The sequence below is a fragment of the Rhizobium sp. 01N48 genome (assembly GCF_056399145.1).
In genome coordinates this window covers 56,946-110,672 of the sequence record NZ_JBFTQT010000001.1, presented here as the reverse complement: position 1 = coordinate 110,672, position 53,727 = coordinate 56,946, and the positions used below count along the sequence as shown (strand labels likewise).

Genomic DNA, 53,727 nt, shown 5'->3' with positions numbered 1-53,727 from the left:
CGTCGGCCTTGCCCGGGCGTTTGCGACCGGCGCGCCGATCCTTCTGATGGACGAGCCGTTCTCCGCGCTCGATCCCCTGATCCGTACCCGCCTGCAGGATGAACTGCTCGAGTTCCAGCGCCGCCTGAAGAAGACCATCCTCTTCGTCAGCCACGACCTCGACGAGGCCTTCCGCATCGGCAACCGCATCGCCATCATGGAAGGCGGACGCATCATCCAGTGCGGCACGCCGCAGGATATCGTCAAGAACCCGGCCGACCAGTATGTCGCCGATTTCGTCCAGCACATGAACCCGATCAGCATGCTGACCGCCCGCGACGTCATGCATGCGGGCCTCGGCGATGCCGCAAGCAGTGCCAGCGTCAGCGGCACAGCCAAGGCCGAGACCCCGCTGATCGATATTCTCGACGCGCTCGCCCGCCAGCCGGGCAGCATCGGCGTGGTCGAAAACGGCGCCATCATCGGCACGATTTCCGCCCAGGACGTGGTGGCCGGTTTGACGCAGCACAGGAAGAAAGAACAGGCTTGATCCGGCCGTCCGCTTGCGCCAGAAAAGTGGACATGAAAGATCAAGCTTCTGTCATCAGGGAAACGGACGAAGAGGCGCGCAGGCTGGCGCGCACTCTTCTCCGCTCCGCCCGCTACGCCGCCATTGCGGTCCTCGACCCAAACACCGGCTTCCCCTTCGCCAGCCGCGTGCTTCTCGGTACCGATTTCGATGGCGTTCCCGTCATCCTCGTCTCCGGCCTTTCGGCGCACACCCGCGCGCTCGATGCCGATCCGCGCGCCTCGCTTCTGACCGGCGAGCCCGGCAAGGGCGACCCGCTGGCCTATGCGCGGCTGACGACTCAGTGCCGCGCGGCAGCCGTCGAGCGCGACAGCACGGCCCACACACGCATTCGTGACCGTTTTCTGGCCCGCCATTCCAAAGCCAAACTCTACGTCGATTTCCCGGATTTCAGGTTTTTCCGGCTGATTCCCGAGAGCGCAAGCCTCAATGGCGGCTTCGGCCGCGCCTACATTTTAGGCGGAGAAGAGCTGATCATCCGCTCCGCGGCCAACGAAGAGATTGCGTCAAACGCTGCCGAGGTAGTGCAAGATTTGCTAGCCCAGGAGCCGGATTTGGCAAGGAAAACAGCGATCGCGCATAAAGCCCGTACGGGCACCAAATGGGCTATTTGTGGAGTCGATTGCGCTGGTTTTGATGTGATTTCGGGCGATTTGCTGGTGCGACACGAGTTTGACACACCCGTCAGCAGCCGCGTTGAACTTTATTCACATATATCTAACATGAAATACTCAATACCTGAAATTTAGCTATATACAATCTTGAACCCCTCTTGCTAGTTTTCAGCGTCGGCAATTTCAGGCAGACGTTTTTTTGAATTCCGTTTCCATGGGAAGATGATTATGGACACAATTGATTTGACCGCTCACGCGAATGTTGCCGCCGCACTGTTGTCCGCAATGGCAAATCCCAAGCGACTTCTGATCCTCTGTAATCTCGTCAAGGGTGAGATCCCTGTTGGCGCGCTGGCCACCGAAGTCGGCCTCAGCCAGTCGGCACTGTCGCAGCACCTCTCCAAGCTGCGCGCCCAGAAGCTGGTCAAGACCCGCCGCGACGCACAGACGATCTACTATTCCAGCACCTCCGATCAGGTCATTCGCATTCTCGAAACCCTGACACAGATCTACGCCGAACCCGTCCGCGCCAAGTCCGCGGCCTGATTTCCCACATCACATCGTTTCCGGTCGTTTCTTTATGGAGCGGCTGATTATTTTTAGCACCATTTGATATTGATGGATCGGCGACCTCTGGTCTGCCGATCCTTTTTTGTTCGCTCAAGTCCGAGACACGCGACTGTGCCGCCGCCGCTACCGCTCCAAAATCGCGAAAACTTGATCCAACTTTGCCAAAACCGGCGTGATTTTTGCCGATCATGGCAAAAACGGGCCGCGTTTCTTTATCTTCTTGCGCATTCACCTCGAAATTCCTAATAAACTTGCCATGCGTCCTTCGAGCCAAACATGGCCGATTGGCGCGTTTGCCGCGCGCAGTCCGTCGTCTTTGGCGCATCCGGAAATGGATGTTTGTACGGCCTGGATTGATCGCAGCGGCAGGACAGTCGCGGGTCGAAGACCCATCCAAGGAGAGACAAAATGACCCTGAAGACCCTGACGGCGGCGCTGGTTGCCTCCATCTCTTTCGCGCCGCTGGCGCATGCCGACATCACCATCGGCCTGATCGCACCGCTGACCGGCCCGGTTGCCGCTTACGGCGACCAGGTGAAGAACGGCGCCCAGACCGCCGTTGACGAAATCAACAAGGCCGGCGGCATCCTCGGCGAGAAGGTCGTGCTGAAGACCGCTGACGACGCGGGCGAACCCAAGCAGGGCGTTTCGGCCGCCAACCAGCTCGTCGGCGACGGCATCCGCTTCGTCGTCGGCCCGGTCACCTCGGGCGTCGCCATCCCGGCTTCCGACGTCTTCGCTGAAAACGGCGTGCTGATGGTCACCCCGACCGCGACCGCCCCTGACCTGACGAAGCGTGGCCTCGCCAACGTTCTGCGCACCTGCGGCCGCGACGACCAGCAGGCCGAAGTCGCTGCGAACTACGTCCTGAAGAATTTCAAGGACAAGCGCATCGCCATCATCAACGACAAGGGCGCTTACGGTAAGGGTCTCGCCGACAACTTCAAGGCGACGATCAATGCCGGCGGCATCAAGGAAGTCCTCGACGACGCGCTCTCGCCCGGCGACAAGGATTTCAGCGCGCTGACCACCCGCCTCAAGGCCGAGAAGGTCGACGTCGTCTATTTCGGCGGCTACCACCCGGAAGGCGGCCTGCTTGCCCGCCAGCTGCATGACCTGCAGGTCAATGCCGTGATCATCGGCGGCGACGGCCTGTCGAACACCGAGTTCTGGAACATCGGCACGGATGCTGCCGCCGGCACCATCTTCACCAACGCCGTCGATGCCACCAAGAGCCCCGACTCCAAGGCTGCCGCCGACGCGCTGAAGGCCAAGGGCATCCCGGCCGAAGCCTTCACGCTGAACGCCTACGCCGCCGTCGAAGTCATCAAGGCCGGTATCGAAAAGGCGAAAAGCGCCGAAGATTCCGAAGCTGTCGCAACGGCGCTGAAGGCCGGCGAGCCGATCGCAACCGCCATCGGCAAGCTCACCTACGGCGAAACCGGCGACCTGACCTCGCAAAGCTTCTCCCTTTACAAGTGGGAAGACGGCAAGATCGTCTCCGCCGAGTAATTCGGCTCGCCTTTGCGATCAAATACAGACCGGGCGCCCTCGCGGGCGCCCGGTTTTCGTTTGCGGATCCTTCGAAATGGCTTTCGCCACAAGTCGCCTCGATCAGGCCTGGAAGAATTTCAGGAGATCGGCGTTGATGATCTCGGCATGCGTGGTCGCCATGCCGTGCGGCAGGCCGTCATAGGTCTTCAGCGTGCCGTTCTTCAAGAGCTTCGCGGCAAGCAGCGCCGAATCGGCGATCGGCACGATCTGGTCGTCGGTACCATGCATGACGAGAACCGGAACCTTGATCTTCTTGAGATCGTCGGTGAAGTCGGTTTCGGAAAACACCTCGACACAATCATACTGATCCTTGGCGCTGCCCATCATCCCCTGCCGCCACCAATTGTCGATCACGCCCTGCGAGACCTTGGCGCCCGGCCGGTTGAAGCCGTAAAACGGACCTTCGGGGATGTCGCGATAGAACTGCGCGCGGTTGGCGGCAATTGACGTGCGGAAGCCATCGAACACTTCGAGCGGCAGGCCGCCGGGGTTCTTGTCGGACTTCAGCATGACAGGCGGGATCGCGCCGATCAGTACCGCCTTGGCAATCCGGCCGCGGCTCTCGTAGTTGCCGACATAACGCGTGACTTCGCCGCCACCGGTCGAGTGGCCCACATGGATGGCATTCTTGAGATCCAGATGTTCGGCGAGTTCGGCGACATCGGCGGCATAGGTGTCCATGTCGTTGCCGTAGCCCGGCTGGCTGGAGCGACCGTGGCCGCGACGGTCATGGGCGATCACCCGGTAGCCCTTGCCGAGGAAGTAGAGCATCTGCGCATCCCAGTCGTCGGCACTGAGCGGCCAGCCGTGATGGAACACGATCGGCTGACCGGTGCCCCAATCCTTATAGAAGATCTGCGTGCCGTCCTTGGTGGTGATGTAGCTGCTGGTCATGGCGTTTTTGTCCTTAGCTGTCGAATGAGCGGTCTTCTGGTTGGCGGCTGCGGAATGCTTGTGGCTCGCGGCTTCAGCCGAATTGGTGAAGGAGGCGGCAGCGGCCGTCGCGACGAGGCCGAGCCCTGCGACCATAACATGCCGTCTTGAGGCATTTTGGATGTCGTCAGTCATGTTCATCTCCATTTGTTTTCGCGATAATCGATATCGCGATAAACATATTCATAGCACCCCAGATTTTCTTGTCTACGAAAAAGATTATCGCGATATCATTTTTATGGTAATGATATCTGGACAGACAGATGGAGCCTCGGCATGACCGACCAGATACACGCCTCCCATATGGGCTCTGCCAAGCCCCCCGCCTCCGGCGCTACCACGCCGCCGCTGGACGACCAGCTGTGCTTTTCGCTCTATGCGGCAAGCCTCGCGATCAACCGCACCTACAAGCCGATGCTGGACGAGATGGGCATCACCTATCCCCAGTATCTGGTGTTGAATGTGCTGGGCGAGCAGGATGGCGCCACGATCGGCGCTATCGCCGACCGGCTGTCGCTGGAATCGAGCACCATCACCCCGCCGGTAAAGCGGCTGGAGCAGGCAGGCCTCCTCGAACGTCGACGCTCGACGCTCGACGAGCGCCAGGTGAACGTCTTCCTGACATCAGCGGGCCGCGACATGCTCGCCCGCAGCAAATGCCTGGGCGATACGCTGCTCAGCCGTTCCGGCATGACCTTGACCGAGATCGAAGCCTTGAACCAGCAGATCCACACGCTGATCGGCGCCCTCGGCAAGAGCGAGTAGGCGCAACCCTGCCCCACCCCGGAACGGGGCGCCCCCTGCGACCGCATGGACGAGGACAAGACCGATCCGCGCCTTCCCATCGAGCGCCTGCCTCTCTAGAGTGGCCACCCAACGACACCGAACCAGAGAGCCCCATGACCGAAAGACTAGAACGCCTCATCGACCAGGGAACCGGCCGCGAACCGGCCGATATCGTGCTCAAGGGCGGGCGGTTTTTCGATCTGGTGACGGGCGAACTGGTTCAGTCTGATATCGCCATCTCCGGCGACACCATCGTCGGCACCTGCGGCGGTTACAACGGCAAGACCGAGATCGACATATCCGGCCGCATCGTCGTCCCCGGCTTCATCGACACGCATCTCCACATCGAAAGCTCGCTCGTCACCCCGCACGAGTTCGATCGCTGCGTGCTCCCCTACGGCGTCACGACCGTGATCTGCGACCCGCACGAAATCGCCAACGTGCTCGGCGAAGAAGGCATCCGCTACTTCCTGGACTCTGCCGAACAAACCATCATGGACATCCGCGTCCAGCTCTCCTCCTGCGTCCCCGCCACGCATCTGGAAACATCAGGCGCCGACCTGCCGATCGAAAAGCTCCTGCCCTTCCGCGACCACGAGAAGGTCATCGGGCTCGCCGAATTCATGAATTTCCCCGGCGTGATCCACAAGGATCCCGTCTGCATGGCGAAGCTCGCGGCGTTCCAGGGCGACCACATCGACGGCCACGCGCCGCTTCTCTCCGGCAACGACCTCAACGGCTATCTCGCAGCCGGCATCCGCACCGAGCATGAATGCACGAGCGCCGAAGAGGCGCTGGAGAAGATCCGCAAGGGCATGCACATCCTCGTCCGCGAAGGCTCCGTCTCCAAGGATCTGCACGCGCTGATGTCGATCATCACCGAGCGCCTGTCGCCGCATCTGGCGCTCTGCACCGACGACCGCAACCCGCTCGATATCGCCGAGCAGGGCCATCTCGACTACATGATCCGCACCGCGATCAAAAACGGCGTCGAGCCGCTCGCCATCTACCGCGCCGCCTCGATCTCCGCCGCCCGCGCCTTTGGGCTTAGAGACCGGGGCCTCGTCGCCCCCGGCTGGCGCGCCGATCTCGTCCTCCTCGACAGCCTGGAAAACTGCAAGGCCGAAATGGTCTTCTCCGCCGGCCGCAAGGTCACCTCGGCGCTCTTCGAAACCCGCAAGCCCGTCGCCCCCGTCGGCCTCGACAGCGTCAAGGCGCGAACGGTCAACGCAGCCCACTTCGGCGTACCTGTTGCCGATGGCGAAACACCTGTCATCGGCGTCATGCCGGGCAAGATCATCACCGAGCACCGCCGCTATCGCCTGCCGGTCAAAGGCAACCAGACGGCGGTCGATCTGGACAACGACATCATCAAGGTTGCCGTCATCGAGCGCCACGGCAAGAACGGCAACCACGCCAACGGCTTCGTCCAGGGCTTCGGCCTGAAGAAGGGCGCGATCGCCTCCACCGTCGGCCATGACAGCCACAACATCTGCGTCGTCGGCGTCTCGGAAGACGACATGGCCATGGCCGCCAACCGGCTCGGCGAAATCAAGGGCGGTTTCGTCGTCGTCGAGGACGGCAAGGTCACCGGCGAGATCCCGCTGCCGCTCGCCGGCCTGATGAGCCTCGAACCCTACGAAACCGTCCGCGACACGCTGCACGACCTCAGAAAAGCCGCCTACGCCCTCGGCACGACCCTAGAAGAACCCTTCCTCCAGGTCGCCTTCCTGCCGCTGCCTGTTATCCCCCATCTGAAGATATCGGACATGGGCATGGTGGATGTCGATCAGTTCAAGCTGATCGGGTGAGCTCGGCTTGGCAAACGACAACAGAGCGCATAGCTTCGACAACGACAGGAGCTCGCGATGACCAAGCTTGAGCAGATCGAAAAATTCGTAAGCGAACTGGACCCGCCGGACCTCGAAGCGTTCTCGGCATGGTTCGAGGCGTTTCAGGCGGAAAAGTGGGATCGCCGCATCGAAAGCGACGTTACCGCCGGCAAGCTCGACGGCCTTGCTGACAAGGCGCTTAATGATTTTCGCTCCGGCAAGACCCGACGGCTTTGAACCACCACGCCACTCCCGATTTCTGGAAAGCCTATGAGCGCTTGCCGGAGCGGGTAAAACGAGTGGCCGACGACAGCTTCGAACTGCTCAAATCCAACCCCAAACATCCCTCGCTGCATTTCAAGAACGTCGGCCGCTTCTGGTCCGTTCGGGTCGGCGCGTCATGGCGAGCACTGGCCGTTCGTGATGGCGATGATTTTGTCTGGTGGTGGATTGGCTCACATGCCGATTATGACCGGCTATTGGCTTAGGCTGGATATCTACTCACTTCTCGCGCGCAACCCGGCTTCTCGCGAAATTTTCGTCATACCTTCAGCCCGTGCGACAACGCCAAGCGCCGAAGCGATGAACTGCGGGTCGCCCGTCTTCAGGAGTTCGTCGAGATAGGCTTCGACAGCCTCATCAGAATCGAGCATTTCGGCGGGATCAAAATCGAATATCTCTTCAGTCATCTTCGTTCGTCCGTTGCGAAACAATCCGATCATATCACTTGCGAGACAATTCATCTCCATCAACCGGAGAGACGTCGCGCACCTTCTTCAACACGCCCGCCAGGCCATCCCCACTCGCCACCCCTGCTCGGCTCTTGAGGAACGCCTGCACCGTTTCAACGGCGCCGACCTTCTGCGCGACGGCCGAAGCGATCCATTGGTTAAGAGATACACCGTCAGCCTTCGCGAGACGCGCGGCGGCCTCCTTGAGGGATGCCGGCAGCTTGAGTGGGTAGGTATTCGTACTCACGATCCAATCTCCCGAAGCCTCAAACCACCCGCGCGCAAAACCCTTCCAGCGCCCCGAGCACCACCTTGCCGCCGTCGACCGTTCCACCCGCCCCCGGCATCTCCATCCGCTCGCCAAGCACTATCCCCGCAGGCAAGCCAAACGACGCCGGCTCCCGTGTCAGGTTGAACACAAAAAGCAGCGTCTCGCCCTCCTTCTTCCGGGTAAACACCAGCAGATCCTGGTTCGTGTCGAGGAAGGTCATCGCCCCGTCGATCAGCGCCCGATGCTTTTTGCGGAAGGCCAGCGTGTCGCGGTAGTGGGTGAGCACCGAATGCGCGTCGCCCTCCTGCACATCGACCGAGAGCGCTGCCTGCTCATAGGGCACCGGCAGCCAGGATTTCTCGGCCGTGGTGAAGCCGGCATGCGCCTTGGCTGCTTCCCAGGGCATCGGCGTGCGGCATCCGTCGCGGCCCTTGAAGGCCGGCCAGAAGCGGATGCCGTAGGGGTCGCGCAGGTCCTCGAAGGCGAGATCGGCTTCTGGCAGGCCAAGCTCCTCGCCCTGGTAGAGGCAGATCGAGCCGCGCAGCGCCGCAAGCACCGAGATCGCCAGCTTGGCGACCACAGGCCGTTCCTCGACCGTCTTGGCGAAGCGGCTAAGATGGCGGTTGACGTCGTGGTTGGAGAAGGCCCAGCAGACCCATCCATCGGCCACGGATTTCTGGAAAGCATCGACGCAGTTGCGGATATGGGCGGCGGTGAATTCCGGTCCCAGGAGATCGAAGGTGTAGCACATGTGCAGCTTGTCGCCGCCGGTGGTGTAGGCCGCCACCGTCTTCAGCGAGCGCGCACCGTCGCCCACCTCGCCGACAGTCGTGCGCCCCTCATAGCGGTCGAGCAGCGCGCGAAAACGCTGCAGGAAGCCGATGTTTTCGGGCTGCGTCTTGTCGTAGAGATGGTTCTGCATCCCATAGGGGTTGGTGTCTGGCGCATCCAGCCCGCCATCGCTGGTATCGGGCTCGTGCGGAGGGTTGTCGCGCAATAGCTTGTCACAGAAGTAATAGTTGACGGTATCCAGCCGGAAGCCGTCGACGCCGCGGTCGAGCCAGAATTTCACCGTCTTCAGAAGCGCGTCCTGAACATCCGCGTTGTGGAAGTTCAGATCCGGCTGCGAGGTGAGGAAATTGTGCTGGTAATACTGCCGGCGCACACCGTCCCATTCCCAGCCCGGCCCGCCGAAGATCGACAGCCAGTTGTTGGGTGCGGTTCCATCCGGCTTCGGGTCGGCCCAGACATACCAGTCCGCCTTGTCGTTGGTGCGGCTGGAGCGGCTTTCGACGAACCATGGGTGGACATCGGCGGTATGCGAAATCACCTGGTCGATGATCACCTTCAGCCCCAGCGCATGCGCGGCCACCATCATCTCGTCGAAATCGGCGATCGTCCCGAAAATCGGGTCGACGTCGCAATAATCGGAGACGTCGTAGCCCATGTCGGCCATCGGCGACTTGAAGAAGGGCGAGAGCCAGATCGCGTCGACGCCGAGGCTGGCGATATAGGGCAGACGCCTCGTGATCCCCTTGAGATCGCCGAGCCCGTCGCCATTCGTATCCTGAAACGATCTCGGATAGACCTGATAGACAACAGCACCCCGCCACCAGTCCGCATTCCCGCCCGTCCGAACCACCATCTGTCGCCGATCCCTACCGTTGTTCCTGTCCATCCGAGACTAAAGCGCAGAAAGTAAAAGACAACCGCGCTCACGTCTTTTTGCGCGCCAGTTGCAAAGACACCGGCCAGCCCCGCGAGCCGCACATCGCGATATCCGGCCAATCCGCGCTTGTAAGTGCGGCGCGCGGCGCGTATCAGCGAACACGCAACATCTGGGAGGCTGGCAGTGGGCGGACGTTTTCTATCGATCGGTGAGTGCATGGTGGAGCTGTCGCAGGCCGGCGCCGGGCTGCTGCGCAAGGGCTTTGCCGGCGATACGCTGAACACCGCCTGGTACGCCCGCGCCTGCCTTGATCAGGATTGGTCGGTCGATTACTGCACCGCGCTCGGCGACGACGCCATGTCCGACGAAATGGTCGCCTTCTTCGCTGAAGCCGGCATCGGCACGGAAAGCATTCGCCGCATCAAGGGCAAGGCACCCGGCCTCTACATGATCAGCCTGAAGGATGGCGAACGATCCTTCAGCTACTGGCGCGACAACTCCGCCGCCCGCCAGCTTGCCGCCGATGCCGATTTCCTGCGCCAGGCGATCGAAGGCGCCGACGTCGTCTATTTCTCCGGCATCACGCTCGCGATCCTCTCGCGCGACGACGCCGACACGCTGCTCTCCGAAGCACGCCGCGCCAAGGCCTCCGGCAAGCTCGTCGCCTTCGACCCCAACATCCGCCCGCGCCTGTGGTCGGGCTATGACGAGATGCACGCCACCATCAGCGAAGGCGCGCGCGCCGCATCGATGGTGCTGCCGAGCTTCGAGGACGAGGCCCTGCACTTCGGCGACGTCTCGATCGAGGCGACCATCCACCGCTACCGCGCGCTCGGCGTCCGCGACGTCGTCGTCAAGAACGGCGCCGACGGCATAACGCTCGATTTCGACGGCGAAGAGACCTTCGTGCCCTCGCAGCGGGTCGAGCAGGTCGTCGACACGACAAGCGCCGGCGACAGCTTCAACGGCGCCTTCATCGCCCACTATCTCGAAACCCGGGACGCCTCCGCATCCGCCCGCTTCGCCGCCAAGGTCGCGGCGCGGGTTGTGAGCGAGCATGGGGCGCTGGTGGCGAAGGATAAGCTTGGGGTTTGAGGAGCTGTCGAGCGGTCAGATGATTGCGATGATCTTGCTGAAGATCGTCGCGATCTTGAGTGCTGCCTCGGTCGTCTGCACGATTTTCTGGATGTTGTCGATGATATCCTCCAGATCCTTCTTCGCGCCCTTCAAGGATTGTGTCAGTACCTTGTATTGGCCCGACGATTTCATGAGCTCGTCTGCCACCAGCTTGTCGAGCTCGTCGTCATAGACGTAGTAGAGATCGAGAAACCTGTTGGCGTCAGAGACCGTCTGCGCCTGGGAATAGCCAAGATTGGCGGCAACCTTTCCCGCCCGTATCCGATCGTAAGCATCCTGATTTGTCGTCATCACGTGTCTCCGTTAGCTGCGAAAATCTGTGCAAGGGCTTGAAATTGCTGCGCGGCGGCAAGGAATTCGGCAAGTGTCGATGCATCTTGCTGCCCTTCCGCCAATGCCTTGTGGGCAGCCGCCATCTTGTTCAGAACTGCGACGTAACCAGGCTCGTCACCGCCCTGCACCGACGTCAGAAGGGCCAGCGATTTGGCCAGGGTTTGTTGCTCTGAAGCGAATGCGCGGTACGCATCATAACGCTCCCTAGCGCTCCCATTCGCCCGGATCGAGTCAAGTACGCGTTGCTTCATCATGAGCCAGTCTTTGTAGCGCTCGTCGATGGCGTGGCCCATTTTCCCGAAGTCGGTGGCAAGCAGGGCATTGCCTTGCACGATTGCCGGCTGTGCACGTTGCATTGCCGCGCGGATTTGCTGCCATGCGGCCCAACTTATCGCCTGCTTTGCAATGATCACCGAAGCGTTCGCGACCTGCGATGACACCGGATGCGCAAAAGCGGTTGGAGCAGCCTTTGCGGCCGCGCTCTTCAGATTGTCTACCGCAGTGCCGATGTCGGTACCGCTGACACCGGCTGCCGCCTTGGTCAGCGCATCGGCATATGCGACAAGTGCATTGGCGTATGCAACCTGAACGTCCCAAGCGGTCGAGATGCGCGATCTATCCCTGTGAGGAGGAGGAAATGCGTAACGCAGTCCGCCCCTCGCAAATCGCCCTGCGTGATCCTCGAGCCGGATCGTGTACGTCATGTCGTCGTTGAGCGTACCGGCATCCCGCGCCGCCTGCGCGACCGCCGCCGTAGCCACGCCAAACTTCTGAATATCAGTCGCATCCACACTGGCGCAGCCGGCCAAAGCCGTGGCCGCCAGCAACGCCAGCACCCGCAATCGTTTCAACATGGATTGTTCCCCTAACTGCAGCTAGGGATAGCACATTGCCGATTGCAAACAACAAACCGCACACAACCCAAGATCACCACCCCGGTTGCATCAGGCTGTACCGTCCACCCTGTAATATTTCCATCATCGACAGCAGCGAGAATATGAGCGCGGGAATCGATTATCCGGCGCCCGCCCGGAGCGGTGCGCCGATGGCGCGGATGGAAGTCGGATCATGTTGCAACGCCTGCAAAATGCCAGCGATGGCGATAACGCGACCGCCTTGCCGATGGGCAAGCCGGAGCGGCTGGTCATCGTCACGGATGCCTGGCATCCGCAGGTCAACGGCGTCGTCCGCTCGATCGAAAACACCAACCGCGAGCTCGCCAAGATCGGCGTCGAGGTGGCGATGGTGACGCCGCAGGGGTTCCGCAACATTCCCTGCCCCACCTATCCCGAAATTCGCCTGTCGATCGCCCGCTACCGCAGCGTCGCCCGCGAAATCGCCAGGCACAAGCCGTCCTATGTCCATATCGCGACCGAAGGCCCGCTGGGGCTGACGGCGCGGCGCTGGTGCCTGAAGAACCGCATGCCGTTCTCCACCAGCTATCACACCCGCTTTCCCGAATATGTCGCCGCACGGCTCCCCATTCCGAAGGGCTGGCTCTACGCCTTCGTCAAGTGGTTCCACAATTCCGGCGCCGGCTGCATGGTGGCGACGCCCTCTTTGGCGCGCGAACTCTCCGAAAAGGGCATCCGCAACCTGATGCCCTGGAGCCGCGGCATCGACGCCAACCAGTTCCACCCCGCCGAGCTCGAGGAAAAGCCCTTCGGCCTCTCCCGCCCGATCTTCATGACGGTCGGCCGCGTGGCGCTTGAAAAGAACCTGCCGGCCTTTCTCGATCTTGATCTGCCCGGCTCCAAGGTCGTCGTCGGCGATGGCCCGGCCCGCGCCGAGCTCGAGAAGCGCTATCCGGATGTGCATTTCACCGGCCTCAAGGTCGGGCCGGAACTGGCGGCGATCTATGCCCAGGCCGATGTCTTCGTCTTCCCGTCGCTGACCGACACCTTCGGCAACACCATCCTTGAGGCGCTCGCTTCGGGCGTCCCCGTCGCCGCCTATCCGGTCACCGGCCCGCTCGATATCATCGGCGAGGATAGCGATGTCGGCGCGCTCGACGACGATCTGCGCATCGCCTGCCTCGCGGCGCTTTCCGCCTCGCGGCAAAAGGCCCGCGAACTCGCCGTCCAATATTCCTGGGAAGCGGCAACGCTGCAGTTCATCACCAACATCCGCGCCGCCAACGGGGTGATCACCCCGAAGTGGAAGAAGGCATGGCAATACGCCAAGTCCCTGCCGCGCAACAAGCGCCTTGGCGATGGGGATGCGGCAACGATGGTGTGAAGTGTTTCCTTAGGCCTTAGGGATGCTCACTGCGCTGGATACGGCGGCCTCGGCACGACGACCACCCCATACGCATCGGTCTTGGTCAGGCGCGACGCCTGCCTCAAACTCCCTCATCCTCGCCCTCGTGGCGGGGATCCAGCCGACGCGCGTCCGCGCGGCGAAGGGACCCTTCTTCTACGCAATACCGCAGCAGGTTATTCACGGCGCGGACGCGCCGTGGCTGGATCCCTGTGACAAGCACAGGGATGAGGGTGGAGAGGTTGGCGGCCGGAGCAAGAAGCGAGATAGAGCAGAGCATGACGGACGAATGGGTTTGCGGCTCTATCGCCACGCTACACCCATCAGCCCCAAGCGCCACACCTCGCCAAACTCCCCCTACTCCGCAGCCCCCACCACCTGTCTCCCCCGCTCACCCGGCAGCGGCGGAAACGCCAGCGCGATCGCGGCAGCACCCAGCCCCACCAGCGCCGAGCCGATGAACAGCCAGGAGTAATTGGCGAAGTGATCGAAGATCCAGCCGCCGATCAGCGGGCCGAAGGCCATGCCGAGGCTGGAGAGCATGGTGGCGGCGCCAAAGACGGTGCCGATGATCTTCTGCCCGAAATATTCGCGCGCCAGCACCGCATAGAGCGGCATGACGCCGCCATAGGCGCTGCCGAAGATCATCGCCAGCGCGTAGAATTCTCCGAGCCGGCTGACGAAGAGATAACCCATCAGCGCAATTGCCTGGATCAGCAGCCCGCCGACGATCACAGGCTTGACGCCGACGCGATCGGCAAGCGAACCGTAGATCAACCGGCCGCCCAGCCCCGCCAGTCCCTCGACGCTGTAGATGCTGACGGCCGCCATCGGCGCCACGCCGCAGATCGTCGCGTAGCTCACCATATGGAAGATCGGTCCCGAATGCGCCGCGCAGCAGGCGAAGAAGGTGAGCCCGAGCACGATGAACTGCGGCGACCGGAACACGTCGGAGAGCCGCGCGTTCCCGCGCTCCGCCGGCGTTGAGCCCATGGCCGTCGCGCCACCAACCGGCGCTGCGCCAGCCTCATCCTCGGCACTCTCTGGCGCGCGTCGCACCAGCAGTGCGGCCGGAACCAGCAGCACCCAGGTGCCGATGCCGATGATCAGCATCGCGGTGCGCCAGTCATAGGCCGAAATCAGGAAGCGGGCGAAGGGCGAGATGGTCATCGGCGCCACGCCCATGCCGGCCGAGACCAGCGAGACGGCAAGGCCGCGATGTTCGTCGAACCATGCGGTGGTCGCCGCGATCATCGGCGCGAAGAAGGTGCTGGCGGCGATGCCGACGAGGATGCCATAGGTCAGCTGGAATTGCAGGAGCGTCACCGCCCGGCTGGAAAGCACCAGCGCCAGCCCGAGCAATGCTGCGCCCACCAGCACCACGGCGCGCGGCCCGAACCGGTCGCTTGCAGCGCCCCAGACGAAGCCGCCGATCCCCATGACGATGAAATTGAGCGTCATCGCACTGGCGATGCCGATATGCGACCAGCCGGTGTCCAGCGCGATCGGCTCCTGGAAGATCGCCAGCGAAAACATCGCCCCGAGCGCGACGCAGGTCATCAGCGCCCCGGCCGCCACGATCACCCACCGATAGGACCCCTGATGCGAATGGCTCATCATCGTGCACCTCCCTGTGCGAACCGATCCGGCGCGGATGCCCTATAAAAGGCGATCCATGCCCTCCCCATCAAGACGTCCGACAGCAGCCGCATCCGACAGCCTGTCACATAATTTTCAAGAATTGCCCTTCCGGCGGGCAGCCACGACGGCCTTTATACCAAAAATAGTCATACATATTAAATCAGGATTATTAGACAAACGCAGGTCAGCGTGAGATTCTTTGCATGTAGAATCAGGGCGCAACATGGCTGACGAACGTTATCTATATGATTCGAAGTCGCACAAGGCGGTCATGTACCAGGCCGGCGAACACCTGTTTTCGCTATCCGGAAGTAAAGCCGAGCATTGGATATCCGGAGACTACATCTTTTCCATGGAGACCCAGGCGATAAGCTTCTGGATTCTTGGAAAGGACGTCTACGGCCACGTCGGCAACGGCGAATTGACGCGCGAGCCGATTTATTACTTCGACGGCTGAGACAGCTCATCTTCATCGCTAAAGAAGCGGAATGCGGGCGCCGCGCTTCAGGCGGCACCCGACATGTCACTGGGCCAAGCTGCTACTTGGCAGGCTGCGGCTTGCGGCGTCCGCCGCTCTTGGATTCGTACGGATTGTCCTTCTCGCGATACATGATCCGGATCGGCACGCCGGGCATGTTGAAATCCGTGCGCAGGCTGTTGACCAGATAGCGCGTGTAGGATTCCGGCAGCGCGTCTGCGCGGGTGCACGAGATCATGAAAGCCGGCGGGCGTGCCTTCACCTGGGTCATGTACTTCAGCTTCAGGCGGCGACCGGAGACGGCCGGCGGCGGATGCTGCGTCGTGATCGAATCCAGCCAGCGGTTGAGCTTGGCGGTCGAGATGCGGCGATTCCACGTCATGTCCGTATCGATGATCGACTGCATCAGCTTGTCGAGGCCGCGGCCGGTCTGGCCGGAGATCGGCACGGCGCGGATACCGCGCGCCTGCGGCAACAGCCGCTCGGTCTTTTCACGCAGGTCCGCCAGAAGCGCCTGCGGCTCGTCGATCAGGTCCCACTTGTTGAAGGCGAGAACGGCGGCGCGTCCCTCGCGAACCACGAGGTCGACCAGCTGCAGGTCCTGCTTCTCGAAGGGAATGGTCGCGTCGAAGACGATGACCACGGTTTCGGCGAAGCGGATGGAGCGCAAGGAATCGGCGACCGACAGTTTCTCAAGCTTCTCGGTGACGCGTGCTTTGCGGCGCATGCCCGCCGTGTCGAACATCTTGATGGTGCGGCCGTTCCAGTCCCACTCGACGGAAATGCTGTCGCGGGTAATGCCGGCCTCGGGGCCGGTGAGCAAGCGGTCCTCGCCGAGGAAGCGGTTGATCAGCGTCGACTTGCCGGCATTCGGGCGGCCGATGATCGCCACGCGCAGCGGCTTGGTGTCGTCGTATTCGGGCTCGTAATCCTCGTCCTCTTCCATCTCGTGGGGAAGGTTGACGTTGGTCTCGGCGATATCTTCCTTCGGCGGATAGGCGCGATCCTCGCCGACCGCTTCGACGATCGCGTCGCGCAGGTCGAGCATGCCCTGCCCGTGTTCGGCAGAGATCGGCACCGGCTCGCCGAGGCCGAGCGTATAGGCATCGTAGAAGCCGCCGTCAGAGCCCTTGGCTTCCGACTTGTTGGCGACGAGCACGACAGGCTTGCCGCGACGGCGCAGCATCTCGGCCAGTTCCTTGTCGACCGGCGTCAGGCCGAACTTGGCGTCGACCACGAAGAGCGAGATGTCGGCCTCGTCGATCGCCGCTTCCGTCTGGGCGCGCATGCGGCCCTGCAGGCTCTCGGCCTCGGCCTTTTCCAGACCGGCGGTATCGATGATGGTGAAGGTCAGCCCCATCAGGCGCGCGTCGCCGGGGCGGCGGTCGCGGGTGACGCCGGGCGTGTCGTCGACAAGCGCCAGCTTCTTTCCGACCAGCCGGTTGAAAAGCGTCGACTTGCCGACATTCGGGCGACCGACGATCGCGACCGTAAAGCTCATTGAAATACCCTAAACTCAGCCCTGTGCGGCGGGCGCCTTGCCGGATGCGGTGATGTTATCAAGCATCATCTGGGCGCGATTGGCAACATTGCGCGGTGACTGCGCATCGTCGGCGATCGCCTGGTACCACTGGCGGGCCTGAGCCATATTGCCGGCCTTGTAGGCGGCAAGGCCGAGCGCTTCGCGAGCGGAGTGGCGGAATGCATTGGTCGGAACAGCCATTTCCTCGACCTGGGCCGAGACCTGCTCGTAGGTGCCGTTTTCGATCAGGAGCCATGCAGCGCGCATCTTGGCGGCATCGCGGATCGGCGCCGGCGCCTTGGCGTCCTTGCCGATCACGTCGAAGGCGGCGATGGCGCCCGTGGCGTCACCCTTCTGGGCAAGCACGGAGGCGGCGCGCAGACGGGCCAGGATCGGATAGTCGCCGTGACCTTCCTTCTCGAGCTTCTCGAGTGCCGTCAGCGCCTCGTCGCTCTTGTTCTCGTCGGCAAGCTTCATGGCGGCGATGAACTGGTCGCCGGTGCCCGACGACTGGTTGTTATCCCAATACTGGAACACCTTGTAGCCGACCGTGCCGAGAACGATGAGGACGGCCAGCACGATGAGGTAGCGGCCGAAACGCTGCCACGCACCCTTCATCTGGTCCGAACGCAGTTCCTCATTGACCTCACGAATGAAGCTATCGTCGTTGAATGCCATTCTCGTCTCCGGCAGCGGATATGCAAAATCATGCGGGTTGCACGCACATTGTCGGGCCTTCTACCCCATTTTGCATCCGTTGTAAGGGGGATGTGAAAGAATCGTTACATCACAAGCGGAGAAACGCCGATCACCAGTTCGTGCAGCTTGAACAGGATGACCGCCCAGAGCACCGCGCCGATGATGACAGCGTAGAGATCATACTTGGCGGAGACGAACACCGGCAGCGTGATTTCCCCATTGCGCAGCCGCTGCTTCATCGAGATCCTGAGCAGCACCGCCCAGGCAAGAAACGCCACGAACAGCACGATCGCCTCCGGCTCGCCATTGGCGAGAAGATGCGAGAGCGCCCAGATCTTGATCGCCACCAGAAGCGGAAACTTCAGCTTGGCGCGGATATGCCCGGCGGGCAGGAAGCCCGCCACCAGACAGATCATCGCGATCAGCATCAGGGTCAGCGTGATGTGCGCCATCCAGATCGGCGGATTGTAGAGCGTGCCATACATGCCGCGCGCCTGATCGAAGGCGTAGGCGAGGAACAGCAACGTCACGATGCTGAGGATGCCGTGGACGGCGCCCCATAAAGGCTTGCCGAGCTTGTCGATCATCGACCGGCGGAAATCCGGAACGATGACGCGGATCAGGTGAAGGCCGATAAAGAGGATGAGGCTCAAGATGAGAAGCTGCATCGCTAAATTCCTGTTTTGACTATGAGACAGGCTTATCGTCGTGTGCAGGAAAATGCCAGCGGCACCGCAGCTTCGCCTCAATTCTGTAACAGAAAAGCCCGAAACAAATTGTCGCGGTGCCCATGTCTACTTTGATGTCTGGTTTTATCTCTCGTTCCTGTCTTTCCCTTTCGCTCGCGCTCTCGCTGCTGGCGCCGTCCATTACCCCGGCGCTCGCCCAGACAGCCGACGGCGCCACAAACGCCAACCCGGCGGCAAAGCCGAAGCAGCTGGTGATGATCTCCTTCGACGGCGCCCACGACAACGCGCTGTGGCAAAAGAGCCGCGAGATGGCGGCGAAGAACGGCGCGCATTTCACCTATTTCCTCTCCTGCACCTTCCTGATGAACAAGGAGATGAAGAAGGCCTACCAGGCGCCGCACCAGAAGCCCGGCCGCTCCAACATCGGCTTCGCCCAAAGCGACGACGAGATCCGCGAGCGCCTCGGCAACATCTGGCACGCCCATCTCGAGGGCCACGACATCTCCAGCCACGCCTGCGGCCATTTCGACGGCCGCCAGTGGAGCGAGGCCGACTGGTCGGACGAATATGCCACCTTTTACCGGACGCTGAAGAACGCCTGGAAGGGCGTCAATCTGGAAGAGCCGAAGGGCTGGCAGGACCTTGTCGACCACGGCATCCACGGTTTTCGCGCCCCTTATCTGTCGGCGACCGCTGGCTCGGACATGATCGCCGCCGAAAAGAAGGCCGGCTTCACCTATGACGCCAGCCTCGTCACCAAGGGTCCGGCCATGCCAGTCGAGGAAGGCGGCATCATCCGCTTCGGCCTTCCCTTGATCCCCGAGGGCCCGCGCGACCGCCCGATCGTCGGCATGGACTACAACCTCTTCGTCCGCCACTCCAAGGGCGAGGAAGACAAGGCCGACAGCAAGGAATTCGAAGACCGCGCCTACAGAGCGTTCAAAAGCGCCTTCGACAAGCAATACGCAGGCGACCGCATTCCGCTGCAGCTCGGCTTCCACTTCGTCGAGATGAACGGCGGCGCCTATTGGCGAGCGCTCGACCGTCTGGTGAGCGATGTCTGCCATCGGGAGGATGTGGCCTGTGTGAGCTATTCGGAGGCGATCCCGGTGATCAAGGCACGCGGCAAGCTGCAGGGGACGCCGGCTTCGGGGTTGTGAGGGTCTAGGTCAGCGCTTTACCGTGTAACGCCCTCTCTGCCTGCCGGCATCTCCCCCACAAGGGGGGAGARCGCTGGGGGCAGCCGCTCGCTCCACTTTTGCTGTCCGGGCGAGCGATAGCCTCGAGTCTTCTCCCCCCTTGTGGGGGAGATGGCCGGCAGGCCAGAGAGGGCATTCGAGGCACAACATCAGCCCCCCATACCACCACCCCACCTCCCGGGCACAATCACCCACCCCACAAAACAAATCCCTCAACCCGCTCAACACCCTAACCCCGTCACCCCACTTTTCTCATCCCCACCCCACACCACCCCGCACATACTCCCCTCGTCACCGCACTGGGAGCCGGGTCGCGAACCGGATGCTCAGCCGCTCGAAATCCGGCGTGTGGTGATGGTTGCCAAGAGGATATGACGCCGTCAGGGCCGATGATCCACCGGCAAGACCGATCCGAGAGACGCTCCTGTCGGGTCGGGCGAACCGGAAACCGAGGTGATCGGGCAGGCGGAAAGCCTGACAACCAGTACCACCGACAACAACCCGCCTGCCCTTCCCGTCTTATGACGCCGACCGTCGCGAGGTTTTGCTTCGCGCGCGGTTTTGGTGTGCGTGGTGGGTGGGATAAGTTTGGCGCTTTGCCGGGTCATGCCCTCTCTGGCCTGCCGGCCATCTCCCCCACAAGGGGGGAGAAGACTCGCGGCTATCACTCGCCCAGACAGCAAACGTAGAGCGAGCGGTCGCCCCCAGCGTTCTCCCCCCTTGTGGGGGAGATGCCGGCAGGCAGAGAGGGTCTTTTACCCCACACAAACAAAAAACGCCGCGCATCCAAGACACGCGGCGTCTCCCAAAATCCATTCCGCCCGCGAACTAGCCGTCGGCGTGAATAACCCCCTGCTCGCGCTCCAGATAGCGCTGATCGATATCCGGCAGCGGCTCGCCGTCGATGGCGGATTCGAAGGTGCGCAGGCGCTTGTAGATGGAGAGCAGCTCGACGATCGTCGTCCACGAATTGACGAGGTACTGGAACGAGCCGCGCACCTGGTCGAAGACGTTGTTGATCTGCGTGAGCAGGCCAAGCGTCAGCTTGCCGGCGACGATCGACGGGACCAGCACGATCAGGCTGAACAGGTTGTCGGCCTGCAGGTAGAAGATGCGGGCGACGTTGAAGTACATGTAGTGGAAATAGAGCCGGAAATAGTTGCGGCGCACATTGGCGAAGAGCTCGGCCACCGTCGGCGGCGTGGCGCGGTCGGCGTGGTCTTCGCCGTAGACGAGTTCCTTGCGGTAGGAGGCCTCGACGCGCTGGTTGCGGAATTCGAGGCCGGGTAGCTTGATGCCGACGAGGCCGAGGAACACCGTGCCGAACACCGACCAGAAGATCGCCGCCCAGACGAGCGCATGCGGCACGTCGCCGATCAGCGGCAGTTCGGTGATGCTGGCGCCGATCTTGAAAAGAACCGGCAGGAAGGCGATCAGCGTCATGACAGAGCTCACCAGGCTGACGCCGAGGCTTTCGACCGTCGACGAGAAGCGCATCGTATCTTCCTGCACACGCTGCGAGGCGCCTTCGATATGGCGCAGCTTCGGCCAGTGGGCCATGTAGTATTCGTTCATCGCGGTCCGCCAGCGGAAGATCCAGTGGCTGACGAAGAACAGGTTGAGCACGCCGACGGTGATCGCCACGAAGGCGATGCCGGCAAAGCCGAGCATGCCGAGATAAAGCTGCGAGGCGGTGACCGGCGCCGTCTTTGCCAGCGCCTGCTGGATCAGGTCGTAGAACGGACCGTACCAGGCATTGATGGCGACGCTGACCTGCACCGAGAAATAGGTGTTGAAGATGATCAGCGCCGAGCCGAGCACCGACCACATCTGCCAGCGATGCGGGCTGTAGGTGAACCAGAAGCCGGCGAAGATGGCGACGAAGACGACGTAGTAGATGTAGAACCACAGGAACGGCGTCGACCAGAACACAGACACGCCGATCGGCGCATCCTGCCCGGCAGCCAGCGGCGGCAGGCCGATCGCGGCGCCGAGGCTCGAGCCTCCGAAATACCAAAGGAGAACGCCGATGAGCGCCCAGACGACGGCCGATGTGAAGAAGAGTTTCGGCTTCGGGAAGTAGGATAGAAACACGGGTGGGATTGCTTTCCTGAACGAGTGTCTTCGCAAGCTCTATACGAGCGATTGCGCCGGAAATTAAGGCAGTTCGCGGAAAGCGGCAATGGCCTGACGCCATTGTTACGCAATTGTAACCGCTTAGGAGAGCTTCTTGATCACAGGCATGACCATGACGGCGCAGACGACGAGCGCGACTGCCGCCACATAGGTGGGCGCGACGAAGCTTCCCGTGCGCTCGGCAAGCGCGCCGGCGACGATCGGACCGACGATCTGGCCGAAGCCGAAGGCCGCCGTCATCATCGCGAAAGCCCGGCGCGGGCTTGATGGTACCAGCTTGCGGCCGATCTGCAGACCGTAGGCGGTAATGGCAAGGAAGGTCGCGCCGAATAGCGCCCCGCCGATCAGCGGCGCCACCGATGGCGGCAGCATGACGGTCGCGAGCACGCCGAGCGCTTCGACCAGAAGGGCCGCCACATAGATCCAGCCGAGCCCAAGCGGCCGCACGAAAGGCTTCCACGCAAACAGCGCGACGGCAGACGTCAGTCCGGCGATCAACCAGCAGAGGAACTCGACCACGGCACCTGATGCCGCCATGCGGGCGATGGTGACGAGGAAGGTGGCGGTGATGACATAGCCGAAACCGAACAGCCCGTAGGAGAGTGTCACGAGCAGCATCGGCCGGCTCCACGTGATCGGCGGCTCCTTGCCGGTCTGCCCAATCGCAACGGGGCCCGCAGGCAAAAGCAGCCAGACGAGCACGAGGCTGATCGCCGAATAGATCGCCCCGCCGATCCAGTCGATCCGCCAGGCATCCGGGCCACCATGCGCGATGAGCCCGATGACGAAGACCATCACCGACGACAAGGCGATCCCCGCCCCCGGCCCGCCGAAATGCGCCGATTGCACATGGTCGTTGCCGGCGGCAGCGCCGTGGCTGAGCACGATGGACGAGGTGAAGATCATCGCAAACGCGCTGGCGAGGCCGGCGAGAAAGCGGATGACGGCAAAGAGCATGACGGAATGGGTCATCGCCATCGCGGCGAGCAGGATGGCGTTGGCGAGAAGTGCCGACAGCGCCACCTTGCGCTCGCGCCCCGCCGCCCAGCCATAGGCGGCGAGAACCGCGCCCACGAGATAACCGACGAAATTGGCCGACGCGATGAAGCCGGCATCGGCAGCCGACAGCGGCACGCCGCTCATCATCCCGGGCAGGATCGGCGTATACGAAAAGCGCCCGAAACCCATGGCCGCCGCCATGGCGATCATTCCGGCCAGCGCCGTGCGAAACAGGGGTGCATGAGGAAGTTCATTGCGAGCCAACATGGCTCGCTTATCGCGCCGCACACCGCGTGCCGCAATCAAGATTTTCTGATGAACTCATCAATTCCGGAAATTTTCGGCCCGCCCTTGAAACGCCATATCTTACGATATATGTTTTACGACATAATCAACGATACATCATAAGGAGTGATCGATGAGAGGTTTTAGAGGTGGAATGATGGGTGGCGGCGGCTTTCGCATGGGGCGGAAGTTCGCGGCAGGCGACCTGCAGCTGGTGATCCTGGCGCTTTTGGCCGAACAGCCGCGCCATGGCTACGAGCTGATCAAGCTTTTGGAAGAGCGCTCCGGCGGCTTCTATGTCCCGAGCCCCGGCGTCATCTATCCGGCACTGACCTATCTGGAAGAAACCGGCCTTGCCGAGGTCGAGGCGGAGGGCACGAAGAAGCTCTACCGCATCACCGAAAGCGGCCGCAAACAGGTCGAGGAGAATAGTTCCATGATCGAAATGACGCTTGGAAAGCTGGAACGCATCGGCGAGAAGATGGCGCATGTGCGCCGTATCTTCGATCCGGAAAGCCGCGGTCCGGAAAGCTATGGCAGGGAACGCGAGGAAGAAGCCTTCCCCGAGGACAAGAGCGAAGTCGTCGCCGCCCGCATGCTTTTGAAATCGGCGCTGAAGCTGCGCTATCCCTGGTCGAAGGACGAAGCCAAGCGCATCGCCGGCATCCTGGAACGCGCCGCAGCCGAAATCCTGCAGCAGCCCAAGAACGACTAATCAAGCTGGCTTCATCAAGCCGAATGAAAACGCCCTGCTCTCTGAGCAGGGCGTCTCGCATTGTAGGTCCGTTATATCTTAAGACAGATCGTCGAAGCCAGCTTTACGCCTGCCCATCCGGCAGCGTCAGGATCATCGGCCCGTTGCGGGTCGCGACCACGGTGTGTTCGTATTGCACCGTCGGCGCCTGCGGATCGGCATAGAGCGTCCAGGCGTCGTCGCCGCCCTCGGCCCATGTGGCGCCGAGCGACAGGAAGGGCTCGACGGTGAAGACCAGCCCGTCGGTCATGATCCGCTTCTCGGAAGGGTCCGGCCATGTCGAAAGTTCGCCCGGCTCCTCGTGCAGCGAACGACCGACGCCGTGGCTGGCGAGGTTCGCCACCAGCGTATAGCGGTTCTTGGCCGCGAACGCGCCGATCGCCTGGCCGATCTTGGCCAGCGGCTCGCCCGATTTCACCTGATTGAGCCCCACCCAAAGAGCCCGCTTGCCGTCACGGCAGAGCTTGTCGAGCTTCGATTTCGACGGCGGCACGACGAAGGAGGCGCCGGTATCGGAGAAGAAACCGTCCTTTTCCGCCGAAACGTCGATATTGACGAGATCACCAGGGCGGATGACGCGCGAACCGGGAATGCCGTGCGCGATCTCCTCGTTGACGCTGATGCAGGTCGCACCCGGAAACTGATAGCAGAACTCCGGCGCCGAGCGCGCGCCAGCACTTTCGAGCACCTTGCGGCCGATATCGTCGAGCTCCTGCGTGGTGATCCCCGGCTCCATGGACGACGCCATGATCTGGATCGCATTGGCGCAGATGCGGCCGATCTCTTTGAGCTTCAGGAGTTCGTCTTCAGTCTCGATAATCATGAAATTCCGTTTCCGGCCCTAAGGTTACGGCCGGTCGGCCGGCTCTCGAATCTGGAACAGAACACGACGCCGGGGGAAATCCAATTCATCCTTTACGCCATGAAGCTCCTGCTTTAGGCGCTGGCTTTCGCCCCTTCGCCGCTCTCAGTCAATGCCTTTCTGACGATCGGCGCGACTTTCGTGCCGTAGAGCTCGATCCCGCGCATGATCTGGTCGTGCGGCATCAGCCCGATCGCCATCTGCAGCAGGAAGCGATCGTTCTTGAACAGCTTGTGATGCGCGATGATCTTCTCGGCCACCACTTCAGGATCGCCGACGAAGAGCGCGCCCTTCGGCCCGCGCGAGGCGTCGAAATGCGGGCGGCTCGTCGGCCCCCAGCCGCGCTCGCGGCCGATCCGGTTCATCACTTCCGCCTGCGGCCCGTAGAACTGGTCTGCCGCCGCATCCGTCGTGTCGGCGACGAAGCCGTGCACGTTGATCGATGTCTTGAGCTTGGCCTGATCCTGCCCTGCTCGGCGTGCGGCCTCACGGTAGAGATCAAACAGCGGCGCAAACCGATGCGGCTCGCCGCCGATGATGGCAAGCGCCACCGGCAGCCCGAGCGCGCCGGCGCGCGCCACCGACTGCGGCGTCCCGCCAACGGCGATCCACACCGGCAAAGGATCCTGGAACGGCCGGGGATAAACGCCGCGCCCGTTGATCGCCGGCCGCATCTCGCCCGACCACGTCAGAGCCTCGCTGTCGCGCAGCGCCAGCAGCAGGTCGAGCTTTTCCTCGAACAGCTGGTCGTAATCCTCGAGATTATAGCCGAACAGCGGGAAGGATTCGATGAACGACCCCCGCCCCGCCATGATCTCGGCGCGGCCGTTGGAAAGAAGATCGAGCGTCGAGAACTGCTGAAACACCCGCACCGGATCGTCGGAGGAAAGCACGGTGACGGCGCTCGTCAGCCGGATGTTCTTCGTCTTCACCGCCGCCGCCGCCAGCGCCACGGCCGGTGCGGACGCCGCATAATCCGGCCGGTGATGCTCGCCCAGCCCGAAGACGTCGAGCCCCACCTGATCGGCAAGCTCGATCTCCTCGATCAGATGCTTCAACCTCTCGGCCCCTTCCGCCCCCTTGCTCCTCGAAGGATTGGGGTTGACGTCTGCGAAGGTATAAAGGCCGAGTTCCATGGCGTGCATCCCGTTGAAATCTTTAGATTGCAGATAAGGATGGCCGAGGTGGGGCGCAATGACAAATTCTAGAACGGATCGTTCGATAAAGTTGATGGGATGATGTCAGCGCACCACCAAATCCGACTCTCATTTCAATCACTTCAGAGCCTGAACGGAATCACCCTGCGAACCGCCTCGTACGCCGCATGAACCGAAGACCTCCCTCATTCCTGTCCTTGTGACAGGAATCCAGCCGACGCGCGTCCGCGCGGCGAAAAAGAGCCTTCTGCGATCAAGGACTTGATCGCGCTGGATCCCGGCACAAGGCCGGGATGAGGGTGGACGCTCTCCAAATCACATCCGCGCCAGAAGCTCGGCGAGCTGATCGGCGCATTTGCCCCAGCCCTCGTGGAAGCCCATCTCCTCGTGGGTCTTCTTGTCCTCGGCGGTCCAGTGCACGGCCGTCGCCGTGTACTTGGTACGGCCATTGCCGAGATCCTCGAGCAGCACGGTCGCCGTCATGAACGGCTTTTCGGACGGCACCCAGGCGCTGGTATAGGCGTCGGTGAAGACCAGCTTCTCGTTCTCGATCACTTCGAGATAGACGCCGCGATTGGGAAACTCTTGGCCCTCTGGGCTGCGCATGACGATGAGGTTGGCGCCGCCGGCGCGCACGTCGAGCTTGGCGTCAGATATCGTCCACGGACGCGGCACGAACCATTCCTTCATCAGCTCGGGATCGGTCCAGGCCTTGAAGATCTTTTCGCGCGGCGCATCGAATTCGCGGACGAGAATAAGCTCGTGCATGGCGGTCATGTGTCGTCTCCTGTTTCGTGAAACCTGTTCTTGATCAGTCTGTTACAAGAACGTGTGAGATGTCGCCGATCCGACAAGGCGCAAGGTTATTTCTGGAATTATTTCACCGCCGGCAGCGCCGGCTCCATCTTCAGGCTGTCGATCTGCCGGCGAATATGCGCGGCCTCGGGTGCCGAATGTGCCAGCGCGATCGCCCGATCGAAAGCCTCGCGCGCCTCCCGCGGGCGACCGATCTGCTTCAGCAGCCCACCGCGCAGGCCGTGATAATAGAAATAACCGTCGAGCTTTTCGCCAAGCGTCTCCACCAGCGTCAATGCTTCGCCCGGCCCTCTGAGCTTCGAGACGGCGACCGCCCGGTTGAGCGTAATGACCGGAGACGGCTGCATGCGCTCCAGCGCACGATAGAGCAGCTCGATCTCCTCCCAATCGGTATCCTCAGCCCTCTTGGCGCGCGAATGCAGCGCCGCGATCGCCGCCTGAAACTGGTAGCTCCCCGGCTGCCGGTGGCGGATCGCCTTGTCGAGCAAGGCCAACGCCTCGTTGATCAGCTCGCGGTTCCAGAGCGACCGGTCCTGATCCTCCAGCAGCACGATCTCGTTGTCGGCGCTGAAGCGCGCCGGGCGGCGTGAGATCTGCAAGAGCATCAGTGCCAGAAGCCCCATCAGCTCCGGTTCGCCGGGGAAGATGCGCAGCAAAAGCCGCGCCAGCCGGATCGCTTCATCGGAAAAGGCGCAGGCCTCGGCTTTGGGGTCGGCCTGGCTGTAGCCCTCGTTGAAGACGAGATAGATCATCGTCGAGACGATCGACAGCCGCTCGGCCCGCTCCGCAGCATCCGGCGTCTCGAAGGGCACGCCGGCCTTGGCGACACGCGCCTTGGCCCGCGTGATCCGCTGCTCCATCGCGCTCTCGCCGACCAGGAAGGCGCGGGCGATCTGCTGCACGGAAAGGCCGGAGACAATGCGCAAAGCCAGCGCGATCTGCTGCGTCGCCGGCAGGTCGGGATGACAGCAGATGAAAAGCAGCCTGAGAATGTCGTCGCGGTAGTTGGAGGTATCCAGCCGCTCGGCGATATCGCTCTCGGCATCCTCCGTGTCGGAGATCAACTCCTCATCCGGCAGCGCCTGGGTCTTCGAGCGCTTGCGCACCGCGTCGATACCGCTGTTACGGCCGACGAAGATCAGCCATGCCGTCGGATCGCGCGGCGGCCCCTTGTCCGGCCAGGTTCTGACAGCGCGCAGGCACGCCTCCTGAAAGGCCTCTTCCGCGATATCGAGATCGCGGAAATATCTGAGCAGCGCGCCGAGCGCCTTCGGCCGGGCGGATGACAGTGTAACGTCGATCCAGGCAATGTCTGTCATGTCGCACTTTCTCCCGGCCGGAACACGTAGAACGGCCTGATTTCATAGGATGTGGAGCCGGGATTGACTGATGAAAGCTCCTTGGAAAAGGCGACAGCCTCTTCCAGCGTGTCGAAATCGACCACGTAGAAACCGAGCAGCGCTTCCTTGGTCTCGGCAAACGGACCATCGAGCACCAGCGGCTCCTCCTTGCCCTTGCGCACCGTGGTCGCCGCCGTCGTCGGCATCAGCCGGCCGACAGGCCCGAGCTTGCCGCTTTCGGCCAAAGGCGCCTGAACCGCATAAAGCTTCGCCATCACGGCGTCCTCTTCCTCCTTGGTCCAGGAGAAAACCCGCTCTTCATCGGCATAGCAAAGGATCGCATACAGCATCTCATACTCCTCTTCCTCAATGACGAAGGAGTAACCCGCCCGCCGACAGGACGCAGCAAAAAATTGTGGAGGTCGGGGCTCGCGGTCGGGCGAGAGCGAATGCAGCACCGTTGCATTTACTGTTGCGTACTTCCGTGCAAGCGTCGCCGCATGGTCTGCTGCCGTCGATCTTGACCGGCAGGGAGACCCCGCATGAGCGCCGTCGATATTTTCGCGTGGATCGTGCTGATCGTGCTGGCGGCCAGCACGCTTGCGGTCATCCTCTTCCTGGCGATGCTGCCGGGCATGATCGCCCGCAGGCGCAATCATCCCTGGGCTCAGGCCGTCAGCGTCGGCGGCTGGGTGACGCTGCTGCTCGGCTTCGCCTTCTGGCCGCTGGTCGTGATCTGGGCCTATGTCGACGTCCCACGCGTGCCGGATGCGGAGAAGAACCGATGATCGTCGTTCTCCTCAACGTCTATCTGGTCATCCTCTTCCTGCTGGTGAAGCTGAAGATCGTGCCCTTCAACCTGTTCTGGAAGGTATCGCCGGCGCTGGTCTTCCTGTTGCTCCTGATCGGCCTGTTCATTCCGATGGGCTGGGGGGCGCCGCAGGGAGCGGCACTGGTCGTGCGCAATTCCGTGGCGATCGTCCCCAATGTCGCCGGCGAGGTCATCGATGTCCCTGTTATCGCCAACACGCCGCTGAAGGCTGGCGACGTGCTCTTCCGGATCGACCCCGTGCCCTATCAGGCCAAGCTCGATGCCCTGAAGGCGCAGCTCGAACTCGCCACCCTGAGGCTCTCCGAGACGACGCGGCTGCAAACCACGGGCGCCGGCCGCGGCTTCGATGTCGAGCAGGCGCAGGCGCAAACCGACCAGCTGAAGGCGGAGATCGCCGAGGCGCAGTGGAACCTCGACAAGACGGTGGTCCGGGCGCCCGCCAACGGCTACGTCACCAATCTCGCGCTTCGCAAGGGCGCTCGCGTCAGCAGCCTGCCGCTGGCGCCCGTCATGGCCTTCATCGATACGTCGGACACCATCATCGGCATCGAGATCGCACAGATCAACGCGCGCTACATCACCCCCGGCCAGCCGGTCGAGATCACCTTCAAATACGCGCCGGGCAACGTTTATCCGGGCAAGGTGGAGAGCGTGCTGCAGGCGGTGGCGAGTGGCCAGACGCAGACCTCGGGTCTCGCCGTGGCGCCGAAGGAGATCGCCTCCCTGCCGCTTGCCGTCCGCATCAGGCTCGACGACAAGCACTTCGCCGACGTGTTGCCGGCGGGCAGCACCGGCGATGCGGCGATCTACACCGATCACGTCACGCCGACGCACATCATCCGCAAAGTGCTGCTTCGCCAGATCGCCATCACCAACTACGTCAATCCGTTCTGAGCGCCCTCCCACAGAAGACAACTGCGGATAGCGCTTGTAAATTTCTGCTATCCCACGTTTTCGCCTCAATCCCCCCTTCTATTTGCTGCAATGCGAAATGGAGGGCAGCACTTGGAGCAGCGGCAGGAGAAGACCCGTATCGAATGGCTCGATATCGCTAAGGGCATGTCGATCATCCTGGTGGTGATCTATCACACCCTGCTCTACCACCAGTTCCACGCCATAGCGCCTGATCTCTACGCCCGCTTCAGCGCCATCATGACGCCGATCCGCATGCCGCTGTTCTTCACCGTCTCCGGCTTCCTGGCGGCATCGGCCATGCGCGCGCCGTGGAGCGATTTCCTGCGCCGCAAGATCTGGCTGCTGGTCTACCTCTTCGCCATCTGGAGCACCGCCCGCTGGCTGTTCTTCCGCTACGTGCAGCAGAACGCGCTCGTGCCGACGGAGGGCAGCGATCCCTATCAGCTGCTGGAAATGTGGTGGGCGCCGAACACCGGCATCTGGTTCATCTGGGCGCTCGCCATTTTCATGGTCGCGACCAAGCTGTTGCAATCGACGCCGCATGCGATCACCATCGCAATCGCCGCCATCGTCTCGGTCCTCACCTTCGGCGACCATATATCGATCGATCTCTTCACCCATCGCAACGTGCTGCAGTATTTCGTCTTCTTCCTGTTCGGCTGCTGGTACGGGCGCTCGGTCGTGCACCTCATCACCGCCCGCCCGCTTCTGACGGCGCTCGGCGGCTTCCTTCTGTTCTCGGCGCTATATGTGCTGCGCTGGCGGCTGCAGGCCGTCGACAAGGGCAGTTGGGCGCTGGCCTCCTCTATCGCCGGCCTCGCCTGGCTTTGCGGAACGGCGGTGCTCCTGTCGCGCTGGGAGAGTGTGCGCAATGCTTTCGCCTATTTCGGCCGCAACACGCTGCCCGTCTACGTCACCCATGTGATGATCGTCTCGCTCCTGGTCGCCACCATCGCCGCCGCGATCGGCGAAAGCGGAAAACTCGGCTATCTCACCGCGCCGCTGGTGGTGGTCATCGCCATCGGCCTGTCGCTGGCGATCCGCGCCGTGGCCGACCGCGGCGGCGCCGGCTGGCTGTACTCACCGCCCGCGAAACGCCAGCGGCAGGTGGTTGCGGCTTAACGCTAGCGAACCGCCTCGATCGAGACGGCAACGCCGCGCTGAAGTGAATTGCTGACCATGCAGCTAGCCCTTGCCTTCTCGATCACCGCGTCGGCGCTGGAGCCGTCGGCCATTTCGCAGGCGACCTGCATATGCGCGGCGGTCGTCACCAGCGGACTGCCATCGAGCTCCACGGTGACAGACACCGCAATGCTGCCGAGCTCGCACCCCATCTCTTCGGCGACATAGCGCAGGTCGTTGCAGAAGCAGCCACCGAGCGCCAGCGCCAGCAGCTGCGCACCGTTGAAGCCGAGCCCCTGCCCGCCCGCCTTGCCCTGCGGCCTGTCGACGACGAGCGTATGGCCGCCGGCCCATCCCATCGCCGCCTGGGTTCCCGCGACATTGCGCAGCTCGACCGTCATCGACACCATGCCCGCTCCTCCACATGTCAAGATTGGCAGGCATTGTAGAACGATCGGCGGAGCCGTCAAAGACGCCGCCGGCGCACCCGCATCAGGCGTCGCTAAGCGTCCGCTTCACCGCGCTCCGCCAGCCCTTGAGCTTTGCCGCGCGGGTCTTCTCGTCCATATCGGGCTCGAAGCGGTTGTTGCGCTTCCAGTTCTTGGCGAAAGCCGCCTTGTCGGGCCAGACACCCGCGCGGCTGCCGGCGAGCCAGGCGGCGCCCAGCGCCGTGGTCTCGAGGATCACGGGGCGGTCGACCGGTGCGTCGAGAATGTCGGCCAGCCGCTGCATCGTCCAATCGGAGGCCACCATGCCGCCGTCGACGCGCAACACCGTTTCGTCGACGCCACCCTTCCAGTCCTTGTGCATGGCGTCGAGCAGGTCGCGCGACTGGTAGCAGACCGCCTCGAGTGCTGCGCGGGCGAACTCCTTGGGGCCGCTGTTGCGTGTCAGGCCGAAGATCGCGCCGCGGGCGTTCGCATCCCAGTGCGGCGCGCCGAGCCCGGTGAAGGCGGGAACCAGATAGACCTCCTGCGAGGGGTCGGCGGCATCGGCCAGTTCGCCGGTCTTCGACGCGCTGTCGATTATGCCGAGCCCATCGCGCAGCCACTGAACGGCCGCACCCGCAATGAAGATCGAACCCTCAAGCGCATAGGTCGTCTCGCCATCCAGCCGGTAGGCGATGGTCGTCAAGAGCCTGTTTTTCGAGCGCACCATGTCGGCGCCGGTGTTGAGCACGGCAAAGCAGCCGGTGCCGTAGGTGGATTTCATCATGCCCGGCTCGAAGCAGGCCTGGCCGATCGTCGCCGCATGCTGGTCGCCGGCAACGCCTAAAATCGGGATCGCCGCGCCGAAGATGTGAGGCTCGGTAACGCCGAAATCGGCCGCGCAATCCTTCACCTCGGGCAGCATCGCCGAGGGAACGCGCAGGATTTCGAGCAGGTCCTTGTCCCATTCGTTGCTGCCGATGTTGTACATCAGTGTCCGCGAGGCGTTGGTGGCGTCGGTGACGAAGCTCTTGCCGCCGGTGAGCCGCCAGATCAAAAACGTGTCGATCGTGCCGAAGCAGAGCTCGCCCTTGGCCGCCCGCGCCCGCGCACCCTTCACATTGGCCAGCATCCAGGAGAGCTTGGTACCGGAGAAATAGGGGTCGAGCAGCAGGCCGGTCTTCTTGGTGAAGGTCTTTTCCAGATCCTGCTTCTTCAGCTTGTCGCAGTAGCTTGCCGTGCGGCGGTCCTGCCAGACGATCGCGTTGTGGATCGGCTTGCCGCTCTCGCGCTCCCAGACGACGACGGTCTCGCGCTGGTTGGTGATCCCGAGTGCTGCGATATCCTTGGCGCTGATCTTCGCCTCACGGATCGCCATCTTGATGGTCGAGACGACGCTGTCCCAGATCTCCTCCGGATCATGCTCGACCCAGCCGGATTGCGGATAGATCTGCTTGAATTCCTTCTGGCCCGCGCCGGCGATCTTCATCTCGCCATCGAACACGATCGCCCGCGTCGACGTCGTCCCCTGATCGATCGCCAGTACATACCCCGCCATTGTCATCCTCCCATGAACTGCTTCGAATTGAATGAATAATGCAGGCAAACGAATGTGAAAAGAAACAAAAGTGAAATTCCTTTTCCGCCAGCCTTCTCCTGCTTCACTCGCGTCACGCGCTAGATTGCGTGGCGAGACTATCCGCGCAAGACCGATACACAAGGTTTCCACCTTCTATCGTAGCCAATTGCCAGCCCAACCGATTCCGGACTACGCTCCTCACAACCGCGTCGAAGGACAAATCGGAGAACCTCATGGCCAGAACAGTCGTCGTCACCGGATCCACCAGCGGCATCGGCCTGGCGATCGCCACCGCGTTTGCCGGCAAGGGTGACAACATCGTCCTCAACGGCTTCGGAAAGCCCGAGGAAATCAAGGGCATAACCGAACGGCTTGAATCACTCTCCAAAGCCGGCGTCATTCATCACCCGGCCGACATGACCAAGCCCGACGAGATCGCCGACCTGATCGCCACCGCCGCCAAGACCTTCGGCAGCGTCGACGTGCTGGTCAACAATGCCGGCATCCAGCATGTCGAGAAGATCGAGGATTTCCCGATCGACAAGTGGGATCAGATCATCGCGATCAATCTCTCCAGCGCGTTTCACACGATGCGCGCGACAATCCCGCTGATGAAGGAGAAGAAGCACGGGCGTATCATCAACATCGCCTCGGCGCACGCCCTCGTCGCCTCGCCGTTCAAATCCGCCTATGTCGCGGCAAAGCATGGTATACTCGGCCTGACGAAGACGGCCGCACTTGAGCTTGCCGAAACGGGCGTGACCGTCAACGCCATTTGCCCGGGATACGTGCTGACCCCGCTGGTGGAAAAGCAGATCCCGGATACCGCCAAGGCGCGAGGAATGACCGAGGAACAGGTCAAGACCGAGGTGATCCTGAAGGCGCAGCCGACGCATGAATTCGTCAAGGCCGAGGAGATCGGTGCCTTGGCGCTTTATCTCGCCAGCGACGAAGCCCGCCAGGTGACGGGCACCCACATCTCGATTGACGGAGGCTGGACGGCGGCATAACCATTTCAAATAAAGAGAAAAACCGGGAACGACATGAACGACAGCATCCGCTTTATCCTGAACGGCGAAGACGTCACGCTGAAAGACGTCAAGCCTACCGAGACGCTTCTCGATTTCCTGCGGCTGAAGCGTCGCCTGACGGGCACGAAGGAAGGATGCGCCGAGGGCGACTGCGGCGCCTGCACGGTTCTGGTCGGCCGGCTGATCGACGGCAAGTTGCACTATGAATCGGTCAATGCCTGCATCCGCTTCATCGGCTCGCTGAACGCCACCCATGTCGTCACCGTCGAGCATCTGGCCGCGAAAGACGGCACGCTGCATCCGGTGCAGCAGGCGATGGTCGACTGTCACGGCTCGCAATGCGGCTTCTGCACCCCCGGCTTCGTCATGTCGATGTACGGATTGTGGCTCGCAAACAGCAATCCCGATCGCGCCGAGATCGAAAAGGCGCTGCAGGGCAATCTCTGTCGCTGCACCGGCTACGAGCCGATCGTCAAGGCCGCCGAACAGGTGGCGAGGACGCGGCCGAGCGCGCTGTTCGACCCGCTGGAGCGCACCCGCTCCGACATCGTCGCGAGATTATGGGCGATGCAGGGATCGGGCACGATCTCGATCGCATCGGGCGAGGACCGTCTGCTGGTGCCGGGCTCGCTGGAGGCGCTGGCGCGCATTCTGGCCGACGAGCCGAAGGCGACCATCGTTGCCGGCTCGACCGATGTCGGGCTGTGGGTGACCAAGCAGATGCGGGCGCTGAACCCGGTGGTCTTCATCAATCATCTCCAGGAATTGCAGACGATTACGTCAGGCGAAGGCGGCATCACCATCGGCGCCGGCGTGACCTACACCCGCGCCTTGGAGACGATCGCCAGCAAGGTCCCGACGCTCGGCCGGCTGATCACCCGCATCGGCGGCGAGCAGGTGCGCAACATGGGCACGATCGGCGGCAACATCGCCAACGGTTCGCCGATCGGCGACAGCCCGCCGCCGCTGATCGCGCTCGGCGCCACCGTCAAGCTGCGCTCGACGGAGGGCACCCGCATGCTGCGGCTGGAGGATTATTTCATCGACTACGGCAAGCAGGACCGCCGCCCCGGCGAGTTCGTCGAAAGCCTCTTCGTGCCCTATCCGGCTGAGGACACGCATTTTGCCGTCTACAAGATCACCAAGCGCCGCGACGAGGACATCACCGCCGTGCTCGGCGCCTTCTATCTGACGCTGGATGAACAGGGCGACGTCAACGATGTGAGAATAGCCTTCGGCGGCATGGCCGGCACGCCCAAGCGCGCCCGCGCCGTCGAAAACGRACTCATCGGCCGGCCGTGGAATGAGGAGACGATCGAGGCGGTGCGAGATGCCTTCGACGCCGACTTCCAGCCGCTTTCGGATTGGCGCGCGACGGCTGCGTATCGGCAGCTGACGGCGAAGAATTTGCTGACGCGGTTCTATCTGGAGACGACGGGTGCGCCGGCGGAGCTGCGGCGGTTTGAGGAGGTGGCGTGATGATTGCTGATACGCAGCGTTGTGTCGTGAAGCCCCCTCATCCGACCCTTCGGGCCACCTTCTCCCCTATGGGGCGAAGGGAAGATGGAGCGAGCGGCCCACCCCAGGTCGGTGGCCCGAAGGGTCGGATGAGGGGGCCACGCGGCACGCACTCAATAATCACCCACACCCAAACACCCACCACAGGAGGCAACCCCTGATGGACAAGTCTGCCTTCCCCGACCCCACCTTCATCATCTCAGGCCCGATGCACGCCTCGCGCCGCCATGACAGCGCCCACAAGCACGTCACCGGCACCGCCGATTACATCGACGACCTTCCGGAGCCCGCAGGCCTGCTCCACGGCGCACTCGGCTTGTCGGACCGGGCGCATGCCGAGATCGTCAGCATGGACCTCTCCGAGGTCGCCGCCACCCCCGGTGTCGTCTGGGTCTTCACCGGCAAGGACGTGCCGGGGATCAACGACGTCAGTTCCAACGGCAGCCACGACGAGCCGCTGCTCGCCGAAACCAAGGTCGAGTTCCACCAGCAGCCGATCTTTGCCGTGATCGCCGAGACCCGCGATATCGCGCGCCGCGCCGCCCGCAAGGCGAAGATCGAGTATCGCGACCTCGCCCACTGGAGCGACATCGACGGCGCGCTGGAAAACGGCGGCGCGCTGGTCACCAGCCCGATGACGCTGAGCCGCGGCGAGGCGAAGAGTGAGATGGCAAACGCCACCCGCCGGCTGAAAGGCCAGATGCGGATCGGCGGCCAGGAGCATTTCTATCTCGAAGGCCAGATCGCCATGGCCATTCCCGGCGAGGACGACGAGGTCGCCGTCTGGTCCTCGACCCAGCATCCGAGCGAGATCCAGCACATCGTCGGCCATGTACTCAACATTCCCTCCAACGCCGTGACGGTGAACGTGCGCCGCATGGGCGGCGGCTTCGGCGGCAAGGAAACGCAAGGCAACCAGTTTGCGGCGCTGGCCGCCATCGCCGCCAAGAAGCTGAAACGATCAATCAAGTTCCGCCCCGACCGCGACGAGGACATGGCCGCGACAGGCAAGCGCCACGACTTCATGGTCGATTACGAACTCGGCTTCGACGAGGAAGGCCGCATCCACGCAGTCGACGCCACCTATGCCGCCCGCTGCGGCTTCTCGTCTGACCTGTCGGGCCCAGTCACCGACCGCGCGCTGTTTCATGCCGACTCGAGCTACTTCTACCCGCATGTGCACCTGACCTCGAAACCACTGAAGACCCACACCGTCTCCAACACCGCCTTTCGCGGCTTCGGCGGACCGCAGGGCATGTTGGGCGCCGAGCGTTTCATCGAGGAAATCGCCTATGCCGTCGGCAAGGACCCGCTTGAGGTCCGCAAGCTGAATTTCTACGGCCAGCCCGGCTCCGGCCGCACGCTGACGCCGTATCACCAGGAGGTCGAGGACAGCATTCTCGAGCGGATCGTCGGCGAGCTCGAGGAGAGCGCCGACTACCAGGCGCGGCGCCGAGAGATCATCGAGTTCAACCGCGACAGCCGCTACATCAAAAAGGGCATCGCGCTGACGCCGGTGAAGTTCGGCATCTCGTTTACGCTGACCGCCTTCAACCAGGCCGGCGCCCTCGTCCATGTCTATCAGGACGGCTCGATCCACCTGAACCATGGCGGCACCGAGATGGGCCAGGGCCTCTACACCAAGGTGGCGCAGGTTCTAGCCGACAGCTTCCAGATCGATATCGAGCATGTGAAGATCACCGCGACGACCACAGGAAAGGTGCCCAACACATCCGCCACGGCCGCCTCCTCCGGCACCGATCTCAACGGAATGGCCGCCTATGATGCCGCCCGCCAGATCAAGGAACGCCTCGTCGCCTTCGCTGCCGAGAAGTGGGACGTCCCGGTCTCCGAGATCGCCTTCCTGCCCAACCGGGTGCGCGTCGGCAACCAGGAGATCCCCTTCCCTGACTTCATCCGCCAGGCCTATTTCGCCCGCGTCCAGCTATCGGCCGCCGGCTTCTACAAGACCCCGAAGATCCACTGGGACCGCGCCGCCGGAAAGGGCACGCCCTTCTATTACTACTCCTACGGCGCCTCCTGCACCGAGGTCTCGATCGACACGCTGACCGGCGAATATCTGATCGACCGCACCGACATCCTCCACGACGTCGGCCGCTCGCTGAACCCTGCGATCGACATCGGCCAGGTCGAGGGCGCCTTCGTGCAGGGCATGGGCTGGCTGACGACGGAAGAGCTCTGGTGGGACGCCAAGGGACGCCTGCGCACCCACGCCCCCTCCACCTACAAGATCCCGCTCGCCTCCGACCGGCCGAAGATTTTCAACGTCAAGCTGGCCGAATGGTCCGAAAACGCCGAACAGACCATCGGCCGCTCCAAGGCCGTCGGCGAACCACCCTTCATGCTGGCGATTTCGGTGCTGGAAGCGCTGTCGATGGCGGTGGCGAGCGTTGCGGACTACAAGGTCTGCCCGAGACTGGACGCGCCGGCGACGCCGGAGCGGGTGTTGATGGCGGTCGAGCGGATGAAGGCGGTATGACGGGGAATGTGGGGTTTGGTGGGTTTGCTGGGCTCGCAGGATTTGCTGGCCTCGTGGGCGTGGCACACCCCCCTCTGCCCTGCCGGGCATCTCCCCCACAGGTGGGGAGATTGGCTGGGGGCACCCGATCGCTCCACGCTCAATTCTTGCGAAAGCCTCGCCACGAGTCGATCTCCCCCCTTGTGGGGGAGATGCCCGGCAGGGCAGAGGGGGGTATCACACCCACAAAGCTCACCTTCATAAACTCCGCCCATAAAGGCCCCACCACGACCAGCCTCATCCCCACAATCCCCCCGGTCATCCCAAAATGACCACCCTCCCCCAATTTCTCGTCACCCACCCCGACACCATCCTGATCGACATCACCGGCACCCAGGGCTCCACCCCGCGCGAAACCGGCACCTTCATGCTGGTCGCCATCGACACCATCTGGGGCACCATCGGCGGCGGGCAGTTCGAGTTCATGGCGATCGCCAACGCCCGCAAGCTTCTGCACGGCGCCGACGGCCGCGAGATGATGGATATCCCCCTCGGCCCGGAGATCGGCCAATGCTGCGGCGGGCGCACGCAGTTGCGGTTTCGCCGCGTGACGGAGGACGTGATCCGCGAGCTGGAGGAGCGGCGCAACGACGAGGCGGAGCGGCGGCCGGAGGTTTGGCTGTTCGGCGCCGGCCATGTCGGGCGCGCGCTCGCGACAGCGCTTTCGCCGCTGCCGCTCGACGTCACCGTGATCGAAACCCGCGAAGACGAACTCGCGCATCTGCCTGAAGGCATCAACGCCCGGCTCGTCGCCATGCCGGAAGCGCTGGTGCAGGAGATGCGCGCGGGCGCCGTCGTCGTCATTCTCACCCACGACCATGCGCTCGATTTCCTGATCGCCCGCGAGGCGCTCGCCCGTACCGATCTCGCCTATACCGGCATGATCGGCTCGGCCACCAAGCGCGCCACTTTCGCAAGCTGGCTGCAGCGCGAGGCGGGTGGCGAGAAGGAATGGATGGCGCGGCTGACGTTGCCGATCGGCGGCCAACAGGTGCGCGACAAGCGCCCGGAAGTGATCGCCGCCATGACCGCGGCCGAAATCCTGACCGCGCTCGCCGCCTACCGCGTCCGCGCATCCTCGATATAGGGATCGCGCCCGTCCATGAAGCCGAGGTCGCGCTTGACGCGATCCGGCATGCCCTCGAGATCCAGCCGGTCCGGTCGCGCCAGACGCACGGCAAGCCCTCGCAACTGATGCGCCAGCCCCTCGAAAGCCCGGCTAGGGGTCGGTTCGGCCACGCGTTGGGCCATGTGTTCGTCGGTTACGCAAGCCATGACATCACCTCGATAATCTGATCTGATGACTTGCAGATTGCGCCGATTAATGCTGCAATTCCAATCGAACAACCGTCTGCATGCATAAAGAGAACTTATCCATGAAGCTGTCCAAGCAGGTTCCGCTGAATGCGCTGCGCGTCTTCGAGGCCGTGGCAAGGCTCGGCAGCTTCACCAAGGCCGGCGACGAACTCGGCATGACGCAGACGGCCGTCAGTTACCAGGTGAAACTGCTGGAGGAGAATATCGGCGAGCCGCTGTTCCTACGCCGGCCGCGACAGATCAGCCTGACCGACACCGGCGAACTGCTGCTCCCGAAAGTGTCCGACGCTTTCGTGCTCCTGAACGAGGCAATGGCCGAGGCGCGCGGCGAGATCGAATCGACGCTGCTGATCAACACCATCGCCACCTTCGCCTCGCACTGGTTGGCGCGCCGGCTGGGCACCTTCCAGCTCCGGCATCCTGCGATCGCGGTACGGCTGTCGACGTCGGAAGCGCTGATCGACTTCACCCGCGAATCCGTCGACGTCGCCATCCGCTCGGGCGACGGCAACTGGCGCGGGCTGATCGCCGACAAGCTGCTCGATGTCGACTTCACCCCGATGCTGAGCCCGAAGCTGGCGGAAAGCGTCGGCGGCATCCACAAGCCGGAGGATCTGATGAAACTGCCGATCATCGGCGCCACCGATCCCTGGTGGCAGATCTGGTTCAAGGCGGCAGGCCTGACCGATCTCGGCCTGGAATCGCGCCCGCGCAGCCAGTATGGCTCGCAGACCTTCGAGGCGAGTGCGGCCATGGCCGGCCAGGGTGTCGCCATCCTGACACCAGCCTTCTATGGCGACGAACTCGCCCAGGGTCGCCTCTACCAGCCCTTCGAGATGACCTGCACCGACGATCGCGGCTACTGGCTGGTCTACGCCGAAAACCGCCGCAACGTCCCGAAGATCAAGGCCTTCCGCAGCTGGATCCTCGAGGAGATCGCCCGCGACAGGGAGAGCGCTCAGTAGCCCATTTCGGGCGCATAGAAGCAGCGCGGCGTATCCTCGTTGGGAAACAGGCAGAGATGATAATCGCCATCGCCCGATTTCATCGCACGGCCCATCGGCAGCAGGAAGACGTGGGCGTGGGTGACGAGCCGGTGGTCCCCCGGCAGAAGCGTCACTCGATAGCCGTTCGGCGTGATCGCGACGCTTTTCGGCGGGATCATCTGGCAATCGCCCGTCTCGTTGTCGCCGTTGCAACAATAGGGCTCGTACGCCCAGCCTGACGGGGCGTCATGGGCCTGAGCGCCACTGGTCTGGACGCCGGGGATTTGAACACAGGACGAAAAGGCAATCATCACAACCACAAGAATACTGCGCATCAGCATCTTCTCCGTCGATGAATGCGCCGCCACGCCGATGCGGTTTCCCCTCGTCTCGGCGGCCTTGAGTAAAACTGTAATGAAGTCTTGGCATTTCAATGGCGGCGGTCTGATCGGCTCTGCTTCACCGCGAGCATTCAAATGCGGTGGCGGGAAATATTTGCGCGCGGAGCCGGCATTATGTAAATTTGCGTAAATGTTGGGAGCGCTCGATATGCCGACCATTCGCTCGATCAACCTGCAGAAAAATCTCGGCGACGTTTCGAGTTTAGCCGATGTGGAAGCGGTGCCCAACGAGGCACCCAAATCCCGCCCCGCGCTTCATCGCCGGACGGCCGACCCGCTAGCTTCGACACCCGAGATCCCGGCTATTTCAATCAGGTGGCGGGCGACGCGCTGGCTGGAAAGCATCCCGAGGAGATCGCGCGCGAGATCGACAATGCGATGCGCCGCTGGAGACTGCGCTGATGGACAAGAAGATCGTGCCCAGGATTCCCCATGACAAAGCGCGGCCCGTGGAACTGACCCGTCCCAACGCGAAGACGATGGCCGCGATGGAAGAAGCAAGAGCCATCAAGGCTGGTTATGGCAATGTTTTCGGCACCGCCGATGAACTGCTTCAATCGCTCGAAGGCGCAAGATTGCCAAGTAAGGATATGCGGGACTGACACAGCGCTCCATTGGCGACATAGAGGGTAAGCGGCTGGAGCGATGGCACCCTAATTCCCACTCTACGTCCGAAAGCCGTGATTTCCGCACCTACAACGTGGCGGTGTTGCCCTAATCCCCCTTTTCTCCCGGCAAAACATTCTGCACACTGCTGAATCGGAGAGAATAGGGGAACTGAATGTATGAATACGCCATAGCGTGGGAATGGCTGGCCTTTGCGGCCCGCTGGTTCCACGTCATCACCGCCGTTGCCTGGATCGGCTCGTCCTTCTATTTCATCGCGCTCGATCTCGGCCTGGTGAAGCGTCCGCATCTGCCCGTCGGCGCCTATGGCGAGGAGTGGCAGGTGCATGGCGGCGGGTTCTACCATATCCAGAAATATCTGGTGGCGCCGGCGCAGATGCCCGAGCACCTGACCTGGTTCAAATACGAGAGCTATTTCACCTGGCTCTCCGGTTTCCTGATGCTCTGTATCGTCTATTACGGCGGCGCCGATCTGTTTTTGATCGATCGCCACGTGCTCGATGTCAGCGCCCCGGTCGCCATCGCCATCTCGCTTGCCTCGCTGGCCGTCGGCTGGATAGTCTACGACCTGCTCTGCAAGTCTCCGATCGGGCGGAACACCTGGGGCATGATGGTGGTGCTTTATGCCGTGCTCGTCTTCATGGCCTGGGGCTATACGCAGCTCTTCACCGGCCGCGCCGCCTTCCTGCATCTCGGCGCCTTYACSGCSACSATCATGTCGGCCAACGTCTTCATGATCATCATYCCCAACCAGAAGATCGTCGTSGCSGAYCTSATCGCCGGCCGMACGCCGGAYGCSAAATATGGCKMSATSGCCAAGCAGCGCTCGCTGCACAACAACTACCTGACATTGCCCGTCATCTTCTTCATGCTGTCGAACCACTATCCGCTGGCCTTTGGCACGGCCTATAACTGGGTGATCGCAGCACTTGTCTTCCTGATGGGCGTCACCATCCGCCACTGGTTCAACACCACCCATGCCCGCAAGGGCCGCCCGACCTGGACGTGGCTGGCGACCGTGATCCTGTTTATCCTGATCATGTGGCTTTCCACCGTTCCCAAGGTGCTGACCGGCGAGAAGGACGCAGCCGCCGAAACCGTCGCCCCGGCCTTCCAGCAATTCGCCGGCGATCCGCATTTTCCCGCCGTCAAGCAGCTCGTCGGCACACGCTGTTCCATGTGCCATGCCGCCGAGCCTGTTTATGAAGGCCTGGCGCGGCCGCCGAAGAACGTGATCCTCGAAAACGACGCAGAGATCGCGGCGCACGCCCGCGAGATCTACATCCAGGCCGGCCGCAGCCACGCCATGCCGCCGGGCAACGTCACCGACATCACGCCGGATGAGCGCAAGCTGCTCGTCGCCTGGTTCGAAAGCGCGGTCGAGGGCAAACGCGAATGATCAAAGGCCTCCGCCCCCTGCTTCTGGCCAATCTTATCGCCCTCTTCGGGCTGGCATGGACGGAAGCGCGGGCCGAGGAGGCCATTGCCAAACAGGAAGACGTGAAGACCACGGGCACCGTGCCTCCAAACATCTCTGGTGACATCACCGCCCCGACCGATCTCTGGGGCGAGGTCAATGTGCTGGGCACCGGCCCCTTCTGGGCGCTCAGCATCCGCGAGGGTCAGATCACCTTCAGCCGCGCGGGCAAGAACGACGTCATCACCATAAACCCCGGCCCGATGGCGATGACTGAAGACAGCGCCACATGGACCATCACTCACCCGCCGCAGCGCTACACGCTGACAGTCACCAAAGAGACCTGCGTCGACGGCGCATCCGCGAAGCGTTACGATCTTTCGGCAAAGCTGGTATTTCAGGGCAGGACATTATACGGCTGCGCCGCATCGGTGGCGGCCCTTCCCGCCAAACCGGCGCCCTGAGCCCTGTTCCGACGACGACACGCAATCGATAAAGGCGAACGCCCATGACCCAAACCCTTCTCCGCGGCCGCCTGCTCTCCTTCGTCAGGGCACCTCAGAGCCTGAACGACAGCGAAAGCTATCGCTACGAGACCGATGGCGGCTTGTTGATGGACAATGGCGTCATCGTCGAAAGCGGCCCCTATGCCGAGGTCAAGGCCAAGGCCAAAGCCGATACTGTCGAGATCGACCATCGCCCGCATCTGATCATGCCGGGGTTCATCGACATGCACCTGCATTTCCCACAGATGCAGGTGATCGCCTCCTATGCCGCCAATCTTCTCGAATGGCTGAACACCTACACCTTCCCCGAGGAATGCCGTTTCGTCGAAAGCGCGCATGCTCAGCGTATCGCCACGCATTTCTACGACGAGCTTATTCGCCACGGCACGACGACAGCAGTCGCCTACTGCTCCGTGCACAAGACCTCCGCCGACGCCTTCTTCGCCGAAGCCATGAAGCGCAACATGCGCATGGTCGGCGGCAAGGTGATGATGGACCGCAACGCCCCGCAGGGCCTGCTCGACACGCCTGAGATGGGCTACGACGAGACCCGAGAGATCATCGCCGAGTGGCACGGCAAGGGCCGCAACCACGTCGCCATCACCCCGCGCTTCGCCATAACCTCGACGCCCGCCCAGATGGAAGCGACGCAGGCGCTCGCCCGCGAATTCCCCGACCTCCACATCCAGACGCACCTCTCCGAGAACCACGACGAGATCAAGTTCACCTGCGAGCTCTATCCTGAGGCGATCGACTACACCGATATCTACGCCCGCTACGGCCTGCTCGGCGACAAGACCCTCTTCGGCCACTGCATCCACCTGTCGGAGCGCGAGGCGGACGCGATGAGCGAGGCCGGCGCCATCGCCGTCCACTGCCCGACCTCCAACCTCTTCCTCGGCTCCGGCCTCTTCCCGCTGAAGGCGCTGATGCGCCGCGACAAGCCGGTCAGGATCGGTGTCGCCACAGATATCGGCGGCGGCTCGAGCTATTCCATGCTGCGCACCATGGACGAGGCCTACAAGATCCAGCAGCTGCTCGGCGAGCGCCTGAACCCGCTGGAGAGCTACTACCTGATGACGCTTGGCAACGCCCAGTCCCTCTCGCTTTCCGACCGCATCGGCACGCTCGACAAGGGCACCGACGCCGACGTGGTGGTGCTCGATGCTAGCGCGACGCCGGCCATGGCCCTGAAGATGGAAGTGGTGAAAACGCTGCCGGAAGAACTCTTCCTGCTGCAAACCATGGGGGATGATCGCGCCATCGTCGAGACCTATGTCGCCGGTGTGGAGGCTAAGGGTGCTCTTCGGTAAACTTGAGACTTGCATGCCGGCCTGATAAAAAGGTCGGATGGCTGATACGATCAAACATCGAGCGATCTGGCGGGCGCTGACAACAGTCAACGCGCCACTGCCGAGCCATATCGACGCCGATACGCTCAGTTCATGCCTCGCCCTGTCAACGACCGATCCACGCTGGCGCCCGCATGTTCGCGCCTTCTTCCGCGAGGTCGGCGTCGAAGTCATCATTGACATGGTTGTCGAAGGCGCAATTACGTTCGATAGTCTTTCGAAGGCGCTTTCGTTCTGGAACGTCGATGAGGACTACGAGAATGCGCGATGGATCCGGGAGATGGCTGCCGACCCAGTGGCAGGAACTGATGCGGCTGACGCTGAGAGCGGTCGACTCCATCACGACAGCCGGTGAGCCCGCACCCGGCTGGACGTTCGGTGGCGGAACCGCGCTTGCCCTCGATCTGGGCCATCGGTTCAGCTACGACATCGACGCTTTTCTCGATTCCGCGAAACTGATCCAGAAGCTCGCTCCGGTTATAAATCCGGTCACAAGGTCCATCTGCTGGAATGACGAGACGCTGCGTCCCGACTACCAGTATCCGGGCCACTATCTGAAGCTCATTGTCAAAGGCATCGGTGAGATCGATTTTCTTGGCGCGTCGCCACTTCTTCAAGACGCGATTACCCCGCTTGAGTTCGAGGGACGCACCATTGTCCGCGAACGCCCCTGCGAAATCATCGCCAAGAAGATTTATCTGCGCGGCTCAACCTTCAAGGCCCGAGACATCTTCGATCTCGCAGGAACCTATATCGCCCTGCCAGCCGAACTGGCTCAGGCATCGTCCTCGCCGTTTCTAACGCCGGACATTTACAGCCGCGTCCGCATTCGCATTCAGGCCCGAATGAAAGCTTTCAAGGAAGAAATCGTCGAGGAGGTATATCCCACCGATTTCGGCCAAAGCTATATCGGCGACGCGTGCGAACGCGCGCTCGATGCATTGGACTTCATGGAACATGGCCCACGACAGTCCGCTTGAGGTCGGAGCGTCGAGACCTATGTCGCGGGTGTGGCGGCGAAGGGCGCGCTCTAACCCCGCCGATAGACCTGCGCGATGGCGCCCTTGGGAAACACGCGCGTGCTGACCAGCTGCAACTGCCTCGGCTGCGCCAGATCGGAGAAGATCGGCTGGCCGCGACCGAGCGCCAGCGGATAGACCATCAGCATATATTGATCGACCAGATCATGGGCGATGAGGCTGCGCGCGAAGGTGGCGCCGCCATGGGCGATGATCGGCTTGCCGTCTTTGGCCTTCAGCCTGGCGATTTCCTCGGCGAGATCGCCGCTCGCCACATAGGCCGTGTGCCAGCTATCGGCGCCGGGTTGCGGCTCGCCCGCTACAGGTGTCTCGATCGCTTGCGGCAGGATCGCGGCGCCCTTCTTCGAAAACACCGCTTTGGGAATCTGGTTCATCGCGGGTGCGAAGACGTTGGTCGATGTCGGCCAGAAGCGCGCCATTCCCTCGAAGGTGCGGCTGCCCATGATGTGCAGGCTGGCATTCCAGGCGTTCTCCACCTTCCAGGCGATCGCCTCCTCGTCGCCGGTGAAAATCCACTCGGTCTCACCCTCGGGGCCGCTGACAAAACCATCGAGCGTCATCGCCATGGCCAGGATCAACTCTCGCATCGCTTCCTCCTCTTGTGTTCTCCTCAAGGACGGATCGGTCAAAGCTATTCCGACACCCACCGAACCGGAAATCCGCATCTATTCAGCCATTGCACCGTCAACGCTCGCGCAACGCATCCATCACCGCCCGCACCAGCGGCACATCCTTGATGTCGCTGTGGACGACGAGCCACAAATCCCGCGTGATATCGGCGCCATCAAGATCGAGCCGCGCCAACCCCTGGACCTCTGCCATGAAATCGGGCAGCAGTGCCACGCCGCCGCCGGCCTTGACCGCCGCCACCTGAAACTCCAGCGTCGAGGCCCGGATCGCGATCGGCCGACCGGCGGCGATCTCGGCCAGCCGCTCCTCCTGCGGCGACGACGCCATCCCCTCGTCATAGCCGATAAACGTCCAGTCGCGCTCGTCGACCCGCTCGGCATAACCTGATGCCGCATAGGCATGGAAACCCACCTCGCCGATCTTCGAGACAGTCAGGTCGCCGCTCTCAGGCCGGTTGAGCCGCACCGCGATATCCGCCTCCCGCCGCCCGAGCGATGCATAGCGCGTTTCGCCGATGAGCGTGACGCGGATACCGGGATGTCGCGCTCTCAGCCGCACCAGCGGCGGCGCCAGAACAGCACCCGCATAGGCCGGCGGCGCGCTGATGCGGACCTCGCCGACATGGCTTTGATCGGCGCCGATGCCGCCCCGCGCGATGGTCATGGCATCGGCGCTCATGCGCTCGGCGATCGCGGCGACGCGCGCGCCCTCCGCGGTCAAAAGGATCCGCCGCCCGCGCCGGTCAACCAGCTTCGCGCCGATCTCGCGCTCCAGATGCGCCACCCGCCGCGACACCGTTGCATGCTCGACCCCGAGCGCCCGCGCGGCACCCGACAAGGTTCCGAGTTGCGACAGCGCCAGCAGATGGCGCAGATCTTCCCAATCAAGCATTGATCATTTTTTCCCAAGCGATGTGAGATCATAGGGAATTTTCAATCACGCAACCATCCCCCATCTTCGGCGCCAGACAGGCACAGGAGATCGGAATGGATATCGCAATCACCCTCGCCACCCCTGGCGGCATCGAACAGCTGCAGATGACCCCGCAAGAACCGCAGGCGCCGGGACCAAACGAAATCCGCATCCGCCACGACGCCATCGGCGTCAACTTCCTGGATATCTATCATCGCAAGGGCCTCTATCCGCTCCCCGCCTACCCCGCCGTCATCGGCGCCGAAGGTGCCGGCGTGGTCGAGGCGGTCGGCGCCGACGTCATGACTGTCTCTCCCGGCGACCGCGTCGTCTATATGGGCGCGCCCGTCGGCGCCTATGCCTCGACGCGCCTGCTGCCGGCGCATCGCGCCATCCGCCTGCCCGATGATGTCGGCTCGAAACAGGCCGCCGCCATGATGCTCAAGGGCATGACGGCCTATATGCTGCTCCACCGGATCCACGCGGTGACGCCTGAAAGCACCATCCTGGTGCACGCCGCCGCCGGCGGTCTCGGCACGCTTCTGGTGCGCTGGGCCAAGCACCTCGGCGCCACCGTCATCGGTACGGTCAGCAACGCGGAGAAGGCGGCACTCGCGACCGCAAACGGCGCCGACCATCTGGTGATCGGCCGCGATGCCGATCTTGTCGCAGACGTCATGGCGCTGACATCAGGGCGCGGCGTCGATATCGGCTATGATGGTATCGGCGGCGCGATGCTGGCGAAAACCATCCAGTGCATCCGCCCATTCGGCATGGCCGCGAGCGTCGGCCAGGCGGCGGGGCCGATACCGCCGGTGGCGATCGAGGCGCTCCGCCCGAACAAGTCTTTGTCGCACCCGAGCATCATGGCGGCGAGCATCGATCCGGCCTTCTACCTGGAGGCGGCCACGGCCGCGATCGAGGCCATCCGGCTCGGCATTCTCGCGCTTCCAACCCGCGAATTCGCCCTTTCCGATGCCGCCGCGGCCCACACGGAACTGGAGGCCGGACGGAGCAGCGGCAGCCTGCTGCTGATCCCCTGAGGGAACGCGAACACGAGCGGGAAAAGATACCGTTTCGAATGCAATTTATATGTGATATGGCCGGTCGCATTATTCAGATGTGAAAGTCTTATCCATGACGAAACCTCTCACCATTGCCGATCTGAAATCCCTCGCTCAGCGCCGCGTCCCCAAGATGTTTTTCGACTACGCCGATTCCGGCGCATGGACGGAACAGACATACCGGGCCAACGAAAGCGATTTCTCCAAGATCGGCCTGCGTCAGCGCGTGCTCGTCGACATGACGAACCGCACGCTCGAGACGACGATGGTGGGCCAGAAGGTCTCGATGCCCGTCGCTCTCGCCCCGACGGGCATGACCGGCATGCAGCACGCCGATGGCGAGATGCTGGCGGCGCAGGCGGCCGAAGAGGCAGGCGTTCCCTTCACGCTGTCGACCATGAGCATTTGCTCGATCGAGGACGTCGCCTCGGTGACGACCAAGCCCTTCTGGTTCCAGCTCTACGTCATGAAGGACAAGGACTTCGTGCTGAACCTGATCAACCGCGCCAAGGCCGCCAAGTGCTCGGCACTGGTTTTGACGGCCGACCTGCAGATCCTCGGCCAGCGCCACAAGGACCTGCGCAACGGCCTCTCCGCGCCGCCGAAGTTCACGCCCAAGCACATCTGGCAGATGGCGACGCGCCCCTTCTGGTGCCTCGACATGCTGCAGACCAAGCGCCGCTCCTTCGGCAACATCGTCGGCCACGCCAAGAACGTCTCCGACCTCTCCTCGCTGTCTTCCTGGACGGCAGAGCAGTTCGACCCGCAGCTCTCCTGGGCTGACGTCGCCTGGATCAAGGAACAGTGGGGCGGCCCTCTGATCATCAAGGGCATCTGCGACGTCGAGGATGCGAAGGCGGCAGCCGACACCGGCGCCGACGCCATTATCGTCTCCAACCACGGCGGCCGCCAGCTCGACGGCGCCCCCTCCTCGATCAGCATGCTGCCCGGTATAGTCGACGCCGTCGGCGACAAGATCGAAATCCACCTCGATAGCGGCATCCGCTCCGGCCAGGACGTGCTGAAGGCCGTGGCGCTCGGCGCCAAGGGCACCTACATCGGCCGCCCCTTCCTCTATGGCCTCGGCGCCATGGGCAAGGAAGGCGTTTTGCTGGCGCTCAGCATCCTGCGCAAGGAGATGGACGTCACCATGGCGCTTTGCGGCAAGCGCGACATCAAGGACGTGAACTCTTCGATCATCGCGGGACGGCAGTAGGCGCGATTTGAATCATACACATCATTGTGTATGATTCAGCCCGATCAAGGGCGCCAACGTTATTGCCCTGCTGCAGAAAGCCGGCTGGTTTGAGGTCAGCCGCAAGGCCAGCAATCGCCAGTGTCAGTCATGCCCAGTTCAAACATGCGGACAAGCAGGGCCGCTTGACGTGCCGCATCCCAAACGGGACATTCCGATCGGGACGTTGCGCAGCATCGAGAAGCAGTCGGGCCTGAAGTTGAGGTGATCATGCGCAACTATATTGGATTGATCCACAAGGACGCTAAGAGCGACTACGGCGTCTCCTTTCCGGATTTCCCCGGCGCCATCACGGCTGGCTCGACGCTGGACGAGGCGCGCGAAATGGCGGAAGAAGCTCTGGCTTTTCACGTCGAGGGATTGATCGAGGACGGCGAGACGCTTCCACAACCCTCCTCGCTCGAAACCGTCATGGCCAAACCCGGAGAATAAGGACGGCGTCGTTATCCTCGTCTCGCTGAAAGCCGCGTCCAGCAGGGCGGTGCGCATCAATGTCACGCTGCCGGAGGATGTTCTGGCCCGCATCGACGCGGTGGCAGCTGCTGCCGGCCTGTCGCGCTCGGCATTTCTCGCCAAGGCTGCGAAGCACGAGATCGAGCGCAACGCGGCGGCTTAGATCAGCGCCGACGCGTCTTTAACGGACGCCCTTGGCGAAGTCCTCGGGCTCGATGAGATCATGCTCTTCGTAGCGACCGTTCTTGACTTCCTCGAACGCCTCCATCAACCGCACCGCATTGGCCCGGGTGGACAGGAGATGCAGCGTCTCCATCATCCCCTCATACTCGTGCTTGTCCATCAGGATCGCCGATGGCTTGCCGCGGCGAACGATCTCGACGGCGACGCGGTGCTGCGAGACTTCGTCAAGAAGGCTGGCGAGGTCGTTTCTGGCTTCTGAAAACGTGACGGTGCGCATGATGATCCCCCGCAACGACTGTACGATGTACCACACAAGCCGTTGCGAATGTCAATTTGAGCGACAAGACGCCCGCGTTCGCCAAACGCCTACCGCACCCACCCCGTCGCCAGCGCACTCGCCCAGCTGTCGCGCCCGTTCTCACGCGCCAGCCGCGACATCGCCATGTGATCGTAGGCAACGGTCCGGAACTGCGGCGCGAAGCCGGACGCGGTCTTTTCGATGATGCAGTAGGAGGCCAGCGTATGTCCGGCCTCGACCTTGTGCTCATAGGGCGTGTCGTCGCTGTAGCCGGGGCAACCGACGCTGCCGGGATTGACGATCAGGCGCCCGTCGCTGAGGCGAACCATGCGCGGCACATGGCTGTGGCCGCAGAGGATCAGCGGCTGCTCGATTCCCTCGGCCAGCGCCTCGATCTCTTCGACAGGCTTCAGGAAGACATGACCGTCTGGTGAGACGGATTCGAGCCAATAAGTTTCGTCATGCCCGGGTGTCGCGTGGCAGAGATAGACCTCGTCGCGGTAGACGGCGCTGAACGGCAAACTCCGCAACCACCTGAGATGCGCTGCCGAAAGCTGCCCATAGGCGTGCTGCTCCCAGGAGGGCATGGCGTCGGCGGGGCTTTCGATCAGGTAGCGATCGTGATTGCCGCGCACCGTCAAAGCATTAAGCGACATCAGCCGGTCCGCCGTCTTGCCCGCTTCGAGCGGCCCGCTCAGGCAATCGCCGAGATTGACGATCTCTGTGATCCCCAGCGCTTCAATATCGGCCAGCACCGCTTCCAGCGCCAGATGGTTGCCATGCACATCGGCAATCGCGGCGAAACGCATGCCTCAGCTCCCGCGATAGGTCGAATAGCCATAGGGCGAGATCAACAGCGGCACGTGATAATGCGCGCTCTCGTCGGCGATGCCGAAGCGGATCGGCACGAGGTCGAGGAAGGCGGGATGCGGTAGCGCAGCACCAGTGCCGCGCAGATAATCGCCGGCATGAAACAGAAGCTCGTAGGTCCCGGCCTTGAAACTCTCGCCGACAAGGATCGGCCCGCCATCGACACGGCCATCGGCATTGGTGACGACGGTCTTCACATGCCGGCGAACCTCGGCCTCGATATGAAACAGCTCGATCTTCAACCCTTCGGCCGGCTTGCCGGAGGCGGTGTCGAGGACATGGGTGGTCAATCCGGTCATGAAATGGGCTCGCTGATGACAAAGGGAGTGTCGAAGAAATATTCTTCCAGATTGTTGCCCGGCCCGTCGCGATCGACAACCAGGAAATCGCCGACCGCGCTAAGCGACATCAAGGGATGATGCCAGACATTACGGGCGTAGTTCACGCCCTGATCGCCCCGCGCCAGAAACACCTGCGGACGCCCCGGCTTGCCGCCCTCGTCCTCCGACACGACGACCAGAAACGGTCGGCCGGAGATCGGCGAGAAACTCTGGCTGCCGAAAGGATGCCGCTCCATCATCCCGACCGTGTAGGGAAAATCGCGCGGCGGCCCGCGAAACAGGTTGATGATAACACGAGCGCCCTCTCCCACAACGTCGGCCGACGCCAGCGCATGAAACCGCTCCGTGGTGCCGTTGTTGATATACCGCATCGTATCAGGATCGGCTTCGATGACCTCGCCGAACGGCGCGAAGGCGGCTTTGGTCAGCGGCTGGATATCGAGGAAGTCTGTCACGTCATTCGCCTTGTATGCGCCAGTGGCGTAGGGATTCGAGATCGGAAATCAGCGTCTGCAGGTCACGCCGCACGGTGGTCCAGATCGCGGGCAAATCGGCGCGATAATAATCGTGAACCATAAGATTGCGCATGCCCCGGATCTGCGCCCAGGGTATCTGCTCATGCTCACGAGGAAATTCCGGATGGTTGCTGGCGATCCGCGATGCCGCCTCGCCGAGCAGCACCAGCGACATGGTCACCGCAAGCTGCGTGCGCACGTCGGACAGGAAGGCCTGCTCGTCCATGTCTTCGGTGAGCATCCGCGCCTGTTCGGCGGCGGCCTGCATCCTGCCGATATAATCGACCAGCCTCTCCGCGCTCATATACGGGTCGCTTCCAAAAGAACACGCTCGCGAATGTTCTCAGGCAGACCGCCCGGCGTCACCAGATCCACCTTCACCCCCAGAATATCCTTCAACTCTTCCAGCAATCCGCCGAGATCGAACAGAGACGTCCCCGGCAGCGTATCGACCAGAATATCGAGATCGCTATCGGCCCGATCTTCGCCTCGCGCCACCGAGCCGAAAACACGCGGGTTCGCCGCGTTGAAGCGCGCCGTCGCCTCGCGGATCGCCTGCCTGTTTTGCTCCAGCACTTCCGATGGTCTCATCGTCTTCTCACACTACCACTCTGCAAGAATAATGGACGAACTCATATCGGCTTGGCCTCTTCGAGAACGCGCCGCCGGACATCTTCGGGGAAGTCGCCCGGTATCATAAGATGAACATCCGTCCCCAGAATATCCTTCAACTCTTCCAGCAATCCACCGAGATCGAAAAGAGACGTCCCCGGCAGCGTATCGACGAGAATATCCAGATCACTATCCACCCTATCCTCACCCCGCGCCACCGAGCCGAAGACACGCGGGTTCGCCGCGTTGAAGCGCTTGGTCGCCTCGCGGATCGCCTGCCTGTTTTGCTCCAGCACTTCCGATAGTCTCATCGTCTTCGCTCCTGTGAGACGACTATAAGCGGCGGATCGAAAAGAGAAAAGTGGCCAGCATGACCGCCGGCTACTCACCCTGCATTCGCCAACTGCGAACCAAATCGAGCGCCGTCAGCAGATTGGGGACATCTTCCTTCGCGGTGGCCCACACCTTATCCAAATCGATGTCGAAATATTCGTGAGCAATGCGGTTGCGCATCCCCCGCATGGCGGCCCAAGGAAATTCCGGGTGCTCGGACACAAACTCCGGATGCGCTTTGAGCAACTGCGATGCGATTTCTGAAGCCATCAGCAGGCTCATGCCCACGGCCCGTTGCAGGACAAGATTATCGATGAACTCTTCCCTGCTGACGTTTTCGATCATGCGATGGGCATCGGCCGCCGCCTGCCTCATACGATCGAGAAGCTTGGCGATCCGCTCCGGGCTCATATCGGCTTTGCTTCGTTCAGAACCTCACGGCGCACATCTTCCGGAAAGTCACCCGGTGTCAGCAAGTGGACCTCAGTGCCAAGCATCATCTGATCGAGCGCATCCTGCAAACCGCCCAGCGTCAGCAGCGTGCTTCCGGGCAGCGCATCCACCAGAATATCAAGATCGCTATCCGCCCGATCCTCGCCCCGCGCCACCGAGCCGAACACACGCGGGTTCGCCGCGTTGAAGCGCTTGGTCGCCTCGCGGATCGCTTGCCTGTTTTGCTCCAGCACTTCCGATGGTCGCATCGCACTCGCTCCCTCTCGACGACTATAAGCGGCGGACGGACAAGAGAAAAGCGGCGCCATCAGCGCGAGGGCAGAAGCGCCTCGAGCCTCAGGAGCGCGATGCGTTCCACCTGCGC

The 53,727-nt window shown here is 62.5% G+C and carries 63 protein-coding genes and 1 pseudogene (2 of these 64 running past the window's edge); 31 read left to right on the top strand and 33 right to left on the bottom strand.

Annotated elements, in window-relative coordinates; all coding sequences use genetic code 11:
- The 4 genes from choV to AC1DOG_RS00570 all read left to right on the top strand — a co-directional run.
- Window positions 1-529: the 3' portion of a choline ABC transporter ATP-binding protein gene (choV, locus tag AC1DOG_RS00585; RefSeq protein WP_477926433.1), read on the top strand. It extends 524 nt beyond the left edge of the window; 529 of the gene's 1,053 nt are visible here — the last part of the coding sequence; its start codon lies beyond the left edge, outside the window; its stop codon occupies window positions 527-529.
- 32 nt (window positions 530-561) lie between these two features.
- Window positions 562-1,317 (top strand): HugZ family pyridoxamine 5'-phosphate oxidase, encoded by a 756-nt coding sequence (locus AC1DOG_RS00580; protein ID WP_477926432.1) that lies wholly within the window; start codon window positions 562-564, stop codon window positions 1,315-1,317.
- A 93-nt stretch (window positions 1,318-1,410) separates the two neighbouring features.
- Window positions 1,411-1,728 (top strand): ArsR/SmtB family transcription factor, encoded by a 318-nt coding sequence (locus tag AC1DOG_RS00575; protein ID WP_018897310.1) that lies wholly within the window; start codon window positions 1,411-1,413, stop codon window positions 1,726-1,728.
- Window positions 1,729-2,160: 432 nt separating this feature from the next.
- Window positions 2,161-3,264, top strand: coding sequence for a branched-chain amino acid ABC transporter substrate-binding protein (locus AC1DOG_RS00570; protein WP_018897309.1), 1,104 nt, complete (start codon window positions 2,161-2,163; stop codon window positions 3,262-3,264).
- 102 nt (window positions 3,265-3,366) lie between these two features.
- Here the strand turns inward: AC1DOG_RS00570 and AC1DOG_RS00565 are convergent, their stop codons facing one another.
- A complete protein-coding gene (locus tag AC1DOG_RS00565) occupies window positions 3,367-4,200 on the bottom strand; it encodes an alpha/beta fold hydrolase (protein WP_477926874.1) in 834 nt (277 codons plus the stop codon).
- Window positions 4,201-4,542: 342 nt separating this feature from the next.
- Here AC1DOG_RS00565 and AC1DOG_RS00560 point away from each other — a divergent pair, with 342 nt between their 5' ends.
- The 4 genes from AC1DOG_RS00560 to AC1DOG_RS00545 all read left to right on the top strand — a co-directional run bounded on the left by AC1DOG_RS00560 (window position 4,543) and on the right by AC1DOG_RS00545 (window position 7,345).
- Window positions 4,543-5,004: a MarR family winged helix-turn-helix transcriptional regulator gene (locus AC1DOG_RS00560; protein WP_477926873.1), complete on the top strand. Its 462-nt coding sequence runs from the start codon at window positions 4,543-4,545 to the stop codon at window positions 5,002-5,004.
- Window positions 5,005-5,138: 134 nt separating this feature from the next.
- Window positions 5,139-6,836: an adenine deaminase gene (gene ade / locus AC1DOG_RS00555; protein ID WP_477926431.1), complete on the top strand. Its 1,698-nt coding sequence runs from the start codon at window positions 5,139-5,141 to the stop codon at window positions 6,834-6,836.
- A 57-nt stretch (window positions 6,837-6,893) separates the two neighbouring features.
- Entirely contained in the window at window positions 6,894-7,094 is a 201-nt protein-coding gene (locus AC1DOG_RS00550) for a hypothetical protein (RefSeq protein WP_477926430.1), read from the top strand.
- Window positions 7,091-7,345, top strand: coding sequence for a type II toxin-antitoxin system RelE family toxin (locus tag AC1DOG_RS00545; protein ID WP_477926429.1), 255 nt, complete (start codon window positions 7,091-7,093; stop codon window positions 7,343-7,345). The genes AC1DOG_RS00550 and AC1DOG_RS00545 overlap by 4 nt, the downstream gene beginning before the upstream one ends.
- A 9-nt stretch (window positions 7,346-7,354) precedes the next feature.
- Here AC1DOG_RS00545 and AC1DOG_RS00540 read toward each other — a convergent pair whose 3' ends face one another.
- The 3 genes from AC1DOG_RS00540 to bglA are packed head-to-tail and all read right to left on the bottom strand — an operon-like array spanning window position 7,355 to window position 9,504.
- Complete coding sequence (locus AC1DOG_RS00540; RefSeq protein WP_477926428.1) at window positions 7,355-7,546, bottom strand: addiction module antidote protein; 192 nt, start codon at window positions 7,544-7,546, stop codon at window positions 7,355-7,357.
- 34 nt (window positions 7,547-7,580) lie between these two features.
- Window positions 7,581-7,835, bottom strand: a complete 255-nt coding sequence (locus AC1DOG_RS00535; RefSeq protein WP_477926427.1) for a toxin-antitoxin system HicB family antitoxin — start codon at window positions 7,833-7,835, stop codon at window positions 7,581-7,583.
- A 19-nt stretch (window positions 7,836-7,854) separates the two neighbouring features.
- Complete coding sequence (bglA, locus tag AC1DOG_RS00530) at window positions 7,855-9,504, bottom strand: beta-galactosidase BglA (RefSeq protein WP_477926426.1); 1,650 nt, start codon at window positions 9,502-9,504, stop codon at window positions 7,855-7,857.
- Window positions 9,505-9,711: 207 nt separating this feature from the next.
- On the opposite strand from bglA, the gene AC1DOG_RS00525 reads away from it, so the two are divergent.
- A complete protein-coding gene (locus AC1DOG_RS00525) occupies window positions 9,712-10,623 on the top strand; it encodes a sugar kinase (protein ID WP_477926425.1) in 912 nt (303 codons plus the stop codon).
- Between the two features lie 15 nt (window positions 10,624-10,638).
- Here the strand turns inward: AC1DOG_RS00525 and AC1DOG_RS00520 are convergent, their stop codons facing one another.
- Complete coding sequence (locus AC1DOG_RS00520; RefSeq protein WP_477926424.1) at window positions 10,639-10,956, bottom strand: hypothetical protein; 318 nt, start codon at window positions 10,954-10,956, stop codon at window positions 10,639-10,641.
- Window positions 10,956-11,852, bottom strand: a complete 897-nt coding sequence (locus tag AC1DOG_RS00515; protein ID WP_477926423.1) for a hypothetical protein — start codon at window positions 11,850-11,852, stop codon at window positions 10,956-10,958. Before AC1DOG_RS00515 ends, AC1DOG_RS00520 begins: the two co-directional genes overlap by 1 nt.
- Window positions 11,853-12,066: 214 nt before the next feature.
- Between AC1DOG_RS00515 and AC1DOG_RS00510 the strand changes: the two genes are divergently transcribed.
- Window positions 12,067-13,236, top strand: a complete 1,170-nt coding sequence (locus tag AC1DOG_RS00510; protein WP_477926422.1) for a glycosyltransferase family 4 protein — start codon at window positions 12,067-12,069, stop codon at window positions 13,234-13,236.
- A gap of 378 nt (window positions 13,237-13,614) precedes the next feature.
- Here the strand turns inward: AC1DOG_RS00510 and AC1DOG_RS00505 are convergent, their stop codons facing one another.
- A complete protein-coding gene (locus tag AC1DOG_RS00505; protein WP_477926421.1) occupies window positions 13,615-14,877 on the bottom strand; it encodes an MFS transporter in 1,263 nt (420 codons plus the stop codon).
- 244 nt (window positions 14,878-15,121) lie between these two features.
- Here AC1DOG_RS00505 and AC1DOG_RS00500 point away from each other — a divergent pair, with 244 nt between their 5' ends.
- Window positions 15,122-15,355 carry a hypothetical protein gene (locus tag AC1DOG_RS00500; protein WP_113196397.1) on the top strand — a complete coding sequence of 78 codons (234 nt, stop codon included), beginning with the start codon at window positions 15,122-15,124 and terminating at the stop codon, window positions 15,353-15,355.
- A gap of 82 nt (window positions 15,356-15,437) precedes the next feature.
- On the opposite strand, the gene der is transcribed toward AC1DOG_RS00500, so the two are convergent.
- The 3 genes from der to AC1DOG_RS00485 all read right to left on the bottom strand — a co-directional run bounded on the left by der (window position 15,438) and on the right by AC1DOG_RS00485 (window position 18,265).
- Entirely contained in the window at window positions 15,438-16,877 is a 1,440-nt protein-coding gene (gene der / locus AC1DOG_RS00495) for a ribosome biogenesis GTPase Der (protein ID WP_047506246.1), read from the bottom strand.
- A gap of 15 nt (window positions 16,878-16,892) precedes the next feature.
- A complete protein-coding gene (locus tag AC1DOG_RS00490; protein WP_018897296.1) occupies window positions 16,893-17,576 on the bottom strand; it encodes a tetratricopeptide repeat protein in 684 nt (227 codons plus the stop codon).
- A gap of 104 nt (window positions 17,577-17,680) precedes the next feature.
- Window positions 17,681-18,265 (bottom strand): NnrU family protein, encoded by a 585-nt coding sequence (locus AC1DOG_RS00485; RefSeq protein WP_477926420.1) that lies wholly within the window; start codon window positions 18,263-18,265, stop codon window positions 17,681-17,683.
- Between the two features lie 134 nt (window positions 18,266-18,399).
- On the opposite strand from AC1DOG_RS00485, the gene AC1DOG_RS00480 reads away from it, so the two are divergent.
- Window positions 18,400-19,446 (top strand): polysaccharide deacetylase family protein, encoded by a 1,047-nt coding sequence (locus tag AC1DOG_RS00480; RefSeq protein WP_477926419.1) that lies wholly within the window; start codon window positions 18,400-18,402, stop codon window positions 19,444-19,446.
- Between the two features lie 867 nt (window positions 19,447-20,313).
- Here AC1DOG_RS00480 and bacA read toward each other — a convergent pair.
- Complete coding sequence (bacA, locus tag AC1DOG_RS00475) at window positions 20,314-21,579, bottom strand: bacteroid development protein BacA (RefSeq protein WP_477926418.1); 1,266 nt, start codon at window positions 21,577-21,579, stop codon at window positions 20,314-20,316.
- Window positions 21,580-21,702: 123 nt separating this feature from the next.
- On the bottom strand, window positions 21,703-22,887 hold the full coding sequence (locus tag AC1DOG_RS00470; RefSeq protein WP_477926417.1) for a YbfB/YjiJ family MFS transporter: 1,185 nt from the start codon (window positions 22,885-22,887) through the stop codon (window positions 21,703-21,705).
- Between the two features lie 151 nt (window positions 22,888-23,038).
- Between AC1DOG_RS00470 and AC1DOG_RS00465 the strand changes: the two genes are divergently transcribed.
- On the top strand, window positions 23,039-23,620 hold the full coding sequence (locus AC1DOG_RS00465) for a PadR family transcriptional regulator (protein WP_047506258.1): 582 nt from the start codon (window positions 23,039-23,041) through the stop codon (window positions 23,618-23,620).
- Window positions 23,621-23,723: 103 nt separating this feature from the next.
- On the opposite strand, the gene map is transcribed toward AC1DOG_RS00465, so the two are convergent.
- The 5 genes from map to AC1DOG_RS00440 form a co-directional block, all read right to left on the bottom strand.
- Window positions 23,724-24,482 (bottom strand): type I methionyl aminopeptidase, encoded by a 759-nt coding sequence (gene map / locus AC1DOG_RS00460; RefSeq protein ID WP_047506259.1) that lies wholly within the window; start codon window positions 24,480-24,482, stop codon window positions 23,724-23,726.
- Between the two features lie 113 nt (window positions 24,483-24,595).
- Window positions 24,596-25,657: an LLM class flavin-dependent oxidoreductase gene (locus AC1DOG_RS00455; protein WP_477926416.1), complete on the bottom strand. Its 1,062-nt coding sequence runs from the start codon at window positions 25,655-25,657 to the stop codon at window positions 24,596-24,598.
- A 336-nt stretch (window positions 25,658-25,993) separates the two neighbouring features.
- A complete protein-coding gene (locus tag AC1DOG_RS00450; RefSeq protein WP_112536870.1) occupies window positions 25,994-26,455 on the bottom strand; it encodes an SRPBCC family protein in 462 nt (153 codons plus the stop codon).
- A gap of 98 nt (window positions 26,456-26,553) precedes the next feature.
- A complete protein-coding gene (locus tag AC1DOG_RS00445; protein ID WP_289727067.1) occupies window positions 26,554-27,813 on the bottom strand; it encodes an RNA polymerase sigma factor in 1,260 nt (419 codons plus the stop codon).
- Window positions 27,810-28,184: a YciI family protein gene (locus tag AC1DOG_RS00440; protein WP_018897284.1), complete on the bottom strand. Its 375-nt coding sequence runs from the start codon at window positions 28,182-28,184 to the stop codon at window positions 27,810-27,812. The genes AC1DOG_RS00445 and AC1DOG_RS00440 overlap by 4 nt, the downstream gene beginning before the upstream one ends.
- Window positions 28,185-28,376: 192 nt before the next feature.
- Here AC1DOG_RS00440 and AC1DOG_RS00435 point away from each other — a divergent pair, with 192 nt between their 5' ends.
- From AC1DOG_RS00435 to AC1DOG_RS00425, 3 genes are all read left to right on the top strand, one after another.
- The gene (locus tag AC1DOG_RS00435) at window positions 28,377-28,622 is read left to right on the top strand and encodes a DUF3302 domain-containing protein (protein WP_413396627.1); all 246 of its coding nucleotides are present in this window, start codon (window positions 28,377-28,379) and stop codon (window positions 28,620-28,622) included.
- The gene (locus tag AC1DOG_RS00430; protein ID WP_477926415.1) at window positions 28,619-29,560 is read left to right on the top strand and encodes an HlyD family secretion protein; all 942 of its coding nucleotides are present in this window, start codon (window positions 28,619-28,621) and stop codon (window positions 29,558-29,560) included. The genes AC1DOG_RS00435 and AC1DOG_RS00430 overlap by 4 nt, the downstream gene beginning before the upstream one ends.
- Window positions 29,561-29,671: 111 nt before the next feature.
- A complete protein-coding gene (locus tag AC1DOG_RS00425) occupies window positions 29,672-30,703 on the top strand; it encodes an acyltransferase family protein (RefSeq protein ID WP_477926414.1) in 1,032 nt (343 codons plus the stop codon).
- Window positions 30,704-30,705: 2 nt separating this feature from the next.
- On the opposite strand, the gene AC1DOG_RS00420 is transcribed toward AC1DOG_RS00425, so the two are convergent.
- On the bottom strand, window positions 30,706-31,113 hold the full coding sequence (locus AC1DOG_RS00420; protein WP_477926413.1) for an OsmC family protein: 408 nt from the start codon (window positions 31,111-31,113) through the stop codon (window positions 30,706-30,708).
- A gap of 82 nt (window positions 31,114-31,195) precedes the next feature.
- Window positions 31,196-32,689 (bottom strand): glycerol kinase GlpK, encoded by a 1,494-nt coding sequence (gene glpK, locus AC1DOG_RS00415; RefSeq protein ID WP_477926412.1) that lies wholly within the window; start codon window positions 32,687-32,689, stop codon window positions 31,196-31,198.
- A 254-nt stretch (window positions 32,690-32,943) separates the two neighbouring features.
- On the opposite strand from glpK, the gene AC1DOG_RS00410 reads away from it, so the two are divergent.
- The 4 genes from AC1DOG_RS00410 (at window position 32,944) to xdhC (ending at window position 38,885) form a co-directional block, all read left to right on the top strand.
- Window positions 32,944-33,720, top strand: coding sequence for a 3-hydroxybutyrate dehydrogenase (locus tag AC1DOG_RS00410; protein WP_477926411.1), 777 nt, complete (start codon window positions 32,944-32,946; stop codon window positions 33,718-33,720).
- A 33-nt stretch (window positions 33,721-33,753) separates the two neighbouring features.
- Entirely contained in the window at window positions 33,754-35,220 is a 1,467-nt protein-coding gene (gene xdhA, locus AC1DOG_RS00405; RefSeq protein WP_477926410.1) for a xanthine dehydrogenase small subunit, read from the top strand.
- 199 nt (window positions 35,221-35,419) lie between these two features.
- Window positions 35,420-37,759: a xanthine dehydrogenase molybdopterin binding subunit gene (gene xdhB / locus AC1DOG_RS00400; protein WP_477926409.1), complete on the top strand. Its 2,340-nt coding sequence runs from the start codon at window positions 35,420-35,422 to the stop codon at window positions 37,757-37,759.
- A 307-nt stretch (window positions 37,760-38,066) separates the two neighbouring features.
- Window positions 38,067-38,885, top strand: coding sequence for a xanthine dehydrogenase accessory protein XdhC (xdhC, locus tag AC1DOG_RS00395; protein WP_477926408.1), 819 nt, complete (start codon window positions 38,067-38,069; stop codon window positions 38,883-38,885).
- Here xdhC and AC1DOG_RS00390 read toward each other — a convergent pair.
- Window positions 38,858-39,073 (bottom strand): hypothetical protein, encoded by a 216-nt coding sequence (locus tag AC1DOG_RS00390; RefSeq protein ID WP_477926407.1) that lies wholly within the window; start codon window positions 39,071-39,073, stop codon window positions 38,858-38,860. The genes xdhC and AC1DOG_RS00390 overlap by 28 nt on opposite strands.
- 101 nt (window positions 39,074-39,174) lie before the next feature.
- Here AC1DOG_RS00390 and AC1DOG_RS00385 point away from each other — a divergent pair, with 101 nt between their 5' ends.
- Window positions 39,175-40,080 (top strand): LysR substrate-binding domain-containing protein, encoded by a 906-nt coding sequence (locus tag AC1DOG_RS00385; RefSeq protein ID WP_477926406.1) that lies wholly within the window; start codon window positions 39,175-39,177, stop codon window positions 40,078-40,080.
- On the opposite strand, the gene AC1DOG_RS00380 is transcribed toward AC1DOG_RS00385, so the two are convergent.
- Window positions 40,074-40,436 carry a hypothetical protein gene (locus AC1DOG_RS00380; RefSeq protein ID WP_112437112.1) on the bottom strand — a complete coding sequence of 121 codons (363 nt, stop codon included), beginning with the start codon at window positions 40,434-40,436 and terminating at the stop codon, window positions 40,074-40,076. The genes AC1DOG_RS00385 and AC1DOG_RS00380 overlap by 7 nt on opposite strands.
- Before the next feature lie 467 nt (window positions 40,437-40,903).
- Here AC1DOG_RS00380 and AC1DOG_RS00375 point away from each other — a divergent pair, with 467 nt between their 5' ends.
- The 6 genes from AC1DOG_RS00375 to AC1DOG_RS00350 all read left to right on the top strand — a co-directional run bounded on the left by AC1DOG_RS00375 (window position 40,904) and on the right by AC1DOG_RS00350 (window position 45,384).
- On the top strand, window positions 40,904-41,104 hold the full coding sequence (locus tag AC1DOG_RS00375; protein ID WP_477926405.1) for a hypothetical protein: 201 nt from the start codon (window positions 40,904-40,906) through the stop codon (window positions 41,102-41,104).
- A gap of 179 nt (window positions 41,105-41,283) precedes the next feature.
- Window positions 41,284-42,528 carry a urate hydroxylase PuuD gene (locus AC1DOG_RS00370; protein ID WP_477926404.1) on the top strand — a complete coding sequence of 415 codons (1,245 nt, stop codon included), beginning with the start codon at window positions 41,284-41,286 and terminating at the stop codon, window positions 42,526-42,528.
- Window positions 42,525-43,010 (top strand): COG3650 family protein, encoded by a 486-nt coding sequence (locus tag AC1DOG_RS00365; protein WP_477926403.1) that lies wholly within the window; start codon window positions 42,525-42,527, stop codon window positions 43,008-43,010. The genes AC1DOG_RS00370 and AC1DOG_RS00365 overlap by 4 nt, the downstream gene beginning before the upstream one ends.
- 44 nt (window positions 43,011-43,054) lie before the next feature.
- On the top strand, window positions 43,055-44,365 hold the full coding sequence (guaD, locus tag AC1DOG_RS00360) for a guanine deaminase (protein WP_477926402.1): 1,311 nt from the start codon (window positions 43,055-43,057) through the stop codon (window positions 44,363-44,365).
- Window positions 44,366-44,402: 37 nt separating this feature from the next.
- The gene (locus AC1DOG_RS00355) at window positions 44,403-44,759 is read left to right on the top strand and encodes a hypothetical protein (RefSeq protein ID WP_477926401.1); all 357 of its coding nucleotides are present in this window, start codon (window positions 44,403-44,405) and stop codon (window positions 44,757-44,759) included.
- Complete coding sequence (locus AC1DOG_RS00350) at window positions 44,713-45,384, top strand: nucleotidyl transferase AbiEii/AbiGii toxin family protein (protein WP_477926400.1); 672 nt, start codon at window positions 44,713-44,715, stop codon at window positions 45,382-45,384. The genes AC1DOG_RS00355 and AC1DOG_RS00350 overlap by 47 nt, the downstream gene beginning before the upstream one ends.
- Before the next feature lie 50 nt (window positions 45,385-45,434).
- Here the strand turns inward: AC1DOG_RS00350 and AC1DOG_RS00345 are convergent, their stop codons facing one another.
- A complete protein-coding gene (locus AC1DOG_RS00345) occupies window positions 45,435-46,031 on the bottom strand; it encodes a dihydrofolate reductase family protein (protein ID WP_477926399.1) in 597 nt (198 codons plus the stop codon).
- Between the two features lie 97 nt (window positions 46,032-46,128).
- Window positions 46,129-46,965, bottom strand: coding sequence for a LysR family transcriptional regulator (locus AC1DOG_RS00340; RefSeq protein WP_477926398.1), 837 nt, complete (start codon window positions 46,963-46,965; stop codon window positions 46,129-46,131).
- A gap of 95 nt (window positions 46,966-47,060) precedes the next feature.
- Between AC1DOG_RS00340 and AC1DOG_RS00335 the strand changes: the two genes are divergently transcribed.
- From AC1DOG_RS00335 to AC1DOG_RS00320, 4 genes and pseudogenes are all read left to right on the top strand, one after another.
- Complete coding sequence (locus AC1DOG_RS00335; protein WP_477926397.1) at window positions 47,061-48,029, top strand: quinone oxidoreductase family protein; 969 nt, start codon at window positions 47,061-47,063, stop codon at window positions 48,027-48,029.
- 94 nt (window positions 48,030-48,123) lie between these two features.
- Window positions 48,124-49,266, top strand: a complete 1,143-nt coding sequence (locus AC1DOG_RS00330) for an alpha-hydroxy acid oxidase (protein ID WP_477926396.1) — start codon at window positions 48,124-48,126, stop codon at window positions 49,264-49,266.
- A gap of 43 nt (window positions 49,267-49,309) precedes the next feature.
- Window positions 49,310-49,513 carry a type II toxin-antitoxin system HicA family toxin gene (locus AC1DOG_RS00325; protein WP_477926872.1) on the top strand — a complete coding sequence of 68 codons (204 nt, stop codon included), beginning with the start codon at window positions 49,310-49,312 and terminating at the stop codon, window positions 49,511-49,513.
- A 2-nt stretch (window positions 49,514-49,515) separates the two neighbouring features.
- Window positions 49,516-49,921 (top strand): annotated as a pseudogene (locus AC1DOG_RS00320) (type II toxin-antitoxin system HicB family antitoxin).
- A gap of 18 nt (window positions 49,922-49,939) precedes the next feature.
- On the opposite strand, the gene AC1DOG_RS00315 reads toward AC1DOG_RS00320, so the two are convergent.
- The 10 genes from AC1DOG_RS00315 to uraD all read right to left on the bottom strand — a co-directional run.
- Window positions 49,940-50,218: a type II toxin-antitoxin system Phd/YefM family antitoxin gene (locus AC1DOG_RS00315; protein WP_477926395.1), complete on the bottom strand. Its 279-nt coding sequence runs from the start codon at window positions 50,216-50,218 to the stop codon at window positions 49,940-49,942.
- Window positions 50,219-50,307: 89 nt separating this feature from the next.
- Complete coding sequence (locus AC1DOG_RS00310) at window positions 50,308-51,048, bottom strand: metallophosphoesterase family protein (protein ID WP_477926394.1); 741 nt, start codon at window positions 51,046-51,048, stop codon at window positions 50,308-50,310.
- Between the two features lie 3 nt (window positions 51,049-51,051).
- Complete coding sequence (uraH, locus tag AC1DOG_RS00305; RefSeq protein WP_047506311.1) at window positions 51,052-51,408, bottom strand: hydroxyisourate hydrolase; 357 nt, start codon at window positions 51,406-51,408, stop codon at window positions 51,052-51,054.
- Window positions 51,405-51,905: an ureidoglycolate lyase gene (locus AC1DOG_RS00300; RefSeq protein ID WP_477926393.1), complete on the bottom strand. Its 501-nt coding sequence runs from the start codon at window positions 51,903-51,905 to the stop codon at window positions 51,405-51,407. The genes uraH and AC1DOG_RS00300 overlap by 4 nt, the downstream gene beginning before the upstream one ends.
- Before the next feature lies 1 nt (window position 51,906).
- On the bottom strand, window positions 51,907-52,269 hold the full coding sequence (locus AC1DOG_RS00295; RefSeq protein WP_477926392.1) for a HepT-like ribonuclease domain-containing protein: 363 nt from the start codon (window positions 52,267-52,269) through the stop codon (window positions 51,907-51,909).
- Window positions 52,266-52,556: a nucleotidyltransferase family protein gene (locus tag AC1DOG_RS00290; protein WP_477926391.1), complete on the bottom strand. Its 291-nt coding sequence runs from the start codon at window positions 52,554-52,556 to the stop codon at window positions 52,266-52,268. The genes AC1DOG_RS00295 and AC1DOG_RS00290 overlap by 4 nt, the downstream gene beginning before the upstream one ends.
- A gap of 41 nt (window positions 52,557-52,597) precedes the next feature.
- Window positions 52,598-52,888: a nucleotidyltransferase family protein gene (locus tag AC1DOG_RS00285; protein WP_477926390.1), complete on the bottom strand. Its 291-nt coding sequence runs from the start codon at window positions 52,886-52,888 to the stop codon at window positions 52,598-52,600.
- A 70-nt stretch (window positions 52,889-52,958) separates the two neighbouring features.
- Entirely contained in the window at window positions 52,959-53,321 is a 363-nt protein-coding gene (locus AC1DOG_RS00280) for a HepT-like ribonuclease domain-containing protein (protein WP_477926389.1), read from the bottom strand.
- The gene (locus AC1DOG_RS00275; protein ID WP_477926388.1) at window positions 53,318-53,611 is read right to left on the bottom strand and encodes a nucleotidyltransferase family protein; all 294 of its coding nucleotides are present in this window, start codon (window positions 53,609-53,611) and stop codon (window positions 53,318-53,320) included. The genes AC1DOG_RS00280 and AC1DOG_RS00275 overlap by 4 nt, the downstream gene beginning before the upstream one ends.
- A 59-nt stretch (window positions 53,612-53,670) precedes the next feature.
- Window positions 53,671-53,727 carry the 3' end of a 2-oxo-4-hydroxy-4-carboxy-5-ureidoimidazoline decarboxylase gene (gene uraD, locus AC1DOG_RS00270; RefSeq protein ID WP_209235093.1) on the bottom strand. It continues 441 nt past the right edge of the window, so 57 of the gene's 498 nt are visible here — the last part of the coding sequence; its start codon lies off the right edge, out of view; its stop codon occupies window positions 53,671-53,673.

What these genes read in the sequence shown, in the direction of transcription:
- AC1DOG_RS00580 (WP_477926432.1), top strand. Translation starts at nt 562, where the DNA reads ATGAAAGATCAAGCTTCTGTCATCAGGGAAACGGACGAAGAGGCGCGC.
- AC1DOG_RS00575 (WP_018897310.1), top strand. Translation starts at nt 1,411, where the DNA reads ATGGACACAATTGATTTGACCGCTCACGCGAATGTTGCCGCCGCACTG.
- AC1DOG_RS00570 (WP_018897309.1), top strand. Translation starts at nt 2,161, where the DNA reads ATGACCCTGAAGACCCTGACGGCGGCGCTGGTTGCCTCCATCTCTTTC.
- AC1DOG_RS00565 (WP_477926874.1), bottom strand. Translation starts at nt 4,200, where the DNA reads ATGACCAGCAGCTACATCACCACCAAGGACGGCACGCAGATCTTCTAT.
- AC1DOG_RS00560 (WP_477926873.1), top strand. Translation starts at nt 4,543, where the DNA reads ATGGGCTCTGCCAAGCCCCCCGCCTCCGGCGCTACCACGCCGCCGCTG.
- ade (WP_477926431.1), top strand. Translation starts at nt 5,139, where the DNA reads ATGACCGAAAGACTAGAACGCCTCATCGACCAGGGAACCGGCCGCGAA.
- AC1DOG_RS00550 (WP_477926430.1), top strand. Translation starts at nt 6,894, where the DNA reads ATGACCAAGCTTGAGCAGATCGAAAAATTCGTAAGCGAACTGGACCCG.
- AC1DOG_RS00540 (WP_477926428.1), bottom strand. Translation starts at nt 7,546, where the DNA reads ATGACTGAAGAGATATTCGATTTTGATCCCGCCGAAATGCTCGATTCT.
- bglA (WP_477926426.1), bottom strand. Translation starts at nt 9,504, where the DNA reads ATGGTGGTTCGGACGGGCGGGAATGCGGACTGGTGGCGGGGTGCTGTT.
- AC1DOG_RS00520 (WP_477926424.1), bottom strand. Translation starts at nt 10,956, where the DNA reads ATGACGACAAATCAGGATGCTTACGATCGGATACGGGCGGGAAAGGTT.
- AC1DOG_RS00515 (WP_477926423.1), bottom strand. Translation starts at nt 11,852, where the DNA reads ATGTTGAAACGATTGCGGGTGCTGGCGTTGCTGGCGGCCACGGCTTTG.
- AC1DOG_RS00510 (WP_477926422.1), top strand. Translation starts at nt 12,067, where the DNA reads ATGTTGCAACGCCTGCAAAATGCCAGCGATGGCGATAACGCGACCGCC.
- AC1DOG_RS00505 (WP_477926421.1), bottom strand. Translation starts at nt 14,877, where the DNA reads ATGATGAGCCATTCGCATCAGGGGTCCTATCGGTGGGTGATCGTGGCG.
- AC1DOG_RS00500 (WP_113196397.1), top strand. Translation starts at nt 15,122, where the DNA reads ATGGCTGACGAACGTTATCTATATGATTCGAAGTCGCACAAGGCGGTC.
- der (WP_047506246.1), bottom strand. Translation starts at nt 16,877, where the DNA reads ATGAGCTTTACGGTCGCGATCGTCGGTCGCCCGAATGTCGGCAAGTCG.
- AC1DOG_RS00490 (WP_018897296.1), bottom strand. Translation starts at nt 17,576, where the DNA reads ATGGCATTCAACGACGATAGCTTCATTCGTGAGGTCAATGAGGAACTG.
- AC1DOG_RS00485 (WP_477926420.1), bottom strand. Translation starts at nt 18,265, where the DNA reads ATGCAGCTTCTCATCTTGAGCCTCATCCTCTTTATCGGCCTTCACCTG.
- AC1DOG_RS00480 (WP_477926419.1), top strand. Translation starts at nt 18,400, where the DNA reads ATGTCTGGTTTTATCTCTCGTTCCTGTCTTTCCCTTTCGCTCGCGCTC.
- AC1DOG_RS00470 (WP_477926417.1), bottom strand. Translation starts at nt 22,887, where the DNA reads ATGTTGGCTCGCAATGAACTTCCTCATGCACCCCTGTTTCGCACGGCG.
- AC1DOG_RS00465 (WP_047506258.1), top strand. Translation starts at nt 23,039, where the DNA reads ATGAGAGGTTTTAGAGGTGGAATGATGGGTGGCGGCGGCTTTCGCATG.
- map (WP_047506259.1), bottom strand. Translation starts at nt 24,482, where the DNA reads ATGATTATCGAGACTGAAGACGAACTCCTGAAGCTCAAAGAGATCGGC.
- AC1DOG_RS00455 (WP_477926416.1), bottom strand. Translation starts at nt 25,657, where the DNA reads ATGGAACTCGGCCTTTATACCTTCGCAGACGTCAACCCCAATCCTTCG.
- AC1DOG_RS00450 (WP_112536870.1), bottom strand. Translation starts at nt 26,455, where the DNA reads ATGACCGCCATGCACGAGCTTATTCTCGTCCGCGAATTCGATGCGCCG.
- AC1DOG_RS00445 (WP_289727067.1), bottom strand. Translation starts at nt 27,813, where the DNA reads ATGACAGACATTGCCTGGATCGACGTTACACTGTCATCCGCCCGGCCG.
- AC1DOG_RS00440 (WP_018897284.1), bottom strand. Translation starts at nt 28,184, where the DNA reads ATGCTGTATGCGATCCTTTGCTATGCCGATGAAGAGCGGGTTTTCTCC.
- AC1DOG_RS00435 (WP_413396627.1), top strand. Translation starts at nt 28,377, where the DNA reads ATGAGCGCCGTCGATATTTTCGCGTGGATCGTGCTGATCGTGCTGGCG.
- AC1DOG_RS00430 (WP_477926415.1), top strand. Translation starts at nt 28,619, where the DNA reads ATGATCGTCGTTCTCCTCAACGTCTATCTGGTCATCCTCTTCCTGCTG.
- AC1DOG_RS00420 (WP_477926413.1), bottom strand. Translation starts at nt 31,113, where the DNA reads ATGGTGTCGATGACGGTCGAGCTGCGCAATGTCGCGGGAACCCAGGCG.
- glpK (WP_477926412.1), bottom strand. Translation starts at nt 32,689, where the DNA reads ATGGCGGGGTATGTACTGGCGATCGATCAGGGGACGACGTCGACGCGG.
- AC1DOG_RS00410 (WP_477926411.1), top strand. Translation starts at nt 32,944, where the DNA reads ATGGCCAGAACAGTCGTCGTCACCGGATCCACCAGCGGCATCGGCCTG.
- xdhB (WP_477926409.1), top strand. Translation starts at nt 35,420, where the DNA reads ATGGACAAGTCTGCCTTCCCCGACCCCACCTTCATCATCTCAGGCCCG.
- xdhC (WP_477926408.1), top strand. Translation starts at nt 38,067, where the DNA reads ATGACCACCCTCCCCCAATTTCTCGTCACCCACCCCGACACCATCCTG.
- AC1DOG_RS00390 (WP_477926407.1), bottom strand. Translation starts at nt 39,073, where the DNA reads ATGGCTTGCGTAACCGACGAACACATGGCCCAACGCGTGGCCGAACCG.
- AC1DOG_RS00385 (WP_477926406.1), top strand. Translation starts at nt 39,175, where the DNA reads ATGAAGCTGTCCAAGCAGGTTCCGCTGAATGCGCTGCGCGTCTTCGAG.
- AC1DOG_RS00380 (WP_112437112.1), bottom strand. Translation starts at nt 40,436, where the DNA reads ATGCGCAGTATTCTTGTGGTTGTGATGATTGCCTTTTCGTCCTGTGTT.
- AC1DOG_RS00375 (WP_477926405.1), top strand. Translation starts at nt 40,904, where the DNA reads ATGGACAAGAAGATCGTGCCCAGGATTCCCCATGACAAAGCGCGGCCC.
- AC1DOG_RS00365 (WP_477926403.1), top strand. Translation starts at nt 42,525, where the DNA reads ATGATCAAAGGCCTCCGCCCCCTGCTTCTGGCCAATCTTATCGCCCTC.
- guaD (WP_477926402.1), top strand. Translation starts at nt 43,055, where the DNA reads ATGACCCAAACCCTTCTCCGCGGCCGCCTGCTCTCCTTCGTCAGGGCA.
- AC1DOG_RS00355 (WP_477926401.1), top strand. Translation starts at nt 44,403, where the DNA reads ATGGCTGATACGATCAAACATCGAGCGATCTGGCGGGCGCTGACAACA.
- AC1DOG_RS00350 (WP_477926400.1), top strand. Translation starts at nt 44,713, where the DNA reads ATGCGGCTGACGCTGAGAGCGGTCGACTCCATCACGACAGCCGGTGAG.
- AC1DOG_RS00345 (WP_477926399.1), bottom strand. Translation starts at nt 46,031, where the DNA reads ATGCGAGAGTTGATCCTGGCCATGGCGATGACGCTCGATGGTTTTGTC.
- AC1DOG_RS00340 (WP_477926398.1), bottom strand. Translation starts at nt 46,965, where the DNA reads ATGCTTGATTGGGAAGATCTGCGCCATCTGCTGGCGCTGTCGCAACTC.
- AC1DOG_RS00335 (WP_477926397.1), top strand. Translation starts at nt 47,061, where the DNA reads ATGGATATCGCAATCACCCTCGCCACCCCTGGCGGCATCGAACAGCTG.
- AC1DOG_RS00330 (WP_477926396.1), top strand. Translation starts at nt 48,124, where the DNA reads ATGACGAAACCTCTCACCATTGCCGATCTGAAATCCCTCGCTCAGCGC.
- AC1DOG_RS00315 (WP_477926395.1), bottom strand. Translation starts at nt 50,218, where the DNA reads ATGCGCACCGTCACGTTTTCAGAAGCCAGAAACGACCTCGCCAGCCTT.
- AC1DOG_RS00310 (WP_477926394.1), bottom strand. Translation starts at nt 51,048, where the DNA reads ATGCGTTTCGCCGCGATTGCCGATGTGCATGGCAACCATCTGGCGCTG.
- uraH (WP_047506311.1), bottom strand. Translation starts at nt 51,408, where the DNA reads ATGACCGGATTGACCACCCATGTCCTCGACACCGCCTCCGGCAAGCCG.
- AC1DOG_RS00295 (WP_477926392.1), bottom strand. Translation starts at nt 52,269, where the DNA reads ATGAGCGCGGAGAGGCTGGTCGATTATATCGGCAGGATGCAGGCCGCC.
- AC1DOG_RS00290 (WP_477926391.1), bottom strand. Translation starts at nt 52,556, where the DNA reads ATGAGACCATCGGAAGTGCTGGAGCAAAACAGGCAGGCGATCCGCGAG.
- AC1DOG_RS00285 (WP_477926390.1), bottom strand. Translation starts at nt 52,888, where the DNA reads ATGAGACTATCGGAAGTGCTGGAGCAAAACAGGCAGGCGATCCGCGAG.
- AC1DOG_RS00280 (WP_477926389.1), bottom strand. Translation starts at nt 53,321, where the DNA reads ATGAGCCCGGAGCGGATCGCCAAGCTTCTCGATCGTATGAGGCAGGCG.
- AC1DOG_RS00275 (WP_477926388.1), bottom strand. Translation starts at nt 53,611, where the DNA reads ATGCGACCATCGGAAGTGCTGGAGCAAAACAGGCAAGCGATCCGCGAG.